Source organism: Aquitalea sp. FG25 (genome assembly GCF_057809375.1).
In genome coordinates, this window is record NZ_JBMDJV010000035.1 from 1 (window position 1) to 48,085 (window position 48,085).

Consider the following 48,085-nt stretch of genomic DNA (forward strand, 5'->3'; position numbering starts at 1 on the left):
GCCCACCACGCGCTAAGTCACTGAGCGGCAATGCTTTATGAAATGCGGGTTTTATTGCAGTGCAATGACAGCAGGACCTCTACTCAAAGCATCACTGCCCATAGTCTGCAAATTAACCCTGTATACATATCCCCAAATCACGGTTTTTTGCAGCCAATCTATATATATATATAGGCTTCACACGGATAATGCAGATGCCGCACTGCAGCGCTTCTGCTAATCTTTAGCCTTCTGCAAACTGCCCTACTCCGCCTGACGGCGGCATCTGCCATGCTCAAGTTTGATGTTCTGATTATCGGTAGCGGTCTGGCCGGCATGACCCTGGCCTTGCATCTGGCTGCCACGCGTAAAGTTGGTCTGATTACCAAGCGCGATCTGCTGGAAGGCAGCTCGACCTATGCCCAGGGTGGCATTGCCGCCGTGCTGGACACGGAGGATTCGGTGGAGGAGCACATCCGCGACACGCTGATCGCCGGGGCCGGATTGTGTAATGAAGAAGCCACCCGCTTCATCGTCGAGCATTCCAAAGAGGCGATTGACTGGCTGATTGCGCTGGGTGTGCCCTTTACCCGTGACGACACCCACAAGACGGGTTATCACCTGACACGTGAAGGAGGCCACAGCCACCGACGCATTATCCATGCGGCGGATGCGACGGGTGCGGCGGTGACCTCCACCCTGGGCCAGAAGATCAAGGCTCACCCGAACATCACCGTGCTGGAAGACTTCATTGCCATTGACCTGATTACCTCGCGTAAGCTGGGGCTGGAAGGCAAGCGTTGCTATGGCGTGTATGCACTGGACAAGACTCTGGACCATGTGGTGACCATCTCGGCCAAGCACACCATGCTGGCTTCGGGGGGGGCGGGCAAGGTCTACCTCTATACCACTAATCCGGATACGGCGACTGGCGATGGTATTGCCATGGGCTGGCGTGCCGGTTGCCGGGTGGGAAACATGGAATTCATCCAGTTCCATCCCACCTGCCTGTACCACCCGCACACCAAGTCTTTCCTGATTTCTGAAGCGGTACGTGGCGAAGGGGGCATTCTGAAATTGCCGGATGGCACCCGCTTCATGCCGGATCACGATCCTCGCGCCGAACTGGCCCCGCGCGATGTAGTCGCCCGCGCCATCGACTTCGAAATGAAAAAGCATGGTCTGGACTGTGTCTATCTGGACATTTCGTACAAACCGGCCAATTTCATCAAGGAACACTTCCCCAATATCTACGCCCATTGCATGGAGCTTGGCATCGACATCACCCAGGAGCCGATTCCGGTGGTACCTGCCGTGCACTTTACCTGCGGTGGTCTGGTGACTGACCTGACCGGCCATACCGATGTGGACGCGCTGTACGCGGTAGGTGAAGTAGCCTGCACCGGCCTGCATGGTGCCAATCGCCTGGCCAGCAACTCGCTGCTGGAATGCCTGGTGATTGGCAAGGCGGCAGCGGAAGACATCCTGGCAGCTCCGGATATTACCCTGCCGCCGATTCCGGACTGGGATGACAGCCAGGTAACGGACAACGACGAGGAAGTGGTGATTTCGCACAACTGGGATGAGCTGCGCCGCGCCATGTGGGACTATGTCGGCATCGTGCGCACCAACAAGCGCCTGATGCGCGCACTAAGCCGCATCCGCCTGCTATCGGAAGAAATCAACGAGTACTACAGCAACTTCCACGTCACCAACGACCTGATCGAACTACGCAATCTGGTGCAGACTGCAGAACTGATCGTACGCTCGGCACTGTTGCGCAAGGAAAGCCGTGGTCTGCACTACAGCCGCGACTACCCGGAAATGCTGGAAGAAACGCAGGAAACCATACTGCAGCCCGCACAGCATTGAAGGTTAGCAAGACAGAACGGCACCCCAGGGTGCCGTTTTTCATTGCAGGCCGTTGCCGCGCTGCAATGGCAAGGTAAACCAGAACACGCAGCCGCCGGTCACGCTGGCATTGACGCTGAACTCGCCACGGTGGAACTCGACAATCGATCGGCAGATATTCAGACCAATCCCCATCCCATCCGGCTTGGTCGAGTAGAACGGCGTAAACAGCTCGTTCTTGATGTTTTCCGCTAACCCCGGCCCATTATCCGCTACCTCGACGCGCCAGAAAGCCGCACCGACCACCGTACGCACGATGATATGCGGCCTGCGTGTCTGCGCCTCCACCATGGCTTCGATGGCATTTTTCATCAGATTGAGCAGTACCTGCTCAATCAGCACCGGGTCCATGTCCAAGCGGCAGTCTGTCGGGTCCTGTTCGATCACCAGCTGTACGCCAGCCTTGAACGCCATCATCTCTGCAAGGCCAGCAGCACGCGCCACCACGCGGGCGGGATCGACATTTTCCAGCTGCGGTTCGTGCTTTTTTACAAAAGCGCGGATGCTCTTGATGATTTGCCCTGCGCGCTGCGCCTGCTGACTGATGGCAGCAACCGCCTCGCGCACCCCGGAGGGCAGCGCCAGACTCTCCGGCAGACGCCGGGCCAGACCAGCCGAGTAGGTGGAAATCGCCGTGAGCGGCTGATTTAACTCGTGGGCCAGGCTGGAAGCCATCTCACCCATGGCAATCAGTCGCGAGGTGGTCTGGAAGCGTTCCTGCTGCGCCTGTGCCCGCCCTTCCCGCTCGCGCTCTTCCGTCACATCGGCCAGAATCACCAGCCAGGCTGCTTCACCGCTTACCCACTCCAGCCGGCGGCGCTGCAGTTGGAACCATTGCTTGCCATCCTGCAGGGTAAATTCACTGGCCAGATCATCTTGCTCCGGTTCTTCGCGTAGCCCAGGCAACAACAGGCAAGAGGGTGCATCCGGCTCTTCTGCCAGCCACAGGAAAGAAAATGTGGGATTGGCATACAGGAGCTGGCCGCTCTGCTGGCTCACGACACAGACCCCTGCCTGCATGCCATTGAGTACGGTAAGGAAGCGCTGGTGCGAAGCATTGAGTGCCAAACGCTGGCGCTTGCGCTCGGTGATGTCAAACAACGCGGCAATCCAGCCACGATGGCTGCCATCCCGCTCAATCAGTGGCGTGGCATACAGCCGCACTTCGACAAAATCGCCATTCTGGCAGGCAAAGCGCAACTCGAAGCCCTGCTCCGGCTGCATACCCTGCCTGACCGCATCCATTGCCGCGCGCATTTGCTGATGGTCACTGGCGGGCCAGAATACATGCGGTGGACGCTGCCCCACCAACTGCTCCGGGGCATAACCCAGCATTTCGCAAAAAGCACGGTTCACCCGCAGGATTTCGCCTTCCAGACTAATAGCCACCAGACCGCTCTTCATGCAGTCTTCGATGGCCTGACGCAAGGCCACCTCGGTGGACAATGCCTGCTCGGCGCGTGAGCGCTCGCGCATATGGCGCCGGATGCGCCAGATGGAATACAGCAATGCCAGCGCCAGCAGGGTAATCAGGCCGGTGAGTACCGGCAGGGTAAGTCCCAGCCCGGAGCGGTAGCTAACGGCACGCAGGTACACGCCAAAGCCTGGCGGGTCAAAACTGGTTTGATGAGAGATGTTGCCGGGGTGTTCGGAAGGGTCGAACTTGCTGGCCAGCGTACGGCCACCCACGTCAACAAAGCTGATGTAATTTTTGGAGGCAATCCACCACGGCACCTGCCGGTGCAAGAGCTGATCGAACTGGTACACCAGCCGGATGCTCCCCAGCACCTTTTCATTGGCGATGATGGGTACTGCCAGATCGAAACGGTACTTGCCATCGGCACGGCGGTAGGGCTGGCCATATGATGCGCGGCGCAAGCGCGTGGCCCGCCACACGGCATCGTATTCGTCACCATGCAAGATCTTGCCCGGCAACACCTGGCCGTGTTGATCGCGCAGCAACATGGCGTTTGGGTCGATCTGCTGCACCAGCAATACTTCCGGGCTTTCCCGCATCAGGAATGCCGCACTGGAAATGAAACGCGCCGGGGTCAGGTTGCCATTAGCAATATCTGATGCCACACCCTCGGCCCACTCCTGCTGCCCTTCCATATGCAGCCGCATCGACTGCTCCAGCCACAGCACTTCCTGAATCAGATTATCCCGCTGCTCATCCACCCAGTCGCGGTAAACCAGATAAAACAGGCCGCCCAGGGCCAGCACCAGGGCAATCAGGGTAAGCGAGGTACCCAGCCATAACAGGCGGGGAGAACGGCGACGGGCAAGCAAATCGATAACGTGCATAGGCAGATACGGGAAAACCCCAATGATGAAGTCCCCAATGGCATGTTGTTGGTGCGCCTTCTACTTTACACGGTATTAACAGCCCGCTGACAAGGGCTGTAATACAAAGCAAAAACATTCAACGCAAACGGAGAGACTCATGAAACTGAAGATTGCTGCATTGCTGATCGGTGCTTCCTTTGGTGTAGCTGGCCTGGCTCAGGCTGCTGGTGAAATCGTCATCAAGTTCAGCCACGTGGTATCGCCCGATACCCCCAAGGGCAAGGCTGCTGAATATTTCAAAAAGCTGGCGGAAGAGCGTACCCATGGCAAGGTCAAGGTACAGGTTTATCCCAACAGCCAGCTTTACAAGGACAAGGAAGAACTGGAAGCCCTGCAACTTGGCGCGGTTCAGATGCTGGCCCCGTCGCTGGCCAAGTTTGGCCCGCTGGGCGTAAAGGAATTTGAAGTTTTCGACCTGCCGTATGTGTTCGACAACTACGACGAAGTGAATAAAGTGATGCACGGCGCCATCGGCAAGCAATTGCTGGGCAAGCTGGAAAGCAAGGGCATCAAGGGCCTGGCTTACTGGGATAACGGCTTCAAGAACTTCTCTGCCAACAAGCCGATCCGCACCCCGGCTGACCTGAAGGGCATGAAGATCCGCATCCAGTCCTCCAAGGTACTGGAAGAAGAAATGCGCTCGGTAGGCGCACTGCCGCAAGTGATGGCCTTCTCCGAAGTCTATCAGGCCCTGCAAACCGGCGTGGTGGATGGTACCGAGCTGGAAGCCTCCAACTTGTACACCAGCAAGGCTTATGAAGTGCAAAAACAGCTGACTCTGACCCAGCACGGCTTCCTGGGCTATGCCGTCATCGTCAACAAGAAGTTCTGGGACGGCCTGCCGGCTGATGTGCGCACCCAGCTGGATGGTGCAATTGTCGATGCCTCCAAGTACGCCAATGACATTGCCAAGAAGGAAAACGACCGTGCACTGGCCGCCATCAAGGCCTCCGGCAAAACCCAGGTCTACACGCCGACTGCCGCCGAACGTGCTGCCTTCAAGAAAGCCATGCTGCCAGTCCACGCCAAGATGGCCAGCCGCATTGGCCCGGACCTGCTGAAGGCCATCTATAAAGAAACCGGTTTCAACCCCAACAACTGATCAGCCCTGAATCGAGCGTGCGTGCCGTGGCACCCACGCTCTTTTTGCGAAAAGAGAACAATCATGCTGAAATTCCTCGATCATCTGGAGGAGTGGATGATTGCCCTGTTGATGGGAAGCGCCACCCTCATCACCTTCGTCGCGGTTCTGCACCGCTACGGCTCGGGCATCGACACCCTGCAGCCCTACCTGGCCCACATCAATATGGCCTGGGCTCAGGAGCTCACCATTTACCTGTTTGTTTGGATGGCCAAATTTGGCGCAGCCTACGGCGTGCGTACCGGCATCCACGTGGGTGTGGACGTGCTGATCAACCGCCTGTCAGACAAAAACCGCGCCAAGTTCATCGTGTTCGGCCTGCTGGCCGGTGCACTGTTTACCGGTGTCATCGCCGTACTGGGCGGCAATTTCGTTTGGGAAATCGCCCATACCGACCAGACCTCGCCCGATCTGGAAGCGCCAATGTGGCTGGTTTACCTGGCCATTCCCTGCGGCTCTACCCTGATGTGCTTCCGTTTTCTGCAAGTGGCCTGGAACTTCATCAAGACCGGCACCCTGCCCAAGCACGACCACGGCCACGTTGATGGCATCGAGGAAGGTGCCGAGGATTTGGACAATCTGCACCCGCACGATCTGAACCACGGAGGCAAGCACTAATGACCACACTCATCATTTTCGGTCTGCTGCTTACCCTGATGCTGACCGGCATGCCGATCTCCATCTCGCTGGGTCTGACGGTACTGACCTTTCTGTTCACCATGACGGACGTTCCTATTCAGTCGGTAGCGCTCAAGCTATTTACTGGCATCGAGAAGTTCGAAATCATGGCGATTCCCTTCTTTATCCTTGCCGGTAACTTCCTGATGCATGGCGGTGTCGCCAAACGGATGATCCGCTTTGCCACCACCCTGGTGGGCCACTGGTATGGTGGCCTGGGTCTGGCTGGCGTGGTGTCCTGCGCCCTGTTTGCCGCCATTACCGGTTCATCCGTTGCCACTGTTGTAGCCGTTGGCTCCATCATCCTGCCAGCTATGGTCAAGCAAGGTTATCCGCAACGCTTTGGTGCCGGGGTGATTACCACCTCCGGTGCACTGGGCATCCTGTTTCCGCCGTCCATCAATCTGGTGATGTACTCGATTGCCACTGCCGGCATGGATGTGACCGGACCAAATGGCATGAGCGTATCCACCGCCTCGGTAGGCCAGCTGTTCATGGCCGGCGTGCTGCCCGGCCTGTGCCTGTCGGTATTGCTGGGCCTGACCACCTGGTACCGTGCCAAGAAGTTTGACTACCCGCGTCTGCCGCGCGCCAGCTGGGGCGAGCGCCTGCAAGCCTTCCGTGAATGCGTGTGGGGGCTGTTGCTGATCGTGCTGGTAATCGGCGGTATTTACAGTGGCATCTTCACGCCGACCGAAGCCGCTGCCATGGCTGCGGTATACGCCTTCATCATCGCCGTGTTCGTCTACAAGGACATGGGGCTGAAAGACGTGCCGCGTGTGTTGATCAATGCCGCGTCGATGAGCTCGATGCTGCTGTACATCATCACCAATGCCGTGCTGTTCTCCTTCCTGATGGCATCCGAGCAGATTCCGCAGGCAATGGCCGCCTGGATGACCGCACAGGGCCTGGGCATCGTTGCCTTCCTGCTGCTGACCAACATCCTGCTGCTGGCTGCAGGCAACTTCATGGACCCGTCGGCCATTGTGCTGATCATGGCACCCATCCTGTACCCGGTTGCAGTCAAGCTGGGGGTGAATCCGGTACACTTCGGCATTCTGATTGCAGTCAATATGGAAGTCGGCATGTGCCATCCGCCGGTAGGGCTTAACCTGTACGTGGCCTCCGGCATCACCAAGATGGGTATTACCGAGCTGACTGTGGCCGTATGGCCATGGCTGCTGACCATGCTGGGCTTCCTGATCGCAGTGACGTATCTGCCCGGTATCTCGCTGTGGCTGCCACGAATGTTAGGTATGATGCAATAAAAGCAGGACAAGACAAGCAACGCGGCAGAGGTGAAAACCTCTTGCCGCGTACTTTGTCTGACAGGACCATAGCCCCGATAGAGGGTTAGCCCTTATAATATTCAGCTAAATTATTCAAAACGACCATAAGAAACCACCCAGGAGTTCACGAATGGACGAGCAACTGCGCCAAGCCGCACTCGATTTCCACCAGTTTCCTCAGCCCGGCAAGATCCAGGTGTCCCCGACCAAACCGCTGGCAACCCAGCGCGATCTGGCCCTTGCCTACTCCCCCGGTGTGGCCGCCCCGTGTGACGCCATCGTGGAAGATCCGCTCAATGCCTACAAGTACACCGCACGCGGCAACTTGGTAGCTGTCATCACCAACGGCACTGCCGTACTGGGCCTGGGCAATATCGGCCCGCTGGCTGGCAAGCCGGTGATGGAAGGCAAGGGTGTGCTGTTCAAAAAGTTTGCCGGCATCGACGTTTTCGACATCGAACTGAACGAAAACGACCCGGACAAGCTGGTGGACATGATCTGCGCGATGGAACCGACCTTCGGCGGCATCAACCTGGAAGACATCAAGGCCCCCGAGTGCTTCTACATCGAGAAGAAGTGCCGTGAGCGCATGGGCATTCCGGTCTTCCACGACGACCAGCACGGTACCGCCATTGTGGCCGCTGCCGCGGTGCTGAACTCGCTGCGCCTGGTCAACAAGGACATCGCCAATGTCCGCGTGGCTGCATCCGGTGCCGGTGCCGCCGCCATCGCCTGCCTGGACCTGCTGGTTGCACTGGGCGTGAAACGTGAAAACATCACGGTTTGCGACTCCAAGGGTGTGATCTATCAGGGCCGTGACGAGAAGCTTGACGAATCCAAGCAGCGTTACGCCATTGTCGACAACGGCAAGCGCAAGCTGGCCGATGCCATGGTAGGCGTCGACATCTTCATGGGCCTGTCCGGCCCGCGTCTGGTCACTCAGGAAATGGTGAAAACCATGGCCGCGCATCCGGTGATTCTGGCCATGGCCAACCCGGAACCGGAAATCCTGCCGCCGCTGGTGAAAGAAGTGCGCCCGGATGCCATCATCGGCACCGGCCGTTCCGACTTCCCCAACCAGGTGAACAACGTGCTGTGCTTCCCCTTCATCTTCCGTGGTGCGCTGGATGTGGGCGCCACCACCATCAATGAAGAAATGAAGCTGGCCACTGTACGCGCCATTGCCGACCTGGCCATGGCCGAACAGTCCGACGTCGTGGCCACCGCCTACGGCGACGAAGAGCTGTCCTTCGGCCCGGAATACGTGATTCCGAAGCCCTTCGACCCGCGCCTGATCGTGAAGATCGCCCCGGCCGTGGCCAAGGCTGCCATGGACTCCGGCGTGGCTACTCGCCCGATCCAGGATTTCGACGCCTATGTCGATCAGCTCACCCAGTTCGTGTACAAGACCAACCTGTTCATGAAGCCGGTGTTCTCGCAAGCCAAGAAGGAAAGCAAGCGTGTTGTGCTGACCGAAGGCGAAGACGAGCGCGTACTGCATGCCACCCAGGAAATCGTACTGGCCGGCCTGGCCAAGCCCATTCTGATCGGCCGTCCGAGCGTAATCGAAAAACGTATCGAAAAGCTGGGCCTGAAACTGGAAATCGGCAAGGACTTCGAGCTGGTCAACAACGAATCCGACCCGCGCTTTGCCGAATACTGGAAGGACTACTACAACCTGATGAAACGCAAGGGCGTTTCCCAGGAACAGGCCCGTCGTCGCGTCATCGGTAACACCACGCTGATCGGTGCGCTGATGGTACGTCGCGGCGATGCCGATGCGATGATCTGCGGTACTTACGGTACTTACCGTCAGCACTTCGAAATCGTGGAAACCGTACTCGGCTACAACAATGCCGACAAGGTGGCCGGTGCCATGAATGCGCTGATCCTGCCTACCGGCAACATCTTCATCACCGACACCTACGTGAATGCCAAGCCGGATGCAGTACAACTGGCCGGCATCACCAAGATGGCGTCGGAAGCCATGAAGCGTTTCGGTATTGCACCGAAAGCCGCCCTGCTGTCCAACTCCAGCTTCGGCACCATCAATGGCGAATCCGCCGACAAGATGCGTACTGCACTGGAACTGATCCGTGACGCTCAGCCTGACCTGGAAATCGACGGTGAAATGCAGGGCGATGCCGCCCTGGTGGAAGCCATCCGCACCCAGGCCATGCCGGAAACCACGCTGAAGGGCTCGGCCAACCTGCTGATCATGCCGAACGTGGAAGCTGCCAACATCAGCTACAACCTGCTGCGTGTTTCGGCCTCTGACGGCGTGACCATCGGCCCGATCCTGATGGGCATGAGCAAGCCGGTACACATCCTGACCCCGATCTCCTCGGTACGTCGTATCGTCAACATGGTAGCCCTGGCTGCCGTGGATGCGCAGGTAGCAGCCAGCAACAGCTAAGCTGTCATCTTTGGTCTTATACTGAACGGGCAAGCCAGTGCTTGCCCGTTTTCTATTTCTGACCAGGAGAGCCAGCCATGAGCGCCGATTTCACCCCGAACGACCCATTCGCCATGTTTCGCCAGTTCTGGCAAACTGCCACTCCTGCCAGCGCCCAGCCCTTTCTCCCACCGATGAGCGAGGAAGAAATCGACCGCAAACTGGCAGAACTGCGCGTGGTGGAAGGTTGGCTAACCATGAATCTGGGCATGCTTTCCATGCAAATGAAAACCCTGGAAATGCAGCGCGCCGCCATGGCGGCCCTAAAACCACGCGAAGACAAAAAATAAACCGTCACAAACGGTAACGACGACGGGACAAGCCGGCCAAAGACGCCGACACCCGGATAAACAATAATGCATCTCCGTGCATGAACGCTTTTAGAAGAACTCTGCGTGAAAACTATCGAATCACCTTCGAGGCCTCACCCTGTCCGGCTACTGGGACAGCTGGCCAGTGGCGACTTTTCCCGGCGCGATTATCTGGATGAGCGCAAAAACCGCATCAAGCTGGTATTGCGCAGCCTGCTCTCCCTGTCCAGCAGCTACCGCTGGCTAAGCTATCTGAGCAGCCAGCCACTCTTGCTCGACTACCTGAAACTGGCACCTCGGCTGTCACAAAAGCTGCACCGGCCTTATCTGCACCGCAGCCTGGGCAATACGGCAAAGGTGGAGATCCTGCAGCAGCACTATGGCCGGATACTGCAGCTGCCAGCCCATGTCCGCAGCCAATTGCTGTCGCTGGACAATATCTGCATTGCCAGCGTCACGGGCAAGGATGAAAGCAGCTTCAGTTGGGTACTGGGGCACAACCACTATTTCGACAAGGAAGGCGAGCTGTCGCTGCAGTTTATCGATGCCCAGCAAGTGGCACTGGCCACCCTCACCTTTACCCTGTGCCAGTACCAGGGCCAGCCGGTGGCGCTGATTGGTGGCTTGCAAGGCCCACGCAAGGAGTTTGGTCATGAATGCATCCGTACTGCCACCAAGGCCTGTCACGGTCTGTTCCCCAAACGGCTGGTACTGGAAGCCCTGACCGTCATTGCCCGTGAAATGGGCTGCCAGCAAGTGCTGGCCGTGTGCAAGGACAGCCATATTTACAGCTCCTGGCGCTACCGGAAGGAGTTCCAGGCTGATTACGACAGCTTCTGGCTGGATATCGGTGCCGAGAAGATCAACACCGAATACTTCCGCATCCCCTTCCCCATTCCGCGTAAGCCGATGGAAGAAATTGCCAGCAAAAAGCGCAGCGAATACAACCGCCGCTATGCCTTGCTGGATGAAATGGCAGAAAAAATCAGCCACGCCCTGCGCTGATGCCAGGCCGGCAGACAAGAAAAAAGCACCTGGCTGGTGCTTTTTTCTTTGGCATGACCAACAGGCTTCACGGGCGGGGCAGCGAAAAATCCTCATGCACCAGGGTATAGGTATCTCCCGCCAGCTTGCCGATGGGGTGCAGTGCCTGCACATCGACATGGCCTTCCTGATACACGGCATCCGCCACATGAACATGGCGGATTTCACCCAGCACCAGCGTGCTGCCGCCCGCCCCATGTCCCAGGTCGAGGCAAGTATGCAGCACACACTCATAGCGCACTGGCGAGCGCGCCACGCCAGGGGCCTTTACCTGCTTGCTGCGCACCTTTTCCAGCCCGGCGAGATCAAATTCATCAACCTCCGCCGGGTAGGCGGCACAGGACTGGTTCATTTCCTCAACCAGCGCCTGGGTAACGATATTCACCACAAACTCACCGGTGGCGCGAATATTGGCCAGGCTGTCCTTGTCGCTGCCATCCGGCTTTTTCAGGATGGTGACGGCCAACATGGGCGGATTGACTCCGGCCACGGTAAAAAAGGAAAACGGTGCCAAATTGGCCACGCCCAGCAAATCCTGCGTGCTGAGCCAGGCGATGGGGCGCGGTAGTACACTGCCAGTCAGCAGTTTGTACAGGGCGGTACGATCCAGCTCTCTGACATCACAATCCATTTCTGTCACCGCTTGGCTGATTCTTGATGTCACCATTCTAATGCTGCAACGCAGCACAAGAAAAGGTGCAATGGCCAGGATCAAACACATTGCGGTCAGCGCAGTGGATAAACCACCAAGACGTCAAGCTTGTTAGCAAACCCGCCAGCGGCTTTCAGGGTTGAATTATCTTGCCGCACACATGGTACAGATGCCGCGCTGCCGGTAAAATGCCGGCATGAACGCACCCCGCTTTATCCATCTTCGCCTCCACTCGGAGTTTTCCATCACCGATGGTATTGTCCGCCTCGACGACGCAGTAAAGCGTGCGCAGAAGGACAATATGCCTGCCATGGGCATGTCGGACCTGATGAATCTGTTCGGCATGGTCAAGTTTTACAAGGCCTGCCGCAACAAGGGTATCAAGCCCATCGTCTCGGCTGATATCTGGCTGGAAAACGAAGAAGACCGCGACAAGCCCACCCGCCTGATGCTGACGGTGAAAAACCGTGAGGGTTACCGCAGGCTATGCGAACTGCTGACCCAGGCCTTCACCCACAACCAGTACCGTGGCCGTGCCGAAATCAAGCGCGCCTGGCTGGAAAGTGGCGACAACAGCAATCTGCTGTGCCTGTCCGGGGCACATATGGGCGATGTCGGGGTGGCACTGGCCATGGGCCAGCGCGAAGAAGCCATGCGTCGCGCGCAATACTGGGAGAGCCTGTTTCCCGGCAGCTTTTATCTGGAAATCCAGCGCGTGGACAATGCCCAGGTGGAAAGCGTGGTACAGGCCACGCTGTGGCTGGCGGGTGAAACCAGCCTGCCGGTGGTGGCCACCCACCCGATCCAGTTTCTGGACCCGGACGATTTCAAGGCCCACGAAGCACGGGTTTGCATTGCCGAGGGCTATACGCTGGGCGACAAACGCCGCCCGCGCAACTTCTCCGAATGCCAGTATTTCCTGACTACCGAGCAGATGCTGGAACGCTTTGCCGATATTCCGGAAGCGCTGGAAAACACGGTGGAAATAGCCAAGCGCTGCAATATCTCGGTGGTGCTGGGCAAAAACTACCTGCCGCTGTTCCCCACACCGGAAGGCATGACGCTGGACGACTTCCTGGTGTACGAGGCCAAGCGCGGACTGGAAGTGCGGCTGGAGCAGCTGTTTCCCGACCCGGCCGAGCGCGAAGCGCGCCGCCCGGAATACGATGCCCGGCTGAAGTTTGAGTGCGACACCATCATCCAGATGGGCTTTCCCGGTTACTTCCTCATCGTGGCGGACTTTATCCAGTGGGGTAAGGGCAATGGCTGCCCGGTGGGGCCGGGCCGGGGTTCCGGTGCCGGTTCGCTGGTGGCTTACAGCCTGAGCATTACCGACCTGGACCCGCTGCGTTACGCCTTGCTGTTCGAGCGTTTCCTCAATCCGGAACGGGTGTCCATGCCCGACTTCGACGTGGACTTCTGCCAGGAAAACCGCTGGCGTGTAATCGAATACACCCGGCAGAAATACGGCGAAGAAGCCGTCAGCCAGATTGCCACCTTCGGCACCATGTCGTCCAAATCGGTCATCCGCGACGTAGGCCGGGTGCTGGACCTACCCTTCGGCCTGTGCGATAGGCTGTCCAAGCTGATTCCACTGGAGGCCAACAAGCCGCTGGGTCTGGAAAAGGCCATGGAAGTGGAGCCGCAGATTGGTGAGGTGATCGAGTCCGAAGGGGCGAATGAGCTGATCGAACTGGCGATGAAGCTGGAAGACCTCACCCGTGGCATCGGCATGCACGCTGGTGGCGTGCTGATTGCGCCGGGCCGGCTAACCGACTTCTGCCCGCTGTACATTGCCAGTGCCGATGGTGCCTCGCCGGTATCGCAGTTCGACAAGGACGATGTGGAGCAAATCGGCCTGGTGAAGTTCGACTTCCTGGGCTTGCGTAACCTCACCATCATCGAACTGGCCCAACGCTACATCAAGCAGGTCAGCAACGAGGACGTGGACGTTGCCCACCTGCCGCTGGATGACGCCGACGCTTACAAGATTTTTGCCAGCGCCAACACCACTGGCGTATTCCAGTTTGAATCCTCCGGCATGAAAAAAATGCTGGTGGAAGCCAAGCCCAGCAAGTTCGAAGAAATTATCGCCTTCGTGGCGCTGTACCGTCCGGGTCCGATGGACCTGATTCCCGACTTCATCCAGCGTATGCACGGGGCCAAGTTCGAATACCTGCATCCGCTGTTGGAGCCGGTACTGGCCCCCACCTACGGCATCATGGTGTATCAGGAGCAGGTGATGCAGTCCGCCCAGGTGATTGGCGGCTACTCGCTGGGCGGGGCCGACTTGCTACGTCGCGCCATGGGTAAAAAGAAGGTGGAGGAGATGGTGGCGCAGCGCGCCATGTTCGTCGAGGGCGCGGCCAAGCAGGAGATTCCCGAATCCAAGGCCAACGAAATCTTCGACTACATGGAGAAGTTTGCTGGCTACGGCTTCAACAAATCGCACGCGGCGGCCTATGCGCTGGTGGCTTATCACACCGCCTGGCTGAAGGCCCATCACTGCGCTGCCTATATGGCGGCCACCATGTCCACCGAACTGGACAATACCGACCAGCTCAAGGTGTTCTACGACGACGCCACCGACGCCAAAAACGGCCTGCGCTTTTTGCCGCCGGACGTCAATCACAGCTTCTACCGCTTTGTGCCGGTCAGCCGGCAGGAAATCCGCTATGCACTGGGTGCCATCAAGGGCAGTGGCGAATCTGCCGTTGACCATATCGTGGCCGTACGGGAAGCCAGCGGCCCCTACACCAGCCTGTTTGATTTCTGCCAGCGCACCGATAAGAAGCTGGTGAACAAGCGGGTGATCGAAGCGCTGATCCGCGCCGGTGCCTTTGACAGCATCGAGCCCAACCGCGCCCTGCTGTTTGCCAATGTCGGCCTGGCGATGGAAGCGGCCGATCAGGCCCATGCCAATGCCAATCAGGGCGGCTTGTTCGACATGTTTGGCGACGACGTGGCTCCGGCGGTGGAAATGGTGGCCACCCGGCCATGGAGCGATGCCGTCAAGCTGGCGGAAGAGAAAGTTGCCATCGGCTACTACCTGTCCGGCCACCCGTTCTCGGCCTATGCCCAGGAAGTTCGTGCTTTCATCAAGACCACCTTGTCGCGCCTGACCCCGCGCAAGGAGCCGCAGCTGCTGGCCGGTTTTGTCACCGGCATCCGCGTCAAGATGGGCAATCGCGGCAAGATGGCCTTTGTTGAACTGGACGATGGCAGCAGCAAACGCGAAATCAGCCTGTTTGGTGACAGCTATGAAACCAACCGTAACCGGCTGAAGGAAGACATCGTGCTGGTGGTACAAGGCAAGGTGATGGAAGATGCCTTCTCCGGCGGCCTGCGCATCATGGCAGACCGGATTTACGATCTGGGCGAAGCCCGCAGCATCTTTGCCCGTGGCCTGTCCTTGCAGATGAATGGCAATGCCGATGTCAACCGGCTGAAAACCCTGCTTACCCCCTACCGTGACGAAGAAAACGGCGGCCTGGTGCGCATCAGCTACAGCAATCCGCAAGCACGGGCCGATATCGCCCTGTCGCAAGGCTGGGCGGTACGGCTGGATGACAGCCTGCTGCTGGCCTTGCAGGACTGGCTGGGGGAAAACGCGGTCAAGGTGCTGTGGTAAACACCAGCTGTGCCGCCGCCGTCTGCCCCAGCGGCAGGCTGGAAACAATTGTTCATCATTGATGGTCTCTCTGGGTTTGGCAGCCCGCCAGCGGCATCGTAAGCTGTGCTGCTGCCCTCCGGGCAAGCTCTCACCATCCACGCATGCCGTGTGCCGGTCATCTGCCAGCACACGGCATGTCTGATTGCATCAAAGGGAATACATGGACTGGAATCAGGAACTGGGAACCAGCCTGGTCTGGGTAGCCAAGGCCTACGGCATCACCTGCCTGCTGTTTGTCATTGCCATCTGGAGCCTGACCAGGCTGACCAGCTGGGGCCGGCAATTCTGGCAACTCAGTGGCGGCTACTTCAGCCTGCGGCGCAGTGCCAAACCACTGCTGGCCATTGCGCTGATCCTGCTGCTGACCCTGGCCGGCGTGCGGCTGGATGTGGTGCTGTCCAACTGGAGCAACGGGCTGTATACCTCCTTGCAGCAACTGAATGAAAACCTGTTCTGGAGCTTTGTCCGCATCTTCTGCATTCTGGCCAGCCTGCATGTGCTGCGCAGCCTGTTCAGCTTTTACGTCAACCAGAGCTTTTCCATCCACTGGCGTGCCTGGCTGAACGAGCAATTGCTGCAAAAGCTGCTGCAGAACGACGCGTTCTACCGCCTGCAATATCTGCCACAACACAGCGACAACCCCGACCAGCGTATCCAGCAGGATGTCAGCAGCTTTGTCAGCAGTTCACTCGGCTTGTCGATGGGCGTGGTCAGTTCGCTGGTTTCCACCCTGGCTTACACGCTGATCCTGTGGAATCTGTCCGGCCCGCTGCACCTGCTGGGCGTGGATATTCCGCGTGCCATGGTGTTTGCCGTATTTGTCTATGTGCTGATTGCCACAGTACTGGCGGTGAAAATCGGCCGCCCCTTGGTGCGCTTGAACTTCCTGAACGAGCAATACAACGCCAACTATCGTTACCTGCTGGTACGGCTGCTGGAGTATGCAGAAAGCATTGCTTTTTATGCCGGGGAAAAAGTGGAAGGCATGCTGCTGCGCAGCCGCTTTGGCCAGATCATCCACAACAACTGGCGCATCGTGTTCCGGTCGCTGAAGTTTCAGGGTTTCAACCTGATTGTCAGCCAGACCGCCGTGGTGTTTCCGCTGATCGTGCAGGCGCATCGTTTTTTCTCCAAGCAGATTACCCTGGGCGACCTGATGCAAACTGCGCAGGCGTTTGGCACCCTGCACGACAACCTGTCCTTCTTCCGCAATGCCTACGATGACTTTGCCGGTTATCGCGCGGTGCTTAATCGTTTATCCGGTTATTGCGATTCCATGCAGGAAGCCGCAGCCCTGCCCCGGCCCGACATGCGGCCTGATGGCAAACGGCTGGCACTGGAACAGTTCAGCCTGCATAGTCCCAACGGTGACTGCCTGCTGGAGAATGTGAACCTGGATATCCAAAGCGGCAGTGCGCTGCTGATCCGTGGCCGCTCCGGCTCCGGCAAAACCACCCTGCTGCGCAGCCTGGCCGGGCTGTGGCCCTACAGTCGTGGCCATATCGTCCGGCCAGATCACGGTCTGATGTTTCTGTCACAAAAGCCCTACCTGCCCGGCGGCAGCCTGCGTGATACGCTGTACTACCCGGCCACGCCGCCTGCAGGCAACAGCCAGGAGGCCATACAGGCATTGCAGGCGGTGCAATTGGGCCAGCTGCAGGCGCGGCTGGATGAGGAGCGAGACTGGAGTCAGACGCTGTCACTGGGCGAACAGCAGCGCCTGGCCTTTGGCCGCCTGTTGCTGAACAAACCGGACATTGCCTTTCTGGATGAAGCCAGCTCAGCGCTGGACGAAGGACTGGAAGACGCCATGTACCGCCTGCTGCGCCAGCAATTGCCGGATACCACGCTGGTGAGCGTCGGCCACCGCAGCAGCCTGCTGCAATATCATCAGCAGCAACTGCATATTCTCGGCCAGGGCCGCTGGGAAATAGTGTCGGCATAAATCGGCCTGACCTCAGTCATCTGACCGCACGGTTAACACCGCTGCGGTCTTTTTTTGCCCATTTTTCCGCTTCTGCCGCTGAAATCAGAAGCCATGTTTTTCTGTTTGAAGCAAAACTACATAATCATCAAAAAATTCAAAACTTTTCTGCAAATGTCATGGCGGGCTGCTATAGGTATATTTACGTAGCAACGCTATATACCATTGACAAATAACAACAAAATCAACACTTGCAAGGAAAGCACTCATGACCATCATCCGTCGCCTCATCCTGACCCTGACCATTGCCCTGCTCGCCCTGTTGCTGGTGGGCGGCTTTGGTGCTTATCAACAAAAGCAGGCCAGTAACCGCTTTGAAAATACCGTCTCCAACCTGGCCCCCAGCGTGCGCGACCTGAACGGCATGGTGTATGCCTTCATGGATATCCGCAGTGCCATCATCAAACATTCGGTATCGCATACCACTGGTGAAAAAGCGGCCGCAGAAGCTATCTCCGGCGAAGCCGACAAAAAGCTGGAAGACCTGCTCAATGACTACGAGAAAAACCTGATCACTGACGATCACGACCGCCAGCTACTGCAGGATGACAAAGCCAAGCTGGCCGCCTATCGGGCCGAACGCAGCAAGTTTTTTTCTATGTCCAACAGCGGCAAGGACGATCTGGCCGATGCCATGCTGCGTGATGGTCCCTTGAATACCACCGGTGCGGATTTGCGCAAGGCCTTGAATGCTCATACCGAGTACAACCTCAAGCTGGCCTTTGACACGCTGGAAACCAACAAGGCAGATTACAACAGCGCCATTTTGCAGACCGCTGTCGTGATTGGTGTTGTGACCATGCTGGTGCTGTTCATGGGTGTCACCCTGTTCCGCACCATCAGCCGGGGCCTGTCCTCCATCCAGCACACCATGCAGCAGGTCAGCCAGTCGCTGGACTTCACCCAGCGCGCTCCGGTCATCCGTCAGGATGAAATCGGCCATACCGCCATAGCCTTCAATAATCTGCTGGGCGGCTTGCAGACCAATCTGAAATCCATTCTGGAAGGTGCCCGCTCGGTAGCCGCCGCCTCGGAAGACCTGTCGCAAACCGCCACCCAGGTGGCCGCTGCTGCCGATGCGCAATCATCGTCGTCGGCCAATATGGCCGCCACCATCGAGCAGATGACTGTCAGCGTCAACCATGTTGCCACCCGTGCCGAAGAATCACGCGATCTGGCACACAGTGCGGGCACACTGGCGCATCAGGGCTCCACCACCATCAGCCAGACCATCAATGACATCCGCGACATTTCCAGCGCCGTAGACAGCGCCGCCAACAGCATTCGCGAGCTGGACTCCTACAGCGCCCAGGTGGACACCGTGGTGGGCGTCATCAAGGATATTGCCGATCAAACCAATCTGCTGGCACTCAATGCTGCCATTGAGGCCGCACGCGCAGGGGAAATGGGACGCGGCTTTGCCGTGGTGGCTGACGAGGTACGCAAGCTGGCCGAACGCACCAGCAGCTCCACCCAGGAAATTTCCTCCACCATCAATGCCATGCGCGACCGTTCACGCCAGGCCACCGAACAGATGCAATCAGCCGAAGAGCTGGTGCGCAACGGCGTGCAGCGAGCGGATCACGCCGATGGTGCCATCAAGCAGATTGGCGATGCCACCGGCAACACCGTGCACATGGTCAGCGAGATTTCCGATGCCATCAAGGAACAGGGCAAAGCCACCAACAATATTGCGGTACAGGTAGAACAGATTGCCCAGATGACGGAAGAAGCGTCCTCGGCAGCCCAGGAAGCGGCCAGCAGTGCACGCCATCTGGACGAACTGGCCCGCCACCAGATCAGCACCTTGCAACAGTACCGTCTGTAAACCGCTTTCCTTGCAGTCGTGGCCGCCAGTGTCGAAACTGGCGGCATTTTTTTTGCGGCTGACCATGCGGACAAAAAAGAAACCCGCCCGGATGCCGGACGGGGATTCACCGCGTGAGTGAAAGTCTGCCCGGGCCAGTCGCCGCCTGGGCAGTACCTTATTTATAGTCGCCAAGAGCCGCTGACAAAGACTTAGTTGGGCTGTTGTGCCTGCTTGCCGCAGGGGGGCTGCGCTCTTGTTAGCCGCGCTGATCACAGGGGCCTACCCTCAGTACTTGACCTGAGGCGGACCGAATCACTATCATAAACAAATGTTATTAACACAAACATAAGTTTAATGACCGAACGCGAACAGGAAATTCTGCAATGGCTACGTCAGAACCCGCTGATTCCCCAGCAGGATCTGGCAGACCAGCTGGGCATCAGCCGCTCGGCGGTGGCCGGCCACATCATGAAGCTGATGCAAAAAGGCCATATCCTGGGCAAGGGCTACATTCTGGCCGACACGCCTTACGTGGTACTCCTGGGCGGAGCCAATATGGATATCCGTGGCAGCACCGGCAATAGCCTGCGCCAGGGAGACTCCAATCCGGGGCGCGTCAGCTGCTCACCCGGCGGCGTGGCACGCAATATTGCCGAGAATCTGGCCAGACTGGGGGCGGACTGCCGCCTGATCAGCGCGGTGGGAGATGATCTGTATGGCCGCGCCCTGCTGGAATCCACCCAGCGCGCCGGGGTGGATGTGCGCCCGGTGCTGCTGTTGCCGGATGCCGCCACCTCCACCTACCTGTCCCTCCACGGCCCGGATGGCGATATGGCCATCGCCATCAACGACATGGAAATCCTGTCGCGGCTGGACGCCGCCCGTCTCGCCCCGCAACGCGAACTGCTACGCCACGCCGGACTGATCGTGGCCGATGCCAATCTGTCGCCAGAGGCGCTGGCCTGGGTATTTGCCGAGGCAGGCGATACGCCGGTATTCATCGACACGGTATCGGCCTTCAAGGCCGAACGTATCCGCCCCTGGCTGGGTCAGATCCACACCCTGAAACCCAATCGACTGGAAGCCACCGCTCTGTCCGGCCTGCCGCTGGATCAGGCCAGCCATGCCCCCGCCGTGGCAGACTGGTTCCATCAGCAGGGCGTAGTACAGCTGATCCTCAGCCTGGCCGGAGACGGCGTGTATTACAGCAGCAGCACAGCGCAGGGCTGGAGTCCGGCTCCCGCTGTGGAAATCATCAACACCACCGGAGCAGGCGACGCCCTGATGGCAGGCCTTGCCTGGGGCTGGCTGCAACAGCAAGCGCTGGACGAGAGCGTGCGGTTTGCCCAGGCCTGCGCGGCGCTGACGCTGGGCTGCGCCGCCACCAACAACCCAACACTGTCGCTGGCAGCAGTCCAGCACATGTGCACTACCCTGCAACACGCGGAGCAATCATGAAGCAATACAGCCATCTTGATATTCACCCGGAAGTCGCCGCCGCACTGGCCGCTGGCCAAGCGGTCGTTGCACTGGAATCCACCATCATTTCGCATGGCATGCCCTACCCGCAGAACGTTGCCACCGCCCTGCAGGTAGAAGCCGAAGTACGCGCCCATGGTGCCGTACCGGCCACCATCGCCATCATTGATGGCCGCCTCAAGGCAGGCCTCACGGCAGATGAAATCGAACTGCTGGGCAAGCGTGGCCGCGAAGTGGTCAAGGTCAGCCGTCGCGACCTGCCTTTCATCGTGGCCGCTCGCCAGACCGGCGCCACCACCGTGGCTTCCACCATGATCATCGCCGCCATGGCCGGCATCCGGGTGTTTGCCACCGGCGGCATTGGCGGTGTACATCGCGGTGCTGAAACAAGCTTCGACATCTCGGCAGATCTGCAAGAACTGGCCCAGACACCAGTCACCGTAGTGTGTGCCGGGGCCAAGTCGATTCTGCACCTGGGCCTGACGCTGGAATATCTGGAAACCCACGGCGTGCCGGTAATTGGCTACCAGACCGCCACCCTGCCCGCCTTCTTCACCCGCGAAAGTGCCTTCAATGTGGACTACCGCCTGGATCACCCCACCGACATTGCAGCAGTCATGCATGCCAAATGGGCACTGGATCTGAAGGGCGGCATGGTGGTGGCCAACCCCATTCCTGCGGAATACGCGATGCCGTCGGACAAGATCGATGCTGCCATCGAGCAAGCGCTGCAAGAAGCCAGCGACCAGGGGATCAGCGGCAAGGAGTCCACTCCCTTCCTGCTGGCACGGGTGTGCGAGCTGACCGGCGGCAATAGCCTGGCCTCCAATATCCAGCTGGTGCTCAATAATGCGCGCCTGGCGGCAGCCATTGCGCAGGACTACTGTCGCCTGACGGCCTGATCACAGCTGCCAACGCCCTGCTGTCGGCATGGTTGACGCATGCCGACAGCAGCGGTGTAATCCTCGCCCCACCCTTTGGAATGCCGCCATGTCACCGCTTGACCTCACCCCGCAATTGCAACACTGGCAACAGCAGCTGATCGGACTATTGCAACAACAGGACCCGGATGCCGACGGTGCCCATGATCTGTCGCACTTTCACCGGGTATGGGCGGCTGCGCGGCAGATCCTGCCGCATCACCCGCACACTGATGCCCTGGTGGTACTGGCGGCCTGCTATCTGCACGATCTGGTCAATCTGCCGAAAAATCACCCGGATCGGGCGCAAGCCTCCCGGCTGGCGGCCGCCAAGGCCAGTCAGCTGCTGGCGGATGCTGGCTTCCCGGCCGACAAGCTGGCTGCGGTGGCCCATGCCATCGAGGCGCACAGTTTTTCCGCCAATATCACCCCGCAAACTGACGAAGCGCGCATCGTGCAGGACGCCGACCGCATGGATGCGCTGGGCGCCATTGGCCTGGCGCGCATGTTTTACACCTCCGGCCGCATGGGTCGGCAACTGGCGCATCCGGACAAGCCGCTGGGGGAAGGTCGAACACTGGATGATCGTGAATACGCGCTCGATCACATCGCAGTAAAACTGGAAAAACTCCCCGGCATGATGCAAACCGAGGCAGGCCGCGCCATGGCCGTTGAGCGGCTGGCACGCTTGCATGCCTTCCGCCAGCAGTTTGTCGAGGAGTGGCTGGCGCGCTGAGGCCGTACTTCACCGGATGGGCAAACCTTGCGCCTGCGGCGTATGATGGGACAAAAGCTGTCAATAATAGAGGAGATGTCCCATGCACTATCACAACGCACGTCTGCTGGAACAGGTCCACGTGGTGGTGGCAGACCTTGCTGCCAGCAAACGCTTTTACCAGGCCATCCTGCATGAGCTGGGCCGCCCCCTGAGTGCAGAAGGTGCCGACTACTTCCGCGCCGATGAACTACTGGTGACTGCCGGCAAGCCGGAACAGCGCAGCCATGTTCATCTGGTATTCCGCGCCGCAAGCCCGCAGCTGCTGACCGGCTTTGTTGCCGCAGGCCTGGCCGCCGGTGGCCGCCCCGCCCCCAGCCTGGTTCTTGGCGATGACAACAAGCGCTGCACCCTGCTGGACCCGGATGGCAACCCGGTCCATGCCGTGGTAGATGCCACACCGGCAAGCGCAGACAAGCCCGGCCTGCTGGAACACAAGGCGCCCTTCACCGTGTGCGAATAAACCCGTCATGCCCGCATCTGAGCTGGCCATAAAAAAACGGAGGGCATTGCCCTCCGCTCAAGTCTTGTAGCCAGGAGTGTTACAAGAAAACTGCGCACGGCCCGCTTGGGCAGTCCGGCTTGCAAACTTCGGCAGCGTTACTTCCAGCCTTGCGGGAACTTGTAACCCGCGTATTTCTTTTTCGCCCAGTCGCTGAATGCCTTGCTGTTGTAAGCGGCAATCACGTCACGCGCCCACGGCTTACCCGCATCGGCAGCGCGCACCACACCCCAATTGATGTAGGCGTAGCTCTTTTCCTGGAAGATGGCTTCGGTCAGCTTGATGCCGGAGCTGGTGGCATAGTTGCCATTGATCACGGCAAAATCCACGTCGCTGCGCGAACGCGGCAGCTGGGCCGCTTCCAGCTGGACAATCTTCAGCTTCTTCACATTGACAGCAATATCACGCTCGGATGCAGTCAGCGGATTCACGCCCGGCTTGAGTTTGACCCAGCCCAGATCGCTCAGCATCACCAGTGCGCGGGCAAAATTGGACGGATCGTTCGGCGCGGAAATGGTGCTGCCCTCTTTCACATCCTTGAGCGATTTCAGCTTGCCCGGATAAATGCCCAGCGGGGCAGTCGGCACTTGGAACACTTCTTTCAACTGCAGCTTGTGTTCCTTGGCAAAACTATCCAGATAAGGCTTGTGCTGGAACACGTTCACATCCAGCGCACCTTCCTGCAGTGCCAGATTGGGACGGACATAATCGGTAAACTCCACCAGTTTGACCGTATAACCCTGCTTCTCCAGGATGGGCTTGACCGACAGCTTGACCATGTCGCCAAAGTCACCCACGGTGGTGCCGATCACGATTTGCTTCTTGGCCGGGTCTGCCGCCAGAACCGGGCTGGCAACGGCCAGCGACAGCAATGAGGCGGCCAGCGCCTTGATGACATATCTACGCATGAAAACTCCTTGCAATATCAGGTAAGGGAAACCGGCCACATGCTGCATGCATTGCCATCTGGCCGCTGATGCCGGGCTGACAGTGCCGCCCGGTCTGGGTATCGGGTTTAACGCTTGTCCAGACGCGCCGCCAAGCGGTTGCCGACAAACTGGATGATCTGCACGATCACCACCAGCAGCAGCACCATGGCAACCATCACATCGGTCTGGAAACGGTAATAGCCATAGCGGATGGCCAGATCGCCGATGCCACCACCGCCCACCACACCGGCTACGGCGGAATAACTCAGGAAACTGATGGTGAGAATGGTGAGGCTGGAAATCAGCCCGGCGCGCGCTTCATTGAGCAGCACCTTGCAAATGATTTGCCAGGGGCTGGCCCCCATTGCTTCGGCAGCCTCCACCACACCACGCGGAATTTCGCGCAGCGTCTGCTCCACCAGCCGGGCAAAATAGGGAATCGCGGCAATTGACAAGGGAACAGCAGCAGCAACCGGGCCGATCGTACTGCCCACCAACAGACGGGTAAGCGGCACCAGCGACACCATCAGGATGATGAAGGGGAAGGAGCGCACCAGATTTACCGTCCAGCCCAGTACGCCGTTGATCAGGCGGTTGGCAAACAACTGACCCGGCTGCGACAGATACAGCAATACCCCCAGCGGGCCGCCCAGCACAATAGCCGCCACCAGCCCCACGGCCAGCATCAAGGCAGTTTCGCAACAGGCCTGCCAGATTTCCGGCGCCATGCCGGACAAATCGGCCAACGCCGTGGCAAAAGTCAGTTCTTCCATTACGCAGTCTCCAGCAGGGAACGAGCCAGATCGGAACGAGCATCCACCACGCCCGCACTCACCTCCACCACTTCCACCACCTTGCCCGCATCCAGTACGGCAGCACGATGGCAGATGGAGCGCACCACATGCATTTCATGGGTAACGATGACTACGGTTACGCCAAAGCGCAGATTGATGTCCTTCAGGCAGTCCAGAATGGACTGGGTGGTTTTGGGGTCCAGCGCCGATGTCGGCTCATCAGCCAGAATGACCTTGGGGCGTGGTGCCAGCGCCCGGGCAATGCCCACGCGCTGTTTCTGTCCGCCGGATAGCTGGGCCGGGTAATGCCCGGCACGGTCGGCCAGGCCGACAATGTCCAGACACTCCATCACGCGGCTGGCAATATCCGCCTTGGACCAGCCAGCGATTTCCAGTGGAAAGGCGATATTGTCGGCCACGGTGCGGTTGGCCATCAGATTGAACTGCTGGAACACCATGCCCAATTGCTGGCGAGCACGGCGCAATGCCCGTGCGTCCATGGCGGTTAGGTCCTGCCCGGCCACAATGACAGCGCCACTGTCGGGACGCTCCAGCAGATTGATCAGACGCAGCAGGGTGGATTTGCCCGCACCGGAAAAACCGATCAGGCCGAACACTTCGCCCGGGGCGATGGACAGCGAGGTATCGCAGACAGCGTCAAACCAGCCACCATCAGGACGGCGGAAACGCTTGCTGATATTTTGCAGATGAATCATTCAAACACTCCAGAATGCACAAAGCCCGCCAATGGCTGCGGCGGGCTGTATGCATGGAATCTTTGAAAGCGATCAAGATTATATAAGCAGAAACTGAATCAATACGGGGTCTGCTTACCCACGCTTTAGCTGTTTTACGCCCGCAAGCTGTGTCAAATCGGCGATTAATTTTTGATATTGAACATCAATTTTCGTATTACGTCAAGCCATACGCAGCAATCCTGCCAGTAAGCTGCAAAAAATGCAGTAAAACAGCAAGTTTCACTCTGAATTATCAGGATTTCAGCATGGTTTTATCAATCGACAAATACTGATGTTTCATATCGAACACTCCCACACCCCAAGCAGGCTAGTCCGGCAGCAGCGCTGCCGTCAGCGGCAGGTGGTCGGATAAACGCGACCATGGCCGACCATGCAATACCTCGGCGCTCACCACGCGCAGACCGCGCACATAGATACGGTCCAGCGGCAATACCGGCAAGCGGGCGGGAAAGCTTGGCACGTGCCGGCCACGATGCTGCAGGAAAACCTCCTGCAAGCCGGCCTCACGCAGACACTCAGACGCCTCGCCCTGCCAGTCATTGAAATCACCGGCCAGGATAATGGGTACATCCGGTGCAATGGCCTCCCGGATGTAGTGCACCAGATTGGCATATTGCTTGCGGCGGTCACGCGCCAGCAGGTTAAGGTGGGCACACAGCGCAGCAACCGGCTGGCTCCAGCCCTTGGGCAGCATCATGCAGTGCAATACCCCCCGGCTTTCAAAACGGTTGACCGAAATATCGCGGTTGCACCACTCAATGATGGGGTAACGCGACAGTACCGCATTGCCATGATGCCCATGTTCATAGGCCGCGTTCAGGCCATATACCACCTTGTGATCCAGTCGCCGCGCCAGATAGTGATGCTGCGGCAGAATGGGCCAGCCCTCATGCCGCAAGGAGCGCAGCAGGTTCTTGCCTTGCACCTCCTGCAGAAACAGTAAATCAGGCGCAAGGGCTTCCAGCGCATGGGCAATCTCGTTGACCCGCAAATGCCGGTTTAGCGGAGACATGCCCTTGTGGATGTTGTAGGTGGTGATGTTCAGCGGCTTCATGGAATATCCATAGCGCAAGCAGGGGGTATCGCGCCAGTCAGTAACTCAAGAAAATATCAGATTTTGACGCGTGGCAAGTAAGGATTGATTTGCACCAATCAGATGCAGCCATGCACCAGCATGGAATTTTCGCACCACAATTACGCACTGCATAAAGAACATTGTATGCAATTGCTTACAAATAGCCGTATTAGCAGTTATTTTCTGTTAAATGATGGCGAAATCAGGCATGCAATCTGCTAGATACGACACTGGCAAGTCGTTGCCACGTCTTTCAATTACCGCAGGAGTGCTGTAGTGAATCTGACTAGTCATCGCATGGCCTTAAGCCCGGAAGAGAAACGCTGGCTGCCCTGGACGGGCAGCAGCGGAAAACTGGCCATGCGTCTGGCCTGTTTTTACAACCGGGATCGCTATCAGGCGCTGGAAAGCGTTTTTGACAATTTTGCCCGGTTGCGCGTCCAGATCCTGCAGCAATGGGCAGAACAGCAATGGCAGCAACTTGAAGGCATCGCGCTGCGACTGTCAGCCTGCAACAGCACACAATGGCAAGCCGAACTGGCACGCCAGCTGGATACCCTGAGCGACTTTACCGAACTGTTCATCCTGCAGCAGAACAACCAGATGCTGGCCAGCAGCCATGGCCAGGTGCAAGGCATGTCCGGCCCGAATGCCGCCGCACTGCCCCATGCAGGCAAGCAGCGCTTTCTGCTTGGCCCTTATCGCGATGCCCGTACCTTGCAATTGGGGCCGCGCAGTTCCACTTTTCATGATGCAGTCACCCTGCTGTTCATGCTGCCGGTGCGCCTGCCCGGGCAACATGATGCCTGCCTGTGTGCGCGCCTGCCTAACGATGTGCTTGGCGACCTTATCCAGCGCGAGGCCGGACATATTTTTCATGAGTCTGGCGATAACTATCTGTTTATGGTGGAAGCACGCTTTGACCCTGCCATTGCGCCGGGCACGGCCCTGTCGCGCTCGCGTTTCGAAGACCGCACCTTCAGCGGTGGCGATAATCTGAAAGATGGCATCAAGACAGCCTACGGCGTGGTGCGGGTACAGCAACATACCGAGCTGGAGCTGATCTTCAACGACCCCGCCACCGGCAATTTGCACCCCGGTGTGCGCGAAACCATCCGCCACGGTGAAAACCTGTTTGTCACCTATCCGGGTTATGCCGACTACCGCCACATCCCCGTCATTGGCAAGGGCATACGCTTTCAGCTGCCAGGCTCACCAGACGTATGGGGCATCATGTGCGAGGCCGATCTGGCCGAGGTTTACCGTTACCGCTCGGTCAGCCAGCATCTGCTGAAGGGATTTGTCAGCATACAGGCCGGGCTGCTGGGCCTGGGCTATGCGGCGCAAAGCCTGCTGGCACCCAGCCCGGCAGTGCAGCTGGTAATCGGCAGCCTGCTTTTGCTGGCCGGTGCGCTGCTGTACCGCCAGGGCTTCACCCGGCCACTGGCACAACGTCTGCGCGGCATCAGCGGCATGGTGCGCAATATTGCCGAGGGCGATGGCAACCTTACCTTGCGTGTGGAGCGCAAGCAGCTGACGGCAGATGAAACCGGTGTGATGGCACAGTGGGTCAACAGCCTGATCGACCAGTTCGACCGCACGCTAGGGCAGCTGGTGCGGCTAAGCCAGTCCCTGCAGCAGCGCAACCGTGACATGGCCGAGCACAATGCGGCCACGGTAACGGCAGCCAGCCAGGTGCTAAGTACGGCGGACCGAACCCGGGACGGCCTGGGCCAGCAACAGCAAGTACTGGATCAGGCCAACCACAACGCCAGCGGCATGCAGCAGGCCATGCAGCAGCAGCGCCAACTGGCACGCCAACAGCTGGATACGGTAAACCAAAGCACACTGGGCATTCGTGAAACCGTGGGACGCTCCGCCCAGACCATCGCCCAGCTCAGTGACAGCACTCGCGAGATCGAACAGGTTGTGAGCCTGATTCAGGACATTGCCAAGCAAACCAATCTGCTGGCGCTGAATGCCGCCATTGAAGCCGCCCGCGCCGGGGAGAGCGGGCGTGGCTTCACCGTGGTGGCGGATGAAGTACGCAAACTGGCAGAACGAACCAGCCAGTCCACACTGGAAATCGATCGCATGATACAGCGCGTGCAGCATCAGGCAGCAGAGGCGGTGGAGTCCATGCAAAGCGGCATGAGCCACTTGGAACAGGGCTTGCAGCTGGCAGAAGCCTCTGCCGGGGAAAATATCGAGGTACAGCACATTGTGCACAGCTTGCTGGACACCATTACGCAGCTGACGCATAGCGGGCTGGAACATGCCAGCGCCACGGCGGAAATCGGCACGGTGGCAGCTACCATGCATGTGGCACAGCAAAGCCTGTCGGACTGCGTGGATCATACCCGCCACACCATTGGCATGCTGGGTGAACTGGCGGGCCGCTTCCAGGTAAGTGGCAGCAGCACAAGACAACCTGCCTAGCAGCAAATCCCCTACTTGAGATAAGAACGCACGATGCGCATCACCTGATCCACCTCCTGCTGCCGCGCCGGGTCCTGTGCCGGTACGGCGGCATCATCCAGCAGCAGGTGTTCGCGCAAATGCCCTTCCAGTACCTCGGCCATCAGCCCGTTAACAGCACCACGGATGGCGGCAATCTGCTGCAGCACCGCCATGCACTCCTCCCCTTCTTCCAGCGCGCGCTCAATGGCAGCAGCCTGCCCTTTGATGCGTCTTACCCGCGCCAGTAATGGCTTTTTCCCTTTGACGGTATGTCCCATGCTGCAATTTTCTTTCTCAAAATATACTGGGGTAGAGTATATTGCCAGGCAATACTTATTGTTAATCCGACATCATGCCACCTCTTATCCAACTGATACAGCAAGGTTCCAGCAACCTGTGGCTATTCATTCCCAGCGCCATCATCCTGGGGGCTTTGCACGGGCTGGAACCCGGGCATTCCAAAACCCTGATGGCATCCTTCATCATCGCCATCCGAGGCAGCATCGCCCAGGCCGTGCTGCTGGGCCTGTGCGCGGCCTTGTCCCATTCGCTGGTGGTATGGCTGCTGGCTGCTGCCGCCCTGCACTTTGGCAACCAACTGCTGGTGGAGCAGGCCGAGCCATGGTTGCTGCTGCTCTCCGGCCTGATCGTACTGGGCATCGCCGCCTGGATGCTCTGGCGCACACGGCTGGACAATCTGGCAGCCCGCGCCTGGCAACAGGCTCCGCATGGCGGCAAGGTTATCAATACCGGGCATGGCGTGGTGGAGTTGCTGCTGGACGCCAGCACACAGGCGCACTTCCGCCTTTACAGCTACTCCCCGCGCATGCGACCGCAACGGCCTGCTGCCGATGTGCGCTATGTCCTGCAGCTGCGGCGCGATGATGGCAGTGAAGAAACCCATGTACTGCAACCGCAGGGAGATTATCTGCAATCAGCCAGCACGGTGGCGGAACCACATCGGTTTGATGCCACGCTGGACATGCAGCATGGCGATCACAGCCACCGTTTTGCCGTCCGTATCGGCGCGCCGGCTGCGCAGCGCTACCGCCAGCAAGGCAACATGACGGCAGCCATGCGACCAGCCATGACGACAGGCCGCCAGTTGTCACAGCAAAGTCAACCGGAATCGGTCTATCAGGATGCCCATGAAAAAGCCCATGCCGATGAAATTGCCCGCCGCTTTGCCGGCCAGCCGGTCAGCACCGGCCAGATTGCCCTGTTCGGCCTCACTGGCGGCCTGATGCCCTGTCCGGCCTCGGTCACCATCCTGCTGCTGTGCCTGCAGTTGAAGCGGGTGGCACTGGGTGCCACCATGGTGGCTTCTTTCAGCCTGGGCTTGGCAATCTCGCTGGTCAGTGTCGGGGTGATTGCGGCCTGGGGAGCCCAAAAGCTGGGCCAGAAAATGGGCTGGCTGGACGGCGTGGCACGACGCCTGCCCTATCTGTCCAGCCTGCTGATGGTGGTGATTGCACTGGTCATGATGGTGCAAGGATGGCGACAGTTGGTGGTCTGACCAGCACAGCCACACCAAAAAAAACGAGGCTTAGGCCTCGTTTTTTCATGCAGTGCTGACAGCGACTCAGGCCTTGAGCCAGCCACGAGCAATCGGCTTGGCCAGCAGGCAGCGATAGCTGCGATTTAGTACGGCAAACAGGCGTGAACCAAACGATGGCCAGGTTTTGTGCAGCAGCCAACTGTAGGGCAGCGACAGCACGATGCCACCAAGAATATCCAGCGGCCAGTGCACGCCCAGATAAATCCGCGACAGCCCAACCAGTACGGCCAGCCCCAGCAGCAGTTGCCCCAGCCCTGACTTGCCAGCCAGCCAGAAGGCAAAGGCGGTGGTGGCAAAAATGGTTGTGTGGTCGCTGGGAAAGGACGGATCGGCCACATGATCGATAAAGCGATAACCCAGGCCGATGGCGAAGGGACGCGGGTGATCCCACAGGGCACCGATCAGCAGGTTACACAGCAAGGCAAGTGCAACACTGCTCAACACCTTGAGCGCGCGCTCGCGTTGGGTTGCATCACCCCATAACCACATCAGCAACAGCATGACCGGAATCAGCAGGATCAGGTATTTGGCAAAAAAGATGGCCAGCTTGATCATCAATGCCGAAGACGCCGGCGTTGCGTTGACGAGCAGGAAACAGGCCTGATTGATGCTTTCCAGTGCAGACATGACAGTTTGGTTACATAAAGAGAAAAACGGATTGTAACGGCACTGTCGACTGACTGTCCTTGCCTGTTTTGTGACGAAGTTTGTCATTGCCGGTTAAATTGCAGACAATCCAGCCAGCCCCTCCACCATCCGCCGGGACCCACATGCACCAAGCCTCAGAACAGCAGCCGCCAGCCCCCATCAGCCTGCGCCAGGCTTTCTCCTTCTGGCTGAAGCTGGGCTTTATCAGTTTTGGCGGCCCGGCCGGGCAGATTGCCATCCTGCATCAGGAGTTGGTGGAAAAACGGCGCTGGATTTCCGAACGCCGCTTCCTGCACGCATTGAACTACTGCATGCTGCTGCCGGGGCCGGAAGCACAACAACTGGCTACCTACATCGGCTGGCTGATGCACCGCAGTATGGGAGGAATCATCGCCGGCAGCCTGTTTGTGCTGCCCTCACTACTCATTCTGATCGGCCTGTCGTGGATCTATCTGGCCTTTGGCCACCTGCCTTTGCTGGCAGGCGTGTTTTATGGGCTCAAACCGGCCATTGTTGCCATCGTGCTGCAGGCCGCTTTGCGCATAGGCCAGCGGGCACTGAAAAACCGCGCCTTGTGGCTGCTGGCGCTGGCTGCTTTTCTGGGCTTGTCGATACTGCACCTGCCCTTTCCGCTGATCATCCTGTCCGCCGCGCTGGCGGGCTATCTGGTCAACCGTCGCTGGCCGGCATTGTTTGCCATGGCAAAAGGCAGCCACGGCAATGCGGGGCAATATTACGGCCCGGCCCTGATCGACGATGACACCCCAACACCTGCCCATGCCCGTTTCAGCCGCAGCAGCCTGCTGCGTATCATCCTGGCAGGCAGTGGGCTATGGCTTGCGCCCATGCTGCTGCTCTATGGCCTGCTGGGCTGGCAGCACCCTTTCACCCAGATGGGCTGGTTTTTTACCAAGGCAGCGCTGCTGACATTTGGCGGTGCCTATGCGGTTCTGCCCTATGTGTATCAGGGTGCCGTCGCGCATTACGGCTGGCTGAGTGCCGGGCAGATGATGGACGGCCTGGCACTGGGTGAAACCACACCGGGTCCGCTCATCATGGTGGTGGCCTTTGTCGGCTTTGTCGGGGGCTACCAGCATGTGGGCAATCTGCCCCCTGGACTGGCCGGCAGCCTGGCCGCCACGCTGGTAACCTGGTTTACCTTTCTGCCCTCGTTTCTGTTCATTCTGGCCGGTGGGCCGCTGATTGAACGCAGCCATGGCAGTCAGGCGCTCACCGCGCCGCTGACCGCCATCACGGCGGCAGTGGTGGGGGTGATTGCCAATCTGGCGCTGTTTTTTGGCTGGCAGGCGCTCTGGCCGCATGGCTGGCAGGCGGGGCCGGACTGGCTGGCCTTGCTGATAGCCGCCGCTACTGCAGTGGCTTTGCTGCGCTATAAGCTGGGCATCATCAGGGTGATGGCCGTAGCAGCGCTGTGTGGCTACCTGCTACAGCCCTGAAGCCTATTCCAGCCCCAGGCGGGCGGGTAGCAGGCGGATGGCGGCGGCATTGGAGGGGGAAAACACCAGCTCGGCTGCCTGATGCCATGGCAGCCACTGCTGGGCGGTGTGCTCGCCAGCTGCCAGTTGCACCGTCTGCACCTGTTGCAGTTGCAAGCCAAACACGTGCTCATCGTTATGTGTCACCCCAGCAGGGTAACGGTGACGCCAGTGCGGGTAGATTTCGTAGCGGTTATGCAGCTGCCAGTCGCTCAGCAGATGCTGGTCTGCATCCAGCCCGGTTTCCTCCAGTACTTCACGCCGCGCCGTCTCCAGCAGGGTCTCGCTGCCTTCGCGGCTACCGGTGACGGATTGCCAGTATCCGGGCTTGTCAGCCCGTTCAATCAGCAGCACCTCACCTGTCGCCGTATGAATCAACACCAGCACCGACACCGGCTGTTTAGTGCCCATCGTTGCGGCCCCCGCTATTGTCAGCCTGACTGGCGGCCAGCAGACCTGCCAGCTCTACCGCTGATTTGACGCCCATTTTTTCAAACACGCGCGAACGATGAACCTCGACGGTCTTCATGCTGATGGAAAGCTCTTCTGCAATCTGCTTGTTCAGCTTGCCCAGCAAAATCAGCTGCATCACTTCTTTTTCGCGCTCGGTCAATTGCGCCAGCAGGCCGCCCACACGTTGACGCCGGGCATGGCTGGCGCGGTTGGCTTCGTCCTGCTGCAGCATGTTCTCCACCCGTGCCAGCAGCACTTCATCGTCAAAGGGCTTTTCCATGAAATCCAGCGCGCCCAGCTTGATGGCGGCCACCGCATGCGGCACATCGCCATGCGCCGTCAGCATGATGGCCGGTGGGCAATAGGCCAGGTCAGCCAGTCGCTCCAGCAGCATGATTCCGGACATACCGGACATGCGCAGATCGACAATCAGCCCGTTGAAGCTGATATCCGGCCCGGTGGCCAGAAATTCCTCGGCGCTGTCAAAGCCGCAAACCTGATACCCCTGGCCATCCAGCAGCCAGATCAATGCCTGCCGGACTGCGGCATCATCATCCACGATTGCCAGTTTTTTGCCTGTCATGCCTGCTCTCCCTTGCCGGGCAGCGCCACGGCCACGTCGCTGACAATCCGTACATCCCGCTGCGGATAAGGAATCTCGATGCCGAGTTCCTTGAAACGTCGCCAGATAATCAAGTAGATTTCCGAACGCAGGCCCATGAAACCGTTTTCCGGGTCTTTCACCCAGATACCTAGTTCCAGGTTAATGCCGCTATCGGCAAAAGCAGTAACAAAGGCTGCCGGTGCCGGGTCGGTCTGCACGCGGGGATGGGCTGCGGCTTCCCGCAATACTGCCAGCGCCTGATCCAGATCGGCAGCGTAATCCACCTGAATCGGCAGGCTGATCCACATGGCCTTGTCCGAATAGGACTGGTTGATCACGGTATTGGAGATCAGCGCGTCGTTTGGCACCAGCGCTTCCGAGCCATCCGCACTTTTCAGTACCACATAGCGCGAGGTGATGCGGGTCACGTAGCCGACACGGTTATCCACGATCAGCCGGTCGCCAATGCGAATGGAACGGTCCAGCAAGATGATGAAACCGGACACGTAGTTGCTGGCGATCTTCTGCAGACCAAAACCCAGCCCCACCCCCAGCGCACCGCCAAATACCGACAGCACGGTCAGATCTATCCCCACCACCGGCAGGGCAATCAGCACCGCCAGGACGATAAGCAAGGTGCGCGCCATCTTGGCAAACACAATGCGCAAGGAGAGATCCATGTGCTTGAGACCCATCACCCGCGCCTCAAGCACCCGGCTGACCCACAAGGCCACCACCACGATGATGGATACCCACAACATGGCATTGAGGATGGTGAGCAGATCCAGCCGGGATTTACCAACGCTGAAGGACACCGACTGCAGCCAGTCCAGCATTACATCGTCAAAACCAATGGCCCAGCTGACAAAACCCAGCCACAACACGGTGGCGATAAAGTGTTCGGAATGACGCTCGAACTTGCTTTGGGGCAGAGCCTGGCGCATGACGGCGGTAAACAGCCGGATTACCCCCAGCCAGAACAGCATGGCAGTAAACAGTGGCAGCAGATGCGGGCGGCTGTGGTGTAGCCAGTTCCAGCACAGGATGCTGAGCAACATACAGCCCAGCGCGACAGCGGGCAGCACCAGGCGAAAAGCCGCATAGGGGATGAAGCGCTCATAGCGCTCGGGATGATGCCGGAAATAGTGCTGGAAGGTGCTGCGGGCAACAAAAACACCCAGCAGCAAGCTCAGAATGCCAAGCAACAACTGCATCAGCCCGGGGCCGGTCTGCAACAACTGCATCACCGAATCAAAATTCATTTCTTCACGAACAAACAGCATCCGCTTCTCCCTGATGGTTCAGGCTGACGCTCAGGTCAGCGCCGTATCCTGCAAGCGGCCTTCCACCAACCGCAGCGTACGCTGTGCGCGGGCGGCCAGTTCCAGATCGTGCGTGACAATGATCAGGCTGGTGCCCAGTCCTTCGTTCAACTCCAGCATCAGATCAAACACCTGACGGGCCGTCTGGTAATCCAGATTACCAGTGGGTTCATCAGCCAGCAGGCAGGCCGGTTCGGTCACCAGCGCCCGTGCAATGGCGGCACGCTGGCGTTCGCCACCGGACAACTCGCCGGGCTTGTGCTGCAGGCGCGGGGCCAGGCCGACGCGGCTCAGCATGCTGGTGGCACGCGCTTCGGCTTCCTTGCGTGGCATGCGGCGGATCAGCAGCGGCATCATCACGTTTTCCAGCGCGGAGAACTCCGGCAACAGATGGTGAAACTGATAGACAAAGCCCAGCGACTGGTTGCGCATGCGGCCGCGCTCGGCCTCGGACAACTGGGCCAGATTGCGTCCCAGCACTTCCACACTGCCCTGGCTGGGTGTATCCAGCCCGCCCAGCAGGTGCAGCAGCGTACTCTTGCCCGAGCCGGAAGCACCGACAATGGCCAGCCGCTCACCCTTGTCCACGCTCAGCGACACATCCGACAGCACGGTCAGGTTCAGCCGCCCTTCGCTATAGGTTTTGCCCAGATTGCTGCAGTTCAGCACATTACTCATAGCGCAGCGCCTCCGCCGGCTGGGTACGCGCAGCACGCCAGCTGGGGTAAATGGTGGCCAGCAAGGCCAGCAGCAGGGCAATCACGGTAATGGTGCTGACATCGCCCAGCTGCACATCGGAAGGCAGGTAGTCAATCATGTACACCTCGCTGGACAACAGCTTGGTGCCCAGTATTTTTTCGATGACCGGCACAATCACGTCCAGATTAAGCGCTACAACCACACCGCCGACCACACCGGCCAGCGTGCCGCTGACCCCGGCCACAGAGCCCTGGATCATGAAGATTTTCATGATGCTGGATGGCGCAGCCCCCAGCGTGCGCAAGATGGCGATATCCGCCTGCTTGTCGGTTACCACCATCACCAGGGTGGATACCAGATTGAAGGCGGCCACCGCCACGATCAGGGTGAGGATGATGGTCATCATGCGTTTTTCTATCTGCACCGCGCGGAAGTAATTGGCATTGGTATCAGTCCAGTCGCTTACCTGCGCCTGCTGCCCCAGCTCCTGCTGCAGCTTGGCCTTCACCAGCGGTGCCAGCATCGGGTCGTCCAGCTTCAGCCGCACCCCGCTCACGCGATCGCCCATGCGCGACAGTACTTGCGCGTCCTGCAGATGAATCATCGCCAGCGAGGCGTCGTATTCGAACATGTCCACCTTGAAGATGCCGATGACGGTGAACTGCTTGTAGCGCGGAATCATCCCCGCCGGTGTTACCGTACCTTCCGGGGTAAACAGCGTCACCTTGTCACCCAGCCCCACATTCAGCTGCCGCGCCAGTTCCACGCCCAGCACAATGCCAAAGCTGCCGGGCTTGAGCGCCTCCAGCTTGCCTTGCAGCATGTGCTGGCCTACATCCACCACCTTGTCTTCCAGGGCAGGCTCAATGCCACGCACCATGCCGCCGCGCACATTGCCATAGGCAGAAAACAGGCCCTGGCCGTTAACGAAGGGCGCTGCTGCCAGCACATGCGCATCGCCTTCTGCCACCTTGGCCATGCTTTGCCATTGCGCCAGCCGGCCATCGAAAGCAGAGATTTCCACATGCGAGGCCACGCTGAGAATACGGCCACGGATTTCTTTCTGGAAACCGTTCATCACCGACAGCACGATAATCAGAGCCGCCACACCCAGTGCGATGCCAACGATGGAAATCAGGGAAATGAAGGAGATAAAACCATTGCGCCGTTTGGCGCGCAGATAACGCAGTCCGATCAGGACTTCAAATGGCCATTGCATGCCGACTTGCCTTTCAGGACTGGTAGGGGTTGTGCAGGCTTTGCATCAGGCGTACCAGAAAGTCCTTCACCTGTTGTTCATCGCAGCCCATCAGGATGGCATCTTCCAGCGCGTCCTGCGCCATCTGCTGCAACTCTTCCAGGTTTTCGTTCATTACCTTGATTTTTTCCACGCAGGCAACAATGCCACCCTGCGGGTCTTTCCAAACCGGGATTTCAATATTCATGGCCATGCCTGGCTATTCCTGAAAACGCAATGCCCGCACAGGCGGGCATCGTGATGATGACAGACCGCCAACCTTTCAGTTGGCCGGCTTTTTCTTTTTACCGTGACCGGACTTGGCCGCCTTGGCAGGCTTGCTGCCCTTGTCCGCCTTGCCAGCCTGCTTGCTGCCCTTTTTCTTGCTGGCAGAGGCTTCGGCGACGGGCTTGCACTTCTTGCCTTTGCGGCACTTCATTTTTGGCGCTGCCGCACTACCGCCACGGCTTGGAGCGGCCACGGCATCATTGCCAGCATCGGCCTGGTCAGCGGCGGCCACTGTATTGGCATTGCTGCGGTTGATACGACGTGCACCATTCCAGCGGCTTTGCCAATAGCTCTGGTTCATGTTCACCACTTCGACATTGCGCCCGGTACGCGGCGCATGGATGAACTTGCCATTACCCATATACATGCCGACATGGGAGTAAGCAAAACCACGGGTATTGAAGAAGACCAAGTCCCCTGCCACCAGTTCACTTTTATCGACGGCCTTGCCGATGCGCGCCATCTCAGCTGAGGTACGCGGCAAATTGACCTTGAGGGATTTCTGGAATACATAACGGACAAAACCGCTGCAATCCAGGCCGCTGACGGGTGAGTTGCCACCAAAACGGTAGGCAACACCCAAGAGGCTCATGGCCTGCAGCAGCAAATCCCCTACAGCATCCTCGCCAGGCGAGGCATACTTGGCAATCGGGTCTTCCGAGGCCTCGACCTTGGGCCGTGCATCCTGCGCAGTTTTTTCAGGTGCGGCCTGGGCAAAAACCATGACGCCAGCCAGCATCACGGCGAGTAATCGGAGTTGCAATTTCATAGGCCGCACTCTATCGGACAGGGACGGGAGTGTAAAGCCAACTTGGACACCAAACAGCCCATGCTCAGAGAAACTCTTGTTGCAATGCGCGATCTTCCGCGCCTGAAGGAAATCAGCGGCATCCTCATCCGCCACGGTCTGGGCGAGTTTGCCCAGCGCCTGCGCCTGCCCCGCGCCATGGAGAAAGCCGGCGAATGGCTTAACCTGCATTTGCCCGATGCCGATGCCGGCCTGCCCACCCCGGTGCGGGTAAGACTGGCGTTTGAAGAACTGGGCCCCACCTTCATCAAGCTGGGGCAAATCCTGTCCACCCGGGTGGATGTTTTCTCTGCCGAATGGATAGCCGAATTCGAAAAACTGCAGTCCACCGTGCCACCGGTGGACCCGGCCTCGGTACGCCTGCTGGTGACCAAGGCATTGGGCAAGCCGCCGGAAGAGCTGTTTGCCAGCTTTGACGACAAGCCCATCGGTTCGGCATCCATCGCCCAGGTGCACTTTGCCACCCTGCACGATGGCAGCCATGTCGCGGTCAAGCTGCGTCGCCCCGGCATTGTCGACAAGGTAGATGCCGACCTGCGCATTCTGGCGCACCTGGCCACGCTGATTGAAATGGAATTTCCCGACGCGCGCCGCTTTCAGCCGGTGGAAATCGTCAGCCAGTTTTCCCGTTCGCTCAAGCGCGAGATGGATCTGGCGGTGGAAGCGCGCAATATGGAACGCTTCGCCCGTGACTTTGCCGACGATCCGCAAGTGGTGGTGCCCAAGGTGTACTGGGACTTCACCAATCCGGCAGTCAATGTGCAGGAACATATCAACGGCCTGTCCGCCAGCAAGCTGGACCAACTGGCGCAAAGCGGGCTGGACCCGGTGGTGCTGGCCAGCCATGGTGCCGATGCCGTGCTGAAGATGATCCTGTTCAACGGCTTTTTCCATGCCGACCCGCACCCCGGCAATGTGTTCTTCCTGCCGGAGCACCGCATCGCCTTCATCGATTTCGGCATGGTGGGCCGTATCAGCCATGGCCGGCGCGATGAAATCGTCGACCTGCTGGCCGCACTGGGCGAGCGCAACGAACACGCCATGATGGATGTGCTGATCGAGTGGACTGGCAACACGCCGGTGGACGAACAGAAATTTGCCTACGACATCAGCGAATTCATGTTCCAGTACGAACATGTCCCGCTGAAAAACCTCAATATCAGCCAGCTGATCAACGACATCATGGCCTTGATTCGCGACCACGGCATCCTGCTGCCACCAGACATGGCCATGCTGTTCAAGGCGCTGATCACGCTGGAAGGCCTGGGCCGCCAACTGGACCCGGACTTCCAGCTGGTGGAGCACATCACCCCCTTTGTGCGCGAATTGATTGTCGCGCGCTACCACCCCAAAACCCTGCTCAAGCGCGGCAAACTGACGCTGCAGGAAACGCTGGGCATGCTCACCGGCCTGCCGCGCGACATCCTGCGCCTGTCCAAGGACATCCGCCAGGGCAAGTTCCGCATCAACCTGGACTTGCAGCGGCTGGACAGCTTTGGCAAACAACTGGATCGCAGTACCAATCGCCTGACCATGGCCATTGTCACCGGCTGCCTGATAATCGGCTCTTCCATCGTGATGACGGTAAACGCCGGGCCCAAGTTGTTTGGCCTGCCCTTCTTCGGCTTCATCGGTTTCATGATTGCGCTGTTCAACAGCGTATGGCTGATCTGGTCGATCTGGCGTTCTGGCAAGGAGCTGTAAATGCGACCCCTATTACTATTGGCACTGCTACTGGCCAGCGCACCGGCTTTGGCCCTGCAAATTGTCGAGCTGAGCTGGCGCGAGGCAAGCGAGCTGCAAGCCGCACTGCAAGCACAGCTGCGTGCCGATGAACGGCTGAGCGTGCTGGACAACAAGCTGATCATCGATGCCAGCCCGGCCAGGGAAAACCAGCTGGCCGCACTGGCAAGGCAGCTGGATGTGCGCCCGGTCAGCCTGCAGCTGGAAGTCAGCCAGTCCGGCAGCAACGCGCAGACACAATCCGGGGTTCAAGTACAAGGTGGCATTAGCATAGGCCGCATCATGCCCGGCAGTATGGGCAATGGCGTCACCCTGTCCGCCCAGCAGAACAGCCGCACCCAATCCAGCCAGAGCCTGCAAAGCCTCACCCTGCTGGAAGGGCGCAGCGGCTTCATCCAGGCCGTGCAAAGCCGGCCCCTGCCCTGGGTGATGCTGACACCGCAGGGCGGCATCCTGCGTGGCAGCAGCGTTCAGGATGCCATTACCGGCTTTTATGCCCGGCCCCGCCTGAATGGAAAGCGGGTCAGCATCGAACTGGCCGTCAGCCAACAGGCATTCAGCGGTACACAACGCAATGGCAGCCAGCTATCCACCACGGTGGAAGGCCAATTGGGCGAATGGCTGGAGGTGGCCCGCACCACGCAGGACAGCCAGGGGCGGGAAAGCCTGCTGATCGGCAGTGGCCAGCAGCAAGGACGACAAAGCCACAGCGTGCGGATTCGCGTACAAGCCTTGCCCTGAGCGGCCCGGCCGACTGCAAACACACGCAGTCGGCAGCGCGAAGATGACAATGAAATGTTGCGGAGCTTGCATTTATAAATAGTAATGATTATCATTTGCAAAACTTATCCGAACAGGAGCCATTCATGAACGCAATGCTGGTAGGCGCAGATACCCTGGGCAATATCCCCAACGTGCTACAGGAACATGGCATCAATATTCATCGCCATCTGAGCGGTCGCAACAGCTCGCATCAGCGCAAGGTGGACCGCTTGCCAGCAGGTACCGATCTGCTCATCCTGTTTACCGACTTCCTTGGTCACAATGTAATGCGCCATTTCCGCTCACTGGCAGCAGAGCAAGACATCCGCTTCATTGCCTGCCGCCGTTCGGTGTGTGCGCTCAAACAGTCGCTGACTGGAGCCGGGTTGTGCGAACAGTCCTGCGCCAGCTGTCCGCAGCGCCAGGCACATAACAAACAGGCACACTAGCTACACGCAGTGTCTGCCCATGAAAAAGCCGACCCGAAGGTCGGCTTTACTGTGGCCGCGATCAACGCAGGCCCAGGCTTGAGTACAGCCTATTCCCCCTGCCCGGCCTTACGGGCGGACTGGCGCATCAGTTGCAGCTGATGCGAGAACTGGCGGCAGTTGCCGCACATCCACAAATGTACGCGCAGGCGCACATGGTCCCACTGGCTGAGTGGTTGATCCAGCCCCTGCGATATCAAACGGCTGGCCTGACGGCAATTGATCTTCATGCCCTGGCCTCCCCGGTCCAGCGGATTTCGAAGCACTCCCGCAAACTCATGCGGGCGCGATACAGCAGTACGGAACAGTTAGTCGCGGTAATGTCCAGATTGTTACAGATTTCGGCAATTTCCAGCCCCATCACCTCGCGCATGACAAAAGCCATGGCGGTGCGGCGCGGCATCACCTCGGAACAGCGCTCGAACACTTCCCAAAACTGGCGTGACATCAGTGACTCTTCCGGCCCGCTCCAGGCCTTGATCTTGTCCTGCCAGTGGCCGTCCTTGCTGAACAGGCCATCAAAATCACTATCGTCGGTTTCTTCTTCCAGCGAAGCAAACAACACTTCCTTGCCCTTGCGGCGCAGTCGGTCGATCAGCTTGAAGCGCAGGATGGAGGTCAGCCAGGTACGCAGGCTGGATTTGCCGCTAAAGCTGTCGCCGGATTCCAATGCCGCCAGCACGGTTTCCTGGACGATTTCATTGGCGGCATCCCGGTCGCGCAGCTGCGCCAGCGCATAACGCTGCAGATAGGGCAGTTCGGCTTCCAGTTCGGCAGGGTTGATCACATTCAGTCTCCGCGACAATAATCGACGGCATGCTCCAGCCGGTCCACCGTAATGATCTGCAGGCCCTCAATTGGTTGGCGCGGCTTGTTGGCGGTAGGAATCAGCGCGCGGGTAAAACCCAGTTTGGCGGCTTCTTTCAGGCGCTCCTGCCCGCGTGATACCGGGCGCACTTCACCAGCCAGCCCCACCTCACCAAACACCACCAGCTTTTCCGGCAAGGGCTTGTTACGCAGCGACGACACCATGGCCAAAATCACTGCCAGGTCGGCAGCCGGTTCGCTGATCTTGACCCCGCCCACCGCGTTGAGAAACACGTCCTGATCAAAACAGGCCACGCCACCATGGCGGTGCAGCACCGCCAGCAGCATGGCCAGCCGGTTCTGCTCCAGCCCTACGGTGAGGCGTTTGGGCTGCATGCCGTGACAGTCATCCACCAGCGCCTGTACTTCCACCAGCAAGGGGCGGGTGCCTTCCTGCGTCACCAGCACGCAGGAACCCGGCACATCGTCACGATAGGACGACAGGAAAATGGCCGAGGGATTGGACACGCCCTTGAGACCGGTTTCGGTCATCACAAACACACCCAGCTCGTTGACCGCGCCAAAGCGGTTTTTGATGGCGCGGATCATGCGGTAGCTGGAGTGGGAGTCGCCCTCGAAATACAGCACGGTGTCCACCATGTGCTCCAGCACACGCGGACCAGCCAGCGAGCCTTCCTTGGTGACATGGCCCACCAGCAGAATGGTGGTGCCGGTCTGCTTGGCCATGCGGGTGAGCTGGGCGGCGCATTCGCGCACCTGCGATACCGAGCCGGGGGCCGAGGTCACTTGCTCGGTGTACAGCGTCTGGATGGAGTCGATCACGGCAACGTCAGGCTGCTCCTGCTTGAGCACCTCCTGGATGGCTTCCAGCCGGATTTCCGCCAGCAGGTTCACCTGGCTGGGGTCTACCGCCAGCCGCGAGGCACGCAGGGCAATTTGTTGTGGTGATTCCTCGCCCGACACATACAGCACCTTGCGCCGCTTGCCGATTACCGCCAGCGCCTGCAACAGCAAGGTGGATTTGCCAATGCCCGGATCGCCGCCAATCAGGATGACCGCGCCACGCACAATGCCGCCGCCCAGCACACGGTCCAGTTCGTCGATGCCGGAAGGGTCACGCGGGACTTCTTCGGTCTTAACCTCGGACAGCACCTGTACCCGGGCATTGGTGGTGGACCAGGATTGAAAGCGTGGATTGCTGGCGGCAGGCGTGGATACGGCCTCAACCAAGGTGTTCCAGGCGGAACAATGCGGACACTGGCCTTGCCATTTTGGCACTTGGCCGCCGCACTCGGTGCAGCTGAAAACAGTTTTGATTTTTGCCATCAGGAAAAGCAGAGGAAGGGTTCAACCGGGATTGGCATTGTCAGCCGGTGTTTCACCATTGGCGGCCGGCTTGTTGCCATTGAGTTGCTGGATGATGTTGAGCAGGCGCTTCTGATCGGGTTCACCACTACTGCTGTTGGCCTTGGGTTTGGGCTTGTCACCACCGCCATTCTTGCGAATGGCGGCCAGCACGGCGGCTACCTGGGGGTCGCTCTTGGCAGCCTTGTCCGCCTCCTCACTGGTGAGAGGGGGGGCCATATTGGCTGCCGGTGCGGGCGATGCACTGGATGACTTGCCATCCGCTGGCGTACTGGCTGCTGGCCTTGAGCTTTCCGCATGGCCCGCCGCACTGTCGGTTGGCGGTTCCATGGTTTCCAGCTTGTTCTTGGTCATGTATTCGTTCATCTCGCGCCAGCCGGAATAAATGGCTGCGGTATCGGCATCCGGATTGCGCCGGAAACACTCTTCCAGCGAGCGGCCGGTCTGGCGGCAAGCCGCTCCCAGCGCCTTGTGTGCTTCCTTGGACAGGCCGGATACATTATTGACCCAGTTGCAGCCGGCCAGCACCGCCAGCAAAGGCAGAATCCACAGACTCTTCATGCTTTACCCCCATGATGCCATTCGCCGCAGCCATGCAGGCAACGGCGCGGATGCGGCTTATTCGCCCTTTTTGCTGCGCAGGTCCAGCTCGATGATCTCCCCGCTGCGGCCCTTGCTGTCGGCGGACAGCCAATACAGCAGATAAGGCATCAGCGTGGCCAGATCGGCGCGTTCGCTCTTGGCTTCGCCCGGATGGGTACGATTGCGCTGCGGCGAATTCACCGGTCCCGGAATCAGCTGGTTGACACGCAGGTTCGGGTAGACATCCCATTCATCTGCAGCAACCTTGGTCAGATAATTCAGCCCGGCCTTGGATGCACCAAAGCCGCCCCAGTACGCCGCCGGGTACAGCGAGTGGGTTTCCCCCATGAACAATACCGAGGCATCTTCCGACTCTTTCAACAGCGGCAGGCAGGCACGCGTCAGTGCAAACGGCGCCACCGTGTTGATGCGGTACTGGTTCATCCACTCGTCAATGCCCTGATTGGATAGCGGCGACAAGGCATAAAAATGCGAGGCACAATGCACGATGCCATCCAGGCGGCCCAGCGTCTGCTTGATCTGGAAAGCAGCATTGCTTAGCTGCTCGTCGGTGGCGGTGAGCAAGTCCAGCGGAATGGCTGCCGGTTCCTTGCCGCCAGCGGCCACAATTTCATCGTAGACCTTCTCCAGCCCCTTTACGCTGCGCGCCAGCAAAACAACGTCTGCACCGTGTGCAGCAAACGTCAGCGCGGCTTCCCGACCTACCCCTTGCGTGGCCCCCGTCACCAGAATGACGCGACCAGCCAGACAATCCTTGGCAAATGTTTGGTTCATTTTGTTTTTTCAGCTGAGGACCACCTGCCGGTGGTCCGTGATGATGGCAAATCCTGCATAAGCTGGCTGGCCGCCTGCACGCCGCTGCGTACTGCACCTTCCAGCGTGGCGGGGTAATCAGGACATAGCCAGTCCCCCGCCAGATAAACCGATTGTACCCTGCTACGGCAGTGTGGTCTTGTCAGTCCCACCTCGGAGCCGAAGGTCGCACGCTTCTCCACGATCAAGTGGCTGGCCACCGGCTGCAGGCCGTTGAGCGCAGGCAACATGTATTCCACATCCGCCCTGACCGCCTGCAGCAGCGCCTCCCGCTCCATTAACTGTACCGCCTGCGGCGGCGCGCTGATAACGGCAGCCAGCAGACCACGCTCGCCCGACAGGGCCTGGCGGTCAAACAGCCAGTCCAGCGTACCGCCCTGCAAACCCAGCATGGGCAACGGCATGCTGATATCGGCGTCGTAGCGCAGATATGCGGTATATATCGGCCAGTAACGGAAAGCCTTGACCTGTGTCTGCAAAGTGCCATCTTGCAATAACGCGCCAGCATGATACGGAGCAACCGCCACAATGGCGGCGTCAAAGCGCTGGCCATCCACCAGCACACCATCCGCTGACGGCACGATGCTGGACACCCGGCTGCCCGGCTGCCACTGAGCGCCGCGAGCACACAACCAGCGCAGGGCCGTCTCCGGAAACAGTTCGGACAGGTCCAGCCGTGGCAACAGCAGGTCACTGTCAGCACGGCTTCCGCCCAGACTGTCACGCAAGGTGGTGGCAAGAACCTGCATCGAGGCCAGTTCTAGCGGGGTATTCAACGCCGACAGCACCATGGGGCGCCAGAATTGTTCAACCAGCCAGTCCGATTGACGCTGCGCCTGTAACCAGTGCGCAACCGTCATGTCCTCGGCCAGCTGCCAGCGCCGCCATTTCAGCACCTGCAAGGCCCGCGCCAGCTGCCACTTGTCGCGCCAGCCCAGCCCTTTGGCCGCCAGCAAACCAGCCAATACATGCAGCGGTGCCGGCCAAGGCGGGCATTGCATGCGGATGCCATCCAGCCGCTGCCAGCTCAGCGGCAGTCGCAGCATCGCACGATCAACATCAACGCCCACCTTGTGCATCAGCCGCAGGCAGTCGTGGTAAGCGCCAATCAGAATGTGCTGACCGTTATCCAGCTGGCTATCACTGCCATAAATGCGCCGTGCCCGTCCGCCTGGTTCACGACCGGCCTCAAACAGGCTCAGCTCGGCCTGATCTACCAGTTCGACAGCGGCAGCCAGCCCGGCCCAGCCGGCACCAATAATGGCAACTTTCGGTCTGGCACGCATGGCGTTATCAGGCTTTATAACCCAGCGTCCAGGTGCGCCAGGCCAGCCACAGCTTGCGCAGCGGCGTCAGTGACAGGCGCTGGTTCAGCACCTTGGCCGGGCCATCCAGCTGGATTTCCTCCAGCGTGGCACGGTAAATGGCGGCCATCAGCAGGCCGGGACGCTGGCGCTTGCGGTCCACGGCAGGCAGCAGCTCCCAGGCGCGGCGGTAATATTCACGCGCACGTTCGATCTGGAAGGACATCAGCGCAGCAAACTCCGGGCTTTCCTTGTAATGCATCAGGTCGCTGGCGGGCACATTAAAACGCTGCAGTTCTTCTACCGGCAGGTAGATGCGGCCCCGGCGGGCGTCTTCGCCCACATCGCGGATGATATTGGTAAGCTGGAAAGCAATGCCCAGCTCGTGGGCGTACTTGAGTGTCTGTCTATCCTGATAGCCGAAAATCTGCGCCGCCAGCTGACCCACCACGCCCGCCACGCGATGGCAGTACAGCAGCAAATCCTGAAAGCGATCGTAACGCGCGAAGTCCAGGTCCATCTGCATGCCATCGACAATCTCTTCCAGCAGGTTTTGCGGCAGGTCGAGTACTGTCACATGCGGCTTGAGCGCCAGCATCACCGGATGTTCCGGCTGGCCGTGGTAGAGCTTTGCCACCTCGCCACGCCACCAGGCCAGCTTGGCACGGGCCACGCCCTCGTCGTGGCATTCATCCACCACATCATCCACTTCGCGACAAAAGGCATACAGCGCGGTAATGGCATCGCGGCGGTCTTCCGGCAAAAAGCGGAAGCTGTAGTAAAAGCTGGAGCCGCTGCTGGCGGCCTTATCCTGACAATACTGCTGCGGCGTCACACGCCTCTCCTTTGTTGCCGACGGGTCAGCCCTGAGCTTCCCGCCTGAATGAGTATGGTTGGCTGCTTATCTGGCGCGCAGCGCACGCCACAACATGTAAATCCAGTCGCGCCAGGTCAGTACCGGACGCTGGCGGAATACATCGCCGCCGCTGTCATGCAGCTTTTTCAGAATGCGTTCGCCGCCCATGATGATCAGGCGCAACTCCAGCCCCAGGCGGCCCTTGAGCACCTTGCCCAGCGGGGCACCGGCTTGCAGCATCTTACGGGTGCGTTCTATCTGCGCCAGCATCATCGGCCGCCACAGGCCGGTGGCATCGCGCCCGGCAATCTGTCCTTCGCGGATGCGGAATTTCTCCAGATCATCCAGCGGAATGTAGATGCGGCCCTTGTTCCAGTCCACCCCCACGTCCTGCAGAAAGTTGATCAGCTGCAGGGCGGTGCAGATGCCGTCGGACATGGCCAGGCTGCGCGGGTCGTTTTCCCCATATAGCGCCAGCATCAGCCGGCCCACCGGGTTGGCCGAGCGGCGGCAGTAATCCACCAGTTCGGCAAAGTTCTGATAACGGGTTTTCACCACGTCCTGGCTGAAGGCGGACAGCAAGTCGTAAAACGGTTGCAGCGGCAGCTGATGGCGGCTGATGACGGCTGCCAGGTTACGCATCAGCGGCATGGCCGGGATGCCGCCATCGCGGATGACATCCAGCTCGTCACGCAGGTGTGCCAGCTCGCGCAGGCGCTCTTCCGGCTGCTTGTTGCCTTCATCTGCCACATCGTCGGCATAGCGGGCAAAATGATAGATGACATGCACCGCGCGGCGCATGCGCCGTGGCAGCAAGATCGACCCGACCGGGAAGTTTTCGTAATGACCAACCGACATTGGCAATCCAACCCTGTCATTGCAGAACCGGTGATTATAGCGCAGGGAAGCGCGAAAATTTTTTTCGCAGATCTCTTTACAGTCACGGACAGCCTGTCTATACTGCGCCCCACTGTGAACGACAGACACGGGGCTATAGCTCAGCTGGGAGAGCGCTTGCATGGCATGCAAGAGGTCAGCGGTTCGATCCCGCTTAGCTCCACCACATCGTTCCAGTCGGATAAAGTTCTTAGGGTCCCCATCGTCTAGTGGCCTAGGACATCGCCCTTTCACGGCGGTAACCGGGGTTCGACTCCCCGTGGGGACGCCAGAGTACCAGACGTAGTACCCGTGGGGGTATAGCTCAGCTGGGAGAGCGCTTGCATGGCATGCAAGAGGTCAGCGGTT

General features: G+C 59.2%; 43 protein-coding genes and 2 tRNA genes. 22 read left to right on the forward strand and 23 right to left on the reverse strand.

Annotated elements, in window-relative coordinates; genetic code table 11:
• The first annotated feature begins 270 nt into the window (after positions 1-270).
• Entirely contained in the window at positions 271-1,851 is a 1,581-nt protein-coding gene (gene nadB / locus ACODR9_RS22090) for an L-aspartate oxidase (RefSeq protein ID WP_488812418.1), read from the forward strand.
• Positions 1,852-1,890: 39 nt separating this feature from the next.
• Here the strand turns inward: nadB and ACODR9_RS22095 are convergent, their stop codons facing one another.
• A complete protein-coding gene (locus ACODR9_RS22095; RefSeq protein WP_488812420.1) occupies positions 1,891-4,194 on the reverse strand; it encodes a PAS domain-containing sensor histidine kinase in 2,304 nt (767 codons plus the stop codon).
• A 139-nt stretch (positions 4,195-4,333) separates the two neighbouring features.
• On the opposite strand from ACODR9_RS22095, the gene ACODR9_RS22100 reads away from it, so the two are divergent.
• The 6 genes from ACODR9_RS22100 (at position 4,334) to ACODR9_RS22125 (ending at position 11,115) form a co-directional block, all read left to right on the forward strand.
• Positions 4,334-5,338 (forward strand): TRAP transporter substrate-binding protein, encoded by a 1,005-nt coding sequence (locus ACODR9_RS22100; protein WP_488812422.1) that lies wholly within the window; start codon positions 4,334-4,336, stop codon positions 5,336-5,338.
• Positions 5,339-5,401: 63 nt separating this feature from the next.
• Entirely contained in the window at positions 5,402-5,995 is a 594-nt protein-coding gene (locus tag ACODR9_RS22105; RefSeq protein ID WP_488812424.1) for a TRAP transporter small permease, read from the forward strand.
• Complete coding sequence (locus ACODR9_RS22110) at positions 5,995-7,323, forward strand: TRAP transporter large permease (protein WP_488812426.1); 1,329 nt, start codon at positions 5,995-5,997, stop codon at positions 7,321-7,323. The genes ACODR9_RS22105 and ACODR9_RS22110 overlap by 1 nt, the downstream gene beginning before the upstream one ends.
• 151 nt (positions 7,324-7,474) lie before the next feature.
• Positions 7,475-9,760, forward strand: a complete 2,286-nt coding sequence (locus ACODR9_RS22115; protein ID WP_488812428.1) for an NADP-dependent malic enzyme — start codon at positions 7,475-7,477, stop codon at positions 9,758-9,760.
• Positions 9,761-9,837: 77 nt separating this feature from the next.
• On the forward strand, positions 9,838-10,089 hold the full coding sequence (locus tag ACODR9_RS22120) for a PhaM family polyhydroxyalkanoate granule multifunctional regulatory protein (RefSeq protein ID WP_488812430.1): 252 nt from the start codon (positions 9,838-9,840) through the stop codon (positions 10,087-10,089).
• Positions 10,090-10,194: 105 nt separating this feature from the next.
• Positions 10,195-11,115: a VirK/YbjX family protein gene (locus ACODR9_RS22125; RefSeq protein WP_488812432.1), complete on the forward strand. Its 921-nt coding sequence runs from the start codon at positions 10,195-10,197 to the stop codon at positions 11,113-11,115.
• 67 nt (positions 11,116-11,182) lie between these two features.
• On the opposite strand, the gene ACODR9_RS22130 is transcribed toward ACODR9_RS22125, so the two are convergent.
• Positions 11,183-11,785 (reverse strand): flavin reductase family protein, encoded by a 603-nt coding sequence (locus tag ACODR9_RS22130; protein ID WP_488812434.1) that lies wholly within the window; start codon positions 11,783-11,785, stop codon positions 11,183-11,185.
• A gap of 217 nt (positions 11,786-12,002) precedes the next feature.
• Here ACODR9_RS22130 and dnaE point away from each other — a divergent pair, with 217 nt between their 5' ends.
• From dnaE to ACODR9_RS22165, 7 genes are all read left to right on the forward strand, one after another.
• Positions 12,003-15,437, forward strand: a complete 3,435-nt coding sequence (gene dnaE / locus ACODR9_RS22135) for a DNA polymerase III subunit alpha (protein WP_488812436.1) — start codon at positions 12,003-12,005, stop codon at positions 15,435-15,437.
• Positions 15,438-15,639: 202 nt separating this feature from the next.
• Positions 15,640-17,424: an ABC transporter ATP-binding protein/permease gene (locus ACODR9_RS22140; RefSeq protein ID WP_488812438.1), complete on the forward strand. Its 1,785-nt coding sequence runs from the start codon at positions 15,640-15,642 to the stop codon at positions 17,422-17,424.
• A 247-nt stretch (positions 17,425-17,671) separates the two neighbouring features.
• Positions 17,672-19,291, forward strand: coding sequence for a methyl-accepting chemotaxis protein (locus ACODR9_RS22145; RefSeq protein ID WP_488812440.1), 1,620 nt, complete (start codon positions 17,672-17,674; stop codon positions 19,289-19,291).
• A 336-nt stretch (positions 19,292-19,627) separates the two neighbouring features.
• A complete protein-coding gene (locus ACODR9_RS22150) occupies positions 19,628-20,731 on the forward strand; it encodes a PfkB family carbohydrate kinase (RefSeq protein WP_488812442.1) in 1,104 nt (367 codons plus the stop codon).
• On the forward strand, positions 20,728-21,654 hold the full coding sequence (locus tag ACODR9_RS22155; RefSeq protein ID WP_488812444.1) for a pseudouridine-5'-phosphate glycosidase: 927 nt from the start codon (positions 20,728-20,730) through the stop codon (positions 21,652-21,654). Before ACODR9_RS22150 ends, ACODR9_RS22155 begins: the two co-directional genes overlap by 4 nt.
• 88 nt (positions 21,655-21,742) lie before the next feature.
• Complete coding sequence (locus tag ACODR9_RS22160; RefSeq protein WP_488812446.1) at positions 21,743-22,408, forward strand: HD domain-containing protein; 666 nt, start codon at positions 21,743-21,745, stop codon at positions 22,406-22,408.
• Between the two features lie 82 nt (positions 22,409-22,490).
• Entirely contained in the window at positions 22,491-22,910 is a 420-nt protein-coding gene (locus ACODR9_RS22165; protein ID WP_488812448.1) for a VOC family protein, read from the forward strand.
• Positions 22,911-23,047: 137 nt separating this feature from the next.
• Here ACODR9_RS22165 and ACODR9_RS22170 read toward each other — a convergent pair whose 3' ends face one another.
• The 4 genes from ACODR9_RS22170 to ACODR9_RS22185 form a co-directional block, all read right to left on the reverse strand.
• Positions 23,048-23,857 carry a MetQ/NlpA family ABC transporter substrate-binding protein gene (locus ACODR9_RS22170; protein ID WP_488812450.1) on the reverse strand — a complete coding sequence of 270 codons (810 nt, stop codon included), beginning with the start codon at positions 23,855-23,857 and terminating at the stop codon, positions 23,048-23,050.
• A 107-nt stretch (positions 23,858-23,964) separates the two neighbouring features.
• Complete coding sequence (locus ACODR9_RS22175; RefSeq protein WP_488812452.1) at positions 23,965-24,651, reverse strand: methionine ABC transporter permease; 687 nt, start codon at positions 24,649-24,651, stop codon at positions 23,965-23,967.
• Positions 24,651-25,388 carry a methionine ABC transporter ATP-binding protein gene (locus ACODR9_RS22180; protein WP_488812454.1) on the reverse strand — a complete coding sequence of 246 codons (738 nt, stop codon included), beginning with the start codon at positions 25,386-25,388 and terminating at the stop codon, positions 24,651-24,653. Before ACODR9_RS22180 ends, ACODR9_RS22175 begins: the two co-directional genes overlap by 1 nt.
• A gap of 349 nt (positions 25,389-25,737) precedes the next feature.
• Positions 25,738-26,484, reverse strand: a complete 747-nt coding sequence (locus tag ACODR9_RS22185; RefSeq protein ID WP_488812456.1) for an endonuclease/exonuclease/phosphatase family protein — start codon at positions 26,482-26,484, stop codon at positions 25,738-25,740.
• Positions 26,485-26,781: 297 nt separating this feature from the next.
• Between ACODR9_RS22185 and ACODR9_RS22190 the strand changes: the two genes are divergently transcribed.
• Positions 26,782-28,944, forward strand: coding sequence for a methyl-accepting chemotaxis protein (locus ACODR9_RS22190; RefSeq protein WP_488812458.1), 2,163 nt, complete (start codon positions 26,782-26,784; stop codon positions 28,942-28,944).
• 11 nt (positions 28,945-28,955) lie between these two features.
• Here the strand turns inward: ACODR9_RS22190 and ACODR9_RS22195 are convergent, their stop codons facing one another.
• The gene (locus tag ACODR9_RS22195; protein ID WP_488812460.1) at positions 28,956-29,243 is read right to left on the reverse strand and encodes a metal/formaldehyde-sensitive transcriptional repressor; all 288 of its coding nucleotides are present in this window, start codon (positions 29,241-29,243) and stop codon (positions 28,956-28,958) included.
• A gap of 74 nt (positions 29,244-29,317) precedes the next feature.
• Between ACODR9_RS22195 and ACODR9_RS22200 the strand changes: the two genes are divergently transcribed.
• Positions 29,318-30,481 carry a HoxN/HupN/NixA family nickel/cobalt transporter gene (locus ACODR9_RS22200; RefSeq protein WP_488812462.1) on the forward strand — a complete coding sequence of 388 codons (1,164 nt, stop codon included), beginning with the start codon at positions 29,318-29,320 and terminating at the stop codon, positions 30,479-30,481.
• Positions 30,482-30,547: 66 nt separating this feature from the next.
• Here ACODR9_RS22200 and ACODR9_RS22205 read toward each other — a convergent pair whose 3' ends face one another.
• Complete coding sequence (locus ACODR9_RS22205) at positions 30,548-31,150, reverse strand: phosphatase PAP2 family protein (protein WP_488812464.1); 603 nt, start codon at positions 31,148-31,150, stop codon at positions 30,548-30,550.
• Positions 31,151-31,293: 143 nt separating this feature from the next.
• On the opposite strand from ACODR9_RS22205, the gene chrA reads away from it, so the two are divergent.
• Entirely contained in the window at positions 31,294-32,628 is a 1,335-nt protein-coding gene (chrA, locus tag ACODR9_RS22210; RefSeq protein WP_488812466.1) for a chromate efflux transporter, read from the forward strand.
• Between the two features lie 3 nt (positions 32,629-32,631).
• Here the strand turns inward: chrA and nudB are convergent, their stop codons facing one another.
• The 7 genes from nudB to ACODR9_RS22245 all read right to left on the reverse strand — a co-directional run bounded on the left by nudB (position 32,632) and on the right by ACODR9_RS22245 (position 38,039).
• A complete protein-coding gene (gene nudB / locus ACODR9_RS22215) occupies positions 32,632-33,078 on the reverse strand; it encodes a dihydroneopterin triphosphate diphosphatase (RefSeq protein ID WP_488812468.1) in 447 nt (148 codons plus the stop codon).
• Complete coding sequence (locus tag ACODR9_RS22220; protein ID WP_488812470.1) at positions 33,068-33,703, reverse strand: response regulator transcription factor; 636 nt, start codon at positions 33,701-33,703, stop codon at positions 33,068-33,070. Before ACODR9_RS22220 ends, nudB begins: the two co-directional genes overlap by 11 nt.
• Positions 33,700-35,007, reverse strand: a complete 1,308-nt coding sequence (locus ACODR9_RS22225; protein ID WP_488812472.1) for a mechanosensitive ion channel family protein — start codon at positions 35,005-35,007, stop codon at positions 33,700-33,702. The genes ACODR9_RS22220 and ACODR9_RS22225 overlap by 4 nt, the downstream gene beginning before the upstream one ends.
• Before the next feature lie 30 nt (positions 35,008-35,037).
• On the reverse strand, positions 35,038-35,724 hold the full coding sequence (lolD, locus tag ACODR9_RS22230) for a lipoprotein-releasing ABC transporter ATP-binding protein LolD (RefSeq protein WP_488812474.1): 687 nt from the start codon (positions 35,722-35,724) through the stop codon (positions 35,038-35,040).
• Positions 35,717-36,964: a lipoprotein-releasing ABC transporter permease subunit gene (locus ACODR9_RS22235; protein ID WP_488812476.1), complete on the reverse strand. Its 1,248-nt coding sequence runs from the start codon at positions 36,962-36,964 to the stop codon at positions 35,717-35,719. Before ACODR9_RS22235 ends, lolD begins: the two co-directional genes overlap by 8 nt.
• Positions 36,965-36,977: 13 nt before the next feature.
• The gene (locus ACODR9_RS22240) at positions 36,978-37,190 is read right to left on the reverse strand and encodes a hypothetical protein (RefSeq protein ID WP_488812502.1); all 213 of its coding nucleotides are present in this window, start codon (positions 37,188-37,190) and stop codon (positions 36,978-36,980) included.
• Positions 37,191-37,265: 75 nt separating this feature from the next.
• Positions 37,266-38,039, reverse strand: coding sequence for a C40 family peptidase (locus ACODR9_RS22245; protein ID WP_488812478.1), 774 nt, complete (start codon positions 38,037-38,039; stop codon positions 37,266-37,268).
• Positions 38,040-38,099: 60 nt separating this feature from the next.
• Between ACODR9_RS22245 and ACODR9_RS22250 the strand changes: the two genes are divergently transcribed.
• The 3 genes from ACODR9_RS22250 to ACODR9_RS22260 all read left to right on the forward strand — a co-directional run bounded on the left by ACODR9_RS22250 (position 38,100) and on the right by ACODR9_RS22260 (position 41,032).
• A complete protein-coding gene (locus ACODR9_RS22250; protein WP_488812480.1) occupies positions 38,100-39,782 on the forward strand; it encodes an ABC1 kinase family protein in 1,683 nt (560 codons plus the stop codon).
• A complete protein-coding gene (locus tag ACODR9_RS22255; protein WP_488812482.1) occupies positions 39,783-40,562 on the forward strand; it encodes a hypothetical protein in 780 nt (259 codons plus the stop codon).
• Between the two features lie 125 nt (positions 40,563-40,687).
• Entirely contained in the window at positions 40,688-41,032 is a 345-nt protein-coding gene (locus ACODR9_RS22260; RefSeq protein ID WP_488812484.1) for a DUF2325 domain-containing protein, read from the forward strand.
• Between the two features lie 89 nt (positions 41,033-41,121).
• On the opposite strand, the gene ACODR9_RS22265 is transcribed toward ACODR9_RS22260, so the two are convergent.
• The 8 genes from ACODR9_RS22265 to hpnC all read right to left on the reverse strand — a co-directional run bounded on the left by ACODR9_RS22265 (position 41,122) and on the right by hpnC (position 47,698).
• Entirely contained in the window at positions 41,122-41,301 is a 180-nt protein-coding gene (locus tag ACODR9_RS22265) for a zf-HC2 domain-containing protein (protein ID WP_488812486.1), read from the reverse strand.
• Positions 41,298-41,858, reverse strand: coding sequence for a sigma-70 family RNA polymerase sigma factor (locus ACODR9_RS22270; protein WP_488812488.1), 561 nt, complete (start codon positions 41,856-41,858; stop codon positions 41,298-41,300). Before ACODR9_RS22270 ends, ACODR9_RS22265 begins: the two co-directional genes overlap by 4 nt.
• Positions 41,859-41,860: 2 nt before the next feature.
• Positions 41,861-43,225: a DNA repair protein RadA gene (radA, locus tag ACODR9_RS22275; RefSeq protein ID WP_488812490.1), complete on the reverse strand. Its 1,365-nt coding sequence runs from the start codon at positions 43,223-43,225 to the stop codon at positions 41,861-41,863.
• Positions 43,226-43,246: 21 nt separating this feature from the next.
• Positions 43,247-43,825, reverse strand: a complete 579-nt coding sequence (locus ACODR9_RS22280) for a hypothetical protein (RefSeq protein ID WP_488812492.1) — start codon at positions 43,823-43,825, stop codon at positions 43,247-43,249.
• Between the two features lie 57 nt (positions 43,826-43,882).
• Positions 43,883-44,641: an SDR family oxidoreductase gene (locus ACODR9_RS22285; protein WP_488812494.1), complete on the reverse strand. Its 759-nt coding sequence runs from the start codon at positions 44,639-44,641 to the stop codon at positions 43,883-43,885.
• A complete protein-coding gene (gene hpnE, locus ACODR9_RS22290; protein ID WP_488812496.1) occupies positions 44,638-45,966 on the reverse strand; it encodes a hydroxysqualene dehydroxylase HpnE in 1,329 nt (442 codons plus the stop codon). The genes ACODR9_RS22285 and hpnE overlap by 4 nt, the downstream gene beginning before the upstream one ends.
• Before the next feature lie 7 nt (positions 45,967-45,973).
• Positions 45,974-46,819 carry a presqualene diphosphate synthase HpnD gene (gene hpnD / locus ACODR9_RS22295; protein WP_488812498.1) on the reverse strand — a complete coding sequence of 282 codons (846 nt, stop codon included), beginning with the start codon at positions 46,817-46,819 and terminating at the stop codon, positions 45,974-45,976.
• Between the two features lie 66 nt (positions 46,820-46,885).
• Positions 46,886-47,698, reverse strand: coding sequence for a squalene synthase HpnC (gene hpnC, locus ACODR9_RS22300; protein ID WP_488812500.1), 813 nt, complete (start codon positions 47,696-47,698; stop codon positions 46,886-46,888).
• Between the two features lie 129 nt (positions 47,699-47,827).
• Here hpnC and ACODR9_RS22305 point away from each other — a divergent pair.
• Both ACODR9_RS22305 and ACODR9_RS22310 read left to right on the forward strand, forming a co-directional pair.
• Positions 47,828-47,903, forward strand: a tRNA-Ala gene (locus ACODR9_RS22305).
• A gap of 29 nt (positions 47,904-47,932) precedes the next feature.
• Positions 47,933-48,008, forward strand: a tRNA-Glu gene (locus ACODR9_RS22310).
• The last annotated feature ends 77 nt before the right edge of the window (positions 48,009-48,085 follow it).

Bases quoted from the DNA above. Each gene is read 5' to 3' on its own strand.
- ACODR9_RS22240 (WP_488812502.1), bottom strand. From the start codon at position 37,190: ATGAATATTGAAATCCCGGTTTGGAAAGACCCGCAGGGTGGCATTGTT.
- radA (WP_488812490.1), bottom strand. From the start codon at position 43,225: ATGGCAAAAATCAAAACTGTTTTCAGCTGCACCGAGTGCGGCGGCCAA.
- hpnE (WP_488812496.1), bottom strand. From the start codon at position 45,966: ATGCGTGCCAGACCGAAAGTTGCCATTATTGGTGCCGGCTGGGCCGGG.
- ACODR9_RS22130 (WP_488812434.1), bottom strand. From the start codon at position 11,785: ATGGATTGTGATGTCAGAGAGCTGGATCGTACCGCCCTGTACAAACTG.
- ACODR9_RS22155 (WP_488812444.1), top strand. From the start codon at position 20,728: ATGAAGCAATACAGCCATCTTGATATTCACCCGGAAGTCGCCGCCGCA.
- ACODR9_RS22235 (WP_488812476.1), bottom strand. From the start codon at position 36,964: ATGCAATGGCCATTTGAAGTCCTGATCGGACTGCGTTATCTGCGCGCC.
- ACODR9_RS22110 (WP_488812426.1), top strand. From the start codon at position 5,995: ATGACCACACTCATCATTTTCGGTCTGCTGCTTACCCTGATGCTGACC.
- nadB (WP_488812418.1), top strand. From the start codon at position 271: ATGCTCAAGTTTGATGTTCTGATTATCGGTAGCGGTCTGGCCGGCATG.
- ACODR9_RS22140 (WP_488812438.1), top strand. From the start codon at position 15,640: ATGGACTGGAATCAGGAACTGGGAACCAGCCTGGTCTGGGTAGCCAAG.
- ACODR9_RS22175 (WP_488812452.1), bottom strand. From the start codon at position 24,651: ATGGAAGAACTGACTTTTGCCACGGCGTTGGCCGATTTGTCCGGCATG.
- ACODR9_RS22285 (WP_488812494.1), bottom strand. From the start codon at position 44,641: ATGAACCAAACATTTGCCAAGGATTGTCTGGCTGGTCGCGTCATTCTG.
- lolD (WP_488812474.1), bottom strand. From the start codon at position 35,724: ATGAGTAATGTGCTGAACTGCAGCAATCTGGGCAAAACCTATAGCGAA.
- ACODR9_RS22115 (WP_488812428.1), top strand. From the start codon at position 7,475: ATGGACGAGCAACTGCGCCAAGCCGCACTCGATTTCCACCAGTTTCCT.
- ACODR9_RS22220 (WP_488812470.1), bottom strand. From the start codon at position 33,703: ATGACAGGCAAAAAACTGGCAATCGTGGATGATGATGCCGCAGTCCGG.
- chrA (WP_488812466.1), top strand. From the start codon at position 31,294: ATGCACCAAGCCTCAGAACAGCAGCCGCCAGCCCCCATCAGCCTGCGC.
- ACODR9_RS22225 (WP_488812472.1), bottom strand. From the start codon at position 35,007: ATGCTGTTTGTTCGTGAAGAAATGAATTTTGATTCGGTGATGCAGTTG.
- ACODR9_RS22200 (WP_488812462.1), top strand. From the start codon at position 29,318: ATGCCACCTCTTATCCAACTGATACAGCAAGGTTCCAGCAACCTGTGG.
- ACODR9_RS22170 (WP_488812450.1), bottom strand. From the start codon at position 23,857: ATGCGTAGATATGTCATCAAGGCGCTGGCCGCCTCATTGCTGTCGCTG.
- ACODR9_RS22250 (WP_488812480.1), top strand. From the start codon at position 38,100: ATGCTCAGAGAAACTCTTGTTGCAATGCGCGATCTTCCGCGCCTGAAG.
- ACODR9_RS22255 (WP_488812482.1), top strand. From the start codon at position 39,783: ATGCGACCCCTATTACTATTGGCACTGCTACTGGCCAGCGCACCGGCT.
- ACODR9_RS22145 (WP_488812440.1), top strand. From the start codon at position 17,672: ATGACCATCATCCGTCGCCTCATCCTGACCCTGACCATTGCCCTGCTC.
- ACODR9_RS22160 (WP_488812446.1), top strand. From the start codon at position 21,743: ATGTCACCGCTTGACCTCACCCCGCAATTGCAACACTGGCAACAGCAG.
- ACODR9_RS22265 (WP_488812486.1), bottom strand. From the start codon at position 41,301: ATGAAGATCAATTGCCGTCAGGCCAGCCGTTTGATATCGCAGGGGCTG.
- ACODR9_RS22180 (WP_488812454.1), bottom strand. From the start codon at position 25,388: ATGATTCATCTGCAAAATATCAGCAAGCGTTTCCGCCGTCCTGATGGT.
- ACODR9_RS22205 (WP_488812464.1), bottom strand. From the start codon at position 31,150: ATGTCTGCACTGGAAAGCATCAATCAGGCCTGTTTCCTGCTCGTCAAC.
- nudB (WP_488812468.1), bottom strand. From the start codon at position 33,078: ATGGGCACTAAACAGCCGGTGTCGGTGCTGGTGTTGATTCATACGGCG.
- ACODR9_RS22185 (WP_488812456.1), bottom strand. From the start codon at position 26,484: ATGAAGCCGCTGAACATCACCACCTACAACATCCACAAGGGCATGTCT.
- ACODR9_RS22260 (WP_488812484.1), top strand. From the start codon at position 40,688: ATGAACGCAATGCTGGTAGGCGCAGATACCCTGGGCAATATCCCCAAC.
- ACODR9_RS22280 (WP_488812492.1), bottom strand. From the start codon at position 43,825: ATGAAGAGTCTGTGGATTCTGCCTTTGCTGGCGGTGCTGGCCGGCTGC.
- hpnC (WP_488812500.1), bottom strand. From the start codon at position 47,698: ATGTCGGTTGGTCATTACGAAAACTTCCCGGTCGGGTCGATCTTGCTG.
- ACODR9_RS22105 (WP_488812424.1), top strand. From the start codon at position 5,402: ATGCTGAAATTCCTCGATCATCTGGAGGAGTGGATGATTGCCCTGTTG.
- dnaE (WP_488812436.1), top strand. From the start codon at position 12,003: ATGAACGCACCCCGCTTTATCCATCTTCGCCTCCACTCGGAGTTTTCC.
- ACODR9_RS22100 (WP_488812422.1), top strand. From the start codon at position 4,334: ATGAAACTGAAGATTGCTGCATTGCTGATCGGTGCTTCCTTTGGTGTA.
- ACODR9_RS22195 (WP_488812460.1), bottom strand. From the start codon at position 29,243: ATGGGACATACCGTCAAAGGGAAAAAGCCATTACTGGCGCGGGTAAGA.
- ACODR9_RS22095 (WP_488812420.1), bottom strand. From the start codon at position 4,194: ATGCACGTTATCGATTTGCTTGCCCGTCGCCGTTCTCCCCGCCTGTTA.
- ACODR9_RS22150 (WP_488812442.1), top strand. From the start codon at position 19,628: ATGACCGAACGCGAACAGGAAATTCTGCAATGGCTACGTCAGAACCCG.
- ACODR9_RS22165 (WP_488812448.1), top strand. From the start codon at position 22,491: ATGCACTATCACAACGCACGTCTGCTGGAACAGGTCCACGTGGTGGTG.
- ACODR9_RS22245 (WP_488812478.1), bottom strand. From the start codon at position 38,039: ATGAAATTGCAACTCCGATTACTCGCCGTGATGCTGGCTGGCGTCATG.
- ACODR9_RS22120 (WP_488812430.1), top strand. From the start codon at position 9,838: ATGAGCGCCGATTTCACCCCGAACGACCCATTCGCCATGTTTCGCCAG.